Source organism: Streptomyces sp. NPDC058401, from assembly GCF_042722885.1.
Lineage (GTDB): Bacteria > Actinomycetota > Actinomycetes > Streptomycetales > Streptomycetaceae > Streptomyces.
In genome coordinates, this window is sequence record NZ_JBHXKA010000055.1 from 1 (window position 1) to 52,657 (window position 52,657).

Sequence of the window (52,657 nt, forward strand, 5' to 3'; positions counted from 1 at the left end):
GGGGGGCCGCTCTTTTTTTTTATACCCCCCGGGGGGCCCCCGCACCGGGGGGCGCCCCCCGGTCACCCCCCCCGGCGCCCCCGCCCCTCACGCCTGCCGTGCGACCGCTACGCGGAGGCGGCCGGAGCCGCGACCGGAGCCGCCTCGTCCTCGTCGTCCACCGGGATGGTGACCAGCCAGCGGGTCTCCTTGTGCGGGCGCAGGTAGAGCGCCCAGTACACGGTGGCGACGGCGGTGATCCCGCCGGTCCACAGCAGGTACTGGGTCTCCTGCTGGGTGAGGATGTACGCGAACACCAGGATCAGCACGACCGGGACGGCGGGCCACAGCGGCATCCGCCAGGCGGCCGCCTCGCGGTGCACCCCGCGGCGGCTGGCCAGCGAGGCCACGGCGACCAGCAGGTACATGCCGGTCACCGAGACGCCGGTGACCCCGTAGAGGGTGTCCAGGTTGACGAAGCACATCGCCGCGCCGGGGAGGCCGACGAGCAGGGTGGCCACCCACGGGGAGCCGAACCGGCCGAGCCGCGAGAGCGCGGAGTTGACCGGCGCGGGCCAGGCCTTGTCGCGGGCGGAGGCGAACAGCACCCGGGAGTTCTGGATGACCATGACGATGCCCGCGTTGACGATGGCGAGGGCCACGCAGAGGCTGACGAAGGTGCCGACGGCCGAGTTGGACCAGGCGGTCACCATGGCGCCGAGGTCGCCGGAGGTCAGCGCCTCCAGGTCGGGGGCGCCCAGGGTGATGGCGATGACCGGGACGAGGATGACGGCGGCGGAGATGGCGAGGGTGGCCAGCACGGTCCGCGGGACGTTGCGGCGCGGGTTCTCCAGCTCCTCCGAGAGGTAGACGGCCGTCGAGAAGCCCTGGGTGACGAAGAGCGCGATGGCGAGCCCGGAGACGACCATCATCGCGGTGACGGTGGACGTGCCGCCGCCCTCCGCCGCCACGGTGCCGTGCACGAGGGCGCCGGCGCCCCGCTCGCTGTGGGCGAAGCCGAGGACGGCGACGAGCCCGGCGGCCACGACCTCCAGGACGAGGAAGATGCCGGTGATCCAGGCGTTGGCCCGCAGGTCGAGGAGACCGGCGAGGGTGGCGAGCAGCATCACGCCGGCGCCGGCGGCCGGGGCCGGTATGTCGACGACGGGGGCGAGGTAGTCGGCGGTGCCCATGGCGATCACGGGCGGCACGATCATCACGACCAGCAGGGACAGGACGAAGACCAGCCAGCCGGCGAGCCGGCCGGACAGGGTGGACACCATCGCGTACTCGCCGCCGGCGCTGGGGATGAGGGTGCCCAGCTCCGAGTAGCAGAACGCGACCCCGATGCAGAGCAGGGAGCCGATCGCGATGGTGAGCGCGGTCCAGGTGCCGAGGCTGGAGAAGAGGTCCGGGACCACGACGAAGAGCGTCGAGGCGGGCGTCACGCACGAAAGGGTGAGCAGGGTTCCGCCGACGACGCCGATGGAACGCTTGAGCTTCTGGGGCACGGGACCGGTGGCGGGGGAGAGGGCCTGAGGGGCGCTGATCGTGTCAGACATCGGTGCGGTGTTCCGATCGGCAGATGCGGTGAGTGAGCGCGGGAGCGGTATCGCCTCCGGGGCGGTGGTGGGCACGTGTGGTTCGGTGGCTCCCGGGCCGAATGGAATCTCCGCGAGATCCGCAGGTCAATAGCTGTTCACCTGCGGATTTCGTCGTCCGGCGGCGGGCCGGGGGGCCCGCTCGTCATGAACGCCGTGTAAACGCTGCGCGATCACGGTGTGCGATAACCGCAGGTGACCGTGGGTAAATTTCCTTCCGCTTTGCCGACCCGCCGTCCTTCCGTGTCACGGGACGAGGGGGACGACGGGGACGACGGGGACGACGGGCGAGGACTCGCTCCGTGCCCCGGCCCCGGCCCGGTCCCGGTTACTTGCCCTCGTACGCGGCCATCGCGGCCCGTACGTCCGCCGAGAACAGTGCCGGGCCCGCCGCGTCGGAGTGGGCCAGCCCCTCCGGGGTCAGCCGCAGCAGCTCCGCGTCGTCCACGAGCCAGCCGCGCGCCGCGAAGGCCGCCAGCTCCGCCGGGAAGTCCTCCCAGGGACCGGTCCCGAACCGCTCCCGGTACTCGCCGACCGGCATTCCGCGCGCCTGGAGCAGGGACTGCAGCAGGTGGCGGCGCCGGGCCTCCTCCGCGTCGATCCGGCGGCCGTGCCCGGCCCGCGCGAAGTCCTCCTCCGGGCGGGACACGTAGTCGTCGACGATGCCGCGGATCTCGCTCACGCCGACCGCGTAGTCGAAGGAGTAGTGCAGCCCCGCCGTGTAGGAGCGGGCCCCGCAGCCGAGGCCGATCATGCCGTCGGTCTGGCAGGCGTGGTCGTCGGCGCCCTCCTGCGGGGCCCCGGTCCGGCGGAACATCCGCATCGACACCTGCTCGTACCCGGCGGCCAGCAGGTGGTCCCGCCCGGCCCGGTACAGCCGCAGCCGCTGCTCGTCCCACCCGGCGGCCGTCGAGTCGCCCGGCCTGCGCCCCAGGCCCGTCAGGGGGCGCACGTACAGCGGGTAGAGGTACAGCTCCTCCGGGCGCCATGCGAGGGCCGCGTCGAGCGAGTACCGCCAGCTCTCCTCGGTCTGCCCGTCGATGCCGTAGATCAGGTCGATGTTCAGGACCGGTATCGCCGCGTCCCGGATCCGGCCCAGCGCCGACTCCACGTCCGCCCGCTTCTGCGGACGCACGGCGGAACGCGCCTCCTCGGGCACGAAGCTCTGCACCCCCAGGCTGAGCCGGGTCGTCCCCCGGTCGGCCAGCACGGCCAGCCGGTCCGCCGTCGCCGTGGCCGGCGAGGCCTCCACCGACAGCGGCACCGCCCGCAGATCGGCGCCCGCGCCCTTCTCCGCGATGTCGCAGAGCCGTTCCAGCTCGGACGCCGTCAGGAAGGTGGGCGTCCCGCCGCCGAAGGCGGCCGCCGCGAACCGTACGGGCTCCTCGTCGCCCAGCGCGCCGCGGACCGCCGTCGCCTGCCGTTCCAGCGCGTCGAGATAGGCCGTGGTCAGCCCCTCGGGCGCACCGATGCGGGTGAAGAGGTTGCAGAATCCGCAGCGCACCTCGCAGAAGGGAACGTGGAGGTAGAGGGAAAGGGCGTCCTTGGACTGCCGTGCCCACTCCCGGCTCAGCTCGGCGGGCTCGGGCAGCTCGCGGTACGCCGTCTTGTGCGGGTAGGCGTAGACGTAGTTCTCGTAGGGGGTCCGGCCGCTCAGGAGGGCTTCGGGGGTGATGGGGGTCATCGGGGGCCGGGCTCCTCGTGGTTCAGGTGGAACTGTGCGTACGGGACGGTCCGGACCGTCTGCTGGGCGAAGAAGCCGACTCCCCACGCACACGGTCCGGTAGTCCGCCCCGGCCGGCCCCGACACCAGGTCCTGGGTGTCGAACGCCCAAGACCGCCCGCAGGCCCGTCCGTTCGGAAGGGCCGGCGGGCGGGCGGCGGTGTCCCGTCAGCGCTTGCGGTAGCCGCGCGCGTCCTCGGCGGCGGCCAGGACGGCGTCGAGATCCCCGCCGATCGCCGAGGTCAGGGCGATGGCCACGGCGCCCTCCAGGAACGGCGCGTCCACGATCCGGGCGCCTTCGGGCAGCGGCGAAGGCTCCTCGCCGAGCAGGGCGTTCACCGTCAGCACCGCGCTGCCCATGTCGCACAGCACCGCCACGCCCCGGCCCTCGTCCACGGACCGGGCGGCGGCCGTGATCAGCTCCGCGCTGGTGCCGATCCCGCCGTCGGGGGTGCCGCCGGCCACCGCCAGCGGAGGCGGCTCGACCGAACCGATGAGCGCGCCCGCCAGTTCGGCCACGGACTCCGCGACCGCCTTGCTGTGCGACACGAGCACCAGGCCGACGCGGCCGGTACGGGTCTTCGGCGCCTGCTGCTCCACCGGCGCCTGCTGCTGCACCGGCTCCGGGGCGGCGAACTCCGCCTCGGGTGCGTCCACCGCCGTGCGCAGCGCCTCCATGATCAGGGCCACGGAGTTGGCCCCGGCGTCCTGGTGGCCGATGCTGCGCTCGCCGAGGTAACTGGCCCGGCCCTTGCGGGCTTCGAGCGGCTCGGTGGCGTCGGCGCCGGCCCGGGCCGCCCGTACGGCCGCGTCCAGGGCCTCGCGCAGCGGCCGGTCCGCCTCGGCGGCTTCGGCCAGCGCAGCCACCGCGGGAGCCAGGGCGTCCACCAGGGTGGCGTCGCCGAGCTCGGCGCCGCCCAGCTTCTGCACGGACTTGAGCCCGGCTCCGAGCGCGGCCCCCAGCTCCGCCACGGTCGGTGCCCCGGTGTCGCCGAGCACCTTGCCCGTGCGCCGCAGCGCGGTGCCGAACAGCGGGCCGGAGGCGCCGCCCACGGTGTTCGTCAGGGTGGTGCCGGCCAGCGTCAGTAGTGCCCCCGGAGTGGCGGGCCCCTGCTCGGCCACGGCGGCGCCGACGGCGCCGAAGCCCCGTACGAGATTGGCCCCGTGGTCCCCGTCGCCGATGACCGCGTCCAGCTCGGTGAGGCGCGCGCTGTCGCGCCGTACGAGCCGGGCGGTCTCGGCGATCCAGCGGCGGAAGTAGGCGGTGTCCATCACGGTGTCCATCACCGTGGCCGGCACCGTGGCCGGAGCGGTGTCCGGCACGGGGATCTCGACGGGCGATGCCGTGGGGGTCGTCGTCGGGGTGGCGGGCGTGGCGGTCATGGGAGGTGCTCCTGAAGGGTGCTGAAGGGTGCTGGAGGGGGCGGAGGCGAAGGGGGCGGGCGGGGTCAGCAGCCCCAGCGCAGGGACGGGGTGTTCACCGGCGCGTCCCACAGGCGCAGCAGCTCCTCGTCGGCGCGGCACAGGGTGAGGGTGCAGCCGGCCATGTCCAGGCTGGTGACGTAGTTGCCGACCAGGGACCGGGCCACGGTGATCCCGCGTTCGCCGAGCACCCGCTCGACCTCCGCGCGCATGATGTACAGCTCCGCGGGCGGGGTCCCGCCCAGGCCGTTGACGAGGAGGATGACGGGGGCGCCGGCGGCCTCCGGGAGGTCGGCGAGGATGGCGTCGAGCATCGCTTCGGCGGTCTCGGCGGCCGTCATGATCTTCCGGCGTTCGCGGCCGGGCTCGCCGTGGATGCCGATGCCCAGCTCGATCTCGTCCTCGCCGAGGGTGAAGTTGGGGCTGCCCTTGGCGGGGGTGGTGCAGGAGCTCAGGGCGACGCCGTAACTGCGCGCGTTCGCGTTGACCTTGCGGGCGACCGCGGCCACCTCGTCGAGCGGGGCGCCCTCTTCGGCGAGCGCGCCCGCGATCTTCTCCACGAACAGGGTGGCGCCGGTACCGCGGCGGCCCGGTCCGTGCTCCGTGCGGGCGACGGCCACGTCGTCGTCGACGACGACCTGCTCGACCTTGACGCCCTCGTCCTCGCAGTCCTCCGCCGCCATCGCGAAGTTGAGGATGTCGCCCGTGTAGTTCTTCACGATGTGCAGGACGCCGGCGCCCGCGTCGACCGCGCAGGTGGCGGCCGCGATGTTGTCCGGCACCGGGGAGGTGAACACCGGGCCGGCCACGGCCGCCGCCAGCATGCCGTGCCCGACGAAACCGGCGTGCAGCGGTTCGTGCCCGCTGCCGCCGCCCGACAGCAGCGCGACCTTCCCGGCCGGCTCCCCGGCCGGCTCCCCGGCCGTAGGTGCGGCCCGCGTGACGATGCCCTTCTCCGCCTCGACGCGGAGCCCCGGGTGAGCGGCGGCCATTCCGCGCAGTGCGTCGGAGACGACACTTTCGGGGGAATTGATGAGCTTCTTCACGGGGGCCTCTTTCCTGGAAAGGGGAACGCGGAACGGGGAACTCGGCACGCCGGTCCGGAGCGGAAATAGGAATTGCGGAACGGTATTAAGCCGGCGCCGTCGCCGATCTGGCACCGCTCCCGGGGCACTTGGCTGGAACTTTACCCTGGTAAACCCACGGAACAGCTCGGGTCCTTGGTCCCGGATCCGTGCGCGGAAGGGCCCGTCCGCAAGGGGACCGTCCATATCTCGGGTGCGGCCCGGAATCCGTGATAGGGATGAATAAGCAAGCGGAATTGAATTCGCAATGAGGAGGATTCACGTGAAGACCGTCGGTACGCGCATGATGATCAGCCCGCCGAAGTACGTGCAGGGCGCCGGGGCGATGAACGACCTGGGCGAGCACACGGTCCGCCTCGGAACGAATGCCGTGGTCCTCGCCGACAAGGGCGTCTGGGGCTTCGTGGACGCGGCCGTCACCGCTTCCCTCTCCGCGGCCGGCGTCAAGCTGACGAAGGAGGTCTTCGGCGGGCTCTGCACCCAGAAGGAGATCGACCGGGTCTCCGCTGCCGCCCGGGCCGCCGGCGCGGACGTCATCATCGGCATCGGCGGCGGCACCGCCATCGACACGGCCAAGGCCGTGGGCCACGCGCTCGGCGACATCGCCGTCGTGTCCGCGCCCACGGTGGCCTCCACCGACGCGCCGACCAGCGCGCTCGCCGTGATCTACACCGAGTCGGGCGCCTTCGAGCGCTACTCCTTCTTCCAGCGCAACCCCAACCTGGTGCTCGTCGACACCGCGCTCGTCGCGGGTGCGCCGAGCCGTTTCATCGTGTCCGGCATGGGCGACGCGCTCGCCACCTGGTACGAGGCCCGGGTCTGCGTGGCCGCCAACCGGGTCGCCATGGCCGGCGGGCTCGCCACCGAGGCTTCGCTCGCGCTGGCCCGGCTGTGCTGGGAAACCCTCATGGAGTACGGCCCCCAGGCCCGGCTGGCAGCCGAGGCGCACGTGGTCACCCCGGCGCTGGAGAAGGTCACCGAGGCCAACACCCTCCTCTCCGGCCTCGGTTTCGAGTCCTGCGGGCTCGCCGCCGCGCACGGCATCCACAACGGGCTGACCGTCTCGCACAAGGTGCACGGCATGATGCACGGCGAGAAGGTCAACATCGGCACCCTCGCCCAGCTGGTCCTGGAAGGCGCCCCGACCGACGAGCTGGACACCTACCTGCGCTTCAGCCGCGCCGTCGGCCTGCCCACCACCCTCGCCGAGATCGGCCTCGGCGACCCGGACCGCGAGGAGCTGCTCGCCATCGGGCGCGCGGCCACCGCGGAGGGCGAGACCACGCACAACATGCCGTTCCCGGTGACCCCGGAGATGGTCGCCGACGCCCTGATCGCGGGCGACTCCTACGCCCGCGCGTACGCGAAGAGGTAGCGGAGGCGCGGCAGGGTGCGGGCGGGGCAAGGCCCGCCCGCACCCGCAGGGCCGTCCTGGGGGCTGTCCTAAGGGGCTGTCCTACGGGGCTCCGCGCGCGGGCCGTCCCCCGCGCCGCGGGCCTCGTGCGGGGCGGCCTCCTCGCGTGGGGCGGCAGCCTCCGTGCCCGCCTCCGTGCCCGCCTCCGGGACGGCCACTTCCGGGGCGGACGTGCGGGACGCCAGGAGCAGGGCGATGTCGTCCGGCCGGTCCGTGGAGTGGCCCGCCTCGGCGACCAGCCGGTCCGCCGTCTCGGTCAGCGGAGCGGGGCCGGCGTCGGCCAGTGCGGCGCGCAGCCGCTCCACGCCCACGTCGATGTCCGTGCCGGGGGTCTCCACCAGCCCGTCGGTGTACAGGGCGAGCACCGCCCCCGGTTCGATCCGCAGCCGGGTCACCGGATAGTCGGCCCCGGCGTCGACGCCGAGCACCATCCCGCCCGCCAGGTCCAGCACCTCCGTCCGGCCGCCCGGATGCCGCAGCAGCGGCTGGGGGTGCCCGGCCCGGACGGCGAGGGCGAGGCCGGTCGCGGGGTCGAGCAGGACGTAGCAACAGCTCGCGAACTGGCCCGGATCGAGGTCGATGAGCAGCTCGTTCGTGCCGCGCATCACCTGGTCCGGTTCATTGCCGCTGAGCGCGAAGGCCCGTACCGCGCTGCGCAGTTGTCCCATCGTGGCCGCGGCCGCCACCCCGTGGCCCTGGACGTCCCCGATGATGAGCGCGAGCCGCCCGCCGCCCGCCTCGATGACGTCGTACCAGTCGCCGCCGACGTCCATCCCGGCGGTGCCGGGCAGGTAGCGCCCCACCGTGACCACGTTCTCGCGGACCGGCAGCCGGTGCGGGAGCAGCGCCGCCTGGAGACCGCGGGCCAGCGCCGCCTCGCTGTCGTAGCGCCGGGCCCGCTCCAGCGCCTGCGCGATCAGCCCGGCCAGCGCCGTGAGCACCGTACGCTCCTCCGGACTGAACCCGCGCGGGGCATCGAAGCCGAGGATGCACGAGCCGACCGGCCGGCCGGAGGCGATCAGGGGGAGGAAGGCGCGGGCGCCGACATCGGCGTCCAGCGCTATCCCCGGGTAGGCGGCGGCCAGGTGCTGCATCGACTCGAAGAACAGCGGACGGCCCGAGGTGAGCGTCTCCACCCCGGGCAGCCGCACGTCCAGCGCCACCCCGTCGAACCGGTCGAGGAAGCCCTGGGGGAAGCCGGTCTCCCACGCCAGGTGCAGGTGCCCCTCGCCGAGCAGGTAGATCGCCAACTGCCGCCCGCCGAAGGCCGGGAGCAGCTCGTCGGTGACCACCATCGACACCTGGCGGGCCGTCACCGCCTCGGTCAGCGCGATGGCCAGCGCCACCGGCCGGTACAGGGCCGAGGCCCGGTCGGCGGGCGAACCGAGGCCCGGGGAACCGAGCCCCGCACCGGGCCGCATCAGCGACTCGGGCGTGTACGCGGGTGTTTCGGCCTCGGCGATGGTGACGGTGACCCCGTCGATCCCGGGATGCAGTCCCACCGACAGCCACTGCGGGGAGGGTTCGGGTCCGCGCCGTGAGGCTTGGAAGTGCACCGGGGCCGGGGCGAGGAACACGGCCCGGAAGTGGTCCTCGTAGGCGGGGTGTCCGAGCCAGGGCAGCGCCTCCCACAGCAACCGCCCGGAGAGTTCCGCCCCGTCGGAGCCGAGCAGGGTGGTGGCGGCGGAGCGGGCGCGGGAGTTGGCGAAGCCGATCACGCCCTGCCGGTCCAGGGCCAGGACGGCGAGGTCCAGCCGGTCCACGGCGGCCCGGGCCCCGGTGGCGGAGCCGTCCGCCGCATGGGCCGTCACGTCGCCTGCGCCTGCGGGGCTGCCCGCCGCGGCGCCCGCCGGGCTTGGGCCGGGGCCGGGGCCGGGGAAGCACACCGGGTCGCCCTCCCACCTCACCGTGGCCCCGCCCGCGGCGAGCGCGGCCAGTTCCCCGGCCAGCCGGGTGGCCACCGCGCGCAGCCGCTTGCGGTCGCCGGGTCCGACCGGGACCCCGGGGGTGGCGGGACGCAGCACGAAGAGGACGCCGTAGCGCTCGCGGCCGCGGGCCACGGGTTCGTAGAGCGAGCCGAAGGGGAACGGCAGCCCGGCCATCAGCTGGGGGAAGCGCCGCATCGCCGATTCCGCGTCGGGCAGGTGCACGGACTGGCCGGACCGGTGGGCCTCGGCGACGGGGTACGGGCGGTTCACGTGCATCCGCCACCAGGGGCGGAACAGCGGGCCCGGGAGGCCGGTCACGGCCGCCATGAGCATGAGCCCCTCCGTGTCGGAGCGCAGGTAGACCCCGCCCGCGTACCCGCCGGCGGCCCCCACGGCATCGAGAGCGGCCCGCGCGAGCGCCTGGGCCGTGGCGTCGTTGACGGGGCCGCTGGTCTCCGGTCTCGCCGTCACCCCTCCAGAATGCGCCAGGGCCGGTGGTTCCGCACACCCCCGGGACCCTCCCTTCGGGCGGTGCCCCGGCAAGGCGCCGAGGCACGGCACCGGGCGACGCGGGCCTGCCTGACCGGCAAGATCCGAAAGCTACGACCCAGGGCCCGGCTCGCACCGCCGCGACGCCCCGGCCCGCCGCGCCGTGATGCCCCGCCCCCGCCGTGACGCCCCGGCTCGGCCGATCGGCCGAGGGGCGGGCGGGACCGATGGGCTGAAAGTCCCTGTCGATCAGGGACTTTGCCCGGCCTCCCGTGCCACTCGGACTGCTTAGGTTTGCCTAAGTGGATTCGAACAAGGAGGTCCGGTGCCGTCGCTCAACGACAGCCGTCCAGGGACGACCGTACGCATCACGGGGATCGATCCCGGTCAGGCCGGCGGGAGCCGGCGCCGGCTCCTGGAGTTCGGCTTCGTGCCGGGCGCGGACGTCACCGTGATCGCCCGGGGTGCGACCGGGGGCCTGCTCGTCGGGCTCGGGGAGACCCGGGTCGCGCTGGACACCCGTACCGCCGGCCGGCTGAGGTGCGCCGGATGAGCTGTCACGCCCCCGGAGCCGGGTCCGGTGCGACCGCCACGGCGGAGCGGCCGGCCGGTACGCCGTTCGTCGCCCTCGTCGGCAACCCCAACGTCGGCAAGTCGACCCTCTTCAACGCCCTCACCGGCGCCCATCAGCGCGTCGGCAACTGGCCGGGCAAGACCGTCTCCGTCGCCCAGGGCGACTGGCGCACCCCGGGGGGCCGCCCGCTGCGCATCGCCGACCTGCCCGGCTCGTACAGCCTGCTGCCCGACTCCCCGGACGAGGCGCTGGTGCGCGACGTGCTGACCGCGCCGGCGGGGGAGCGGCCCGACACGGTGGTCTTCGCCCTCGATGCGGCCAACCCGGCCCGCAACCTGTACCTGCTCTCGCAGATCCTCGACACCGACATCCCCGTCGTGGTCGCCCTCACCATGACCGACGTCGCCGCCCGGCGCGGCGCGCCCCCCGGCCCGGACGCGCTGGCCCGCGAGCTCGCACTGCCCGTCGTACGGGTGGAAGGGCGCTCCGGGACCGGGCTGGACCTGCTCGCCGACGCCGTGTGGGACGCCCTCGACACGGGATCCCGGCGACCCGGGCGGACCTCCGCCTGGGCAGCCGGCTCGTCCGTGGCGGCCGAACTGGCGGAGCTGGCCGCGGCGGCCTCCGGGCTGACCCCGCACCCCGCCCGGTGGCTGGCGGTGAGCCTGCTCTGCGGGGAGGAGCCGCCCGCGGTCCCGGCGGCGCTCGCCGAGCGGGCCGGCGCGGCGGCGGACCGCCTCGCCGCGGAGGCCCGGGCGACGGGGAAGGCCGCGGCGGAGGGCGACACCGGCACCGGCACCGGCCTGGACCTCGACACCGACACCGACGCCGAACTCCTCGTCGCCGAGGCCCGCTACGCCTGGGCGCACGCCGTCATCGAACGCGCGGCGCCCCGCCCGGCCGGGGCCCGGCCCACCCTCACCGACCGGGTGGACCGGCTGCTGCTGTCCCGCGGCTTCGGCATCCCGTTCTTCCTCGCCGTCATGTGGGGGGTCTTCCAGGCCACCACCGTCCTGGCCAAACCCCTCCAGGACGGCCTCGGCGACTTCGTCGCCGGACCCGTCAGCGGAGGCGCCGACCGGCTCCTGGAAGCCGTGCACGCACCCGGCTGGCTGACCGGACTGCTGGTCGACGGCCTGATCAACGGTGTGGGCCAGCTGCTCACCTTCGTACCGCTGATGATCATCATGTTCCTGCTGCTGGCCCTGCTGGAGGACTCCGGCTACTTCGCCCGCGCCGCGTTCGTCGCCGACCGGCTGATGCGCACGCTGAGGCTGCCCGGCCGCGCCTTCCTGCCGCTCGTCGTCGGCTTCGGCTGCAACGTCCCCGCCCTCGCCGGCACCCGCATCCTCAACCGCCGCTCGCACCGGATGCTCGTCGGCCTGCTCATCCCGTACATGAGCTGCACCGCCCGCCTCGCGGTCTACGTGATGATCGCGGGCGTCTTCTTCGGCTCGAACTCCGGCACCGTCGTCTTCTTCCTCTACGTCGCCTCCGTGCTGCTGGTCGTCGGCATGGGGCTGATCCTGCGGCCCCTGCTGTTCAGGGACATGAAGGAGGAACCGCTCGTCCTGGAGCTGCCCCCGTACCGGCTGCCCACCCTGCGGGTCACCGGAGCGCAGGTCTGGCAGAAGCTGTCCGCGTTCCTGCGCACCGCCGGCGGCATCATCGTCGCGACCGCGGCAGGGGTCTGGCTCCTCATGGCGATCCCCGCCGCGGCCGGCCACGGCGGCTTCGGCAAGGTCGACGTCGAGCAGAGCGTGTTCGGTACGGTCACCCGTGCCACGGCGCCCCTCGTGGCCCCGGCCGGCTTCGGCGACTGGCACGCCACGGCGGCGCTCGGCACCGGCCTGATCGCCAAGGAGGGCGTGATCTCCACCCTCGCCCAGACCTACTCGGCCGAGGAGGACGGCGATCCCAAGCTCACCGCGAGCCTGCACGCCACCTTCGAGGAATCCTCCGGCGGGCACCAGCGGGCCGCCGCCCTCGCCTTCCTGGTCTTCATCCTCGCCTACACCCCCTGCTTCGCCACCCTGGCCGCGCAGCGGGCCGAGATCGGCACCCGGCTGACCGTCATCGGCTTCGGCATCCAACTGGCGGCGGCCTGGCTCCTGTCCGTCGGCGTCTTCCAGATAGCGAGGCTGGTGTGGTGAGCGGCGCCCGTGGGACTGGCGGGACCAGCGGGCCCGGTGGGGGCACCGCACCCGGCATGCTGCGCCGCCTGCTGCGCGCCTTCGAGGAGGCGGCCCCCGGCGAGGGGCTCGCACAGATCGCCGACCGGCTGGGCCTCGACCGGGCCGAGGCGGCCGACATGGCCCGGTACTGGGTCCGCAAGGGGCGGCTGCGCCGCGAGGAGATCGGCGCCGCGGACTGCGCGGGCTGCTTCTTCACCTCGCGGGGGTGCACGACCTGCCCCGACGGCTCCGCGCAGCCCGCTTCGGCCCGCCCGGTCCTGGTCGCGCTGGCCCCCGTACGTCCGTCACGTCCCGGTGCCCCCGCACACTGAGGCACCCGCCCGCCCGGGCGTTGCGCGGCACCTGCGTGATGCCATGGCCCGGATCGACGTCACGCAGCCGCCCCGCACGCCGTGCGGACTGATCCGAACGCCTCCCCCGTCCGGGGGAGAGGTCCGGGGTGGGGGCCGCCGGGCGGGGCCGCGGACGGGCAGGCTTGCGGGCATGCGACAGCAGTACGACACGTCAACGCCCCCGCCGGCCTTCTCGGTCGCCGATGCCTTCACCCTGAGCACGGCCCTGGACGCCCTCGGCGGCGTCCGCGGCCTGGACACCCTCGACATGGCCTGCGGACACGGCAGCACCACCCGGCTGCTGGCCGGCGGCGGGGCCCGCCGGACGGTGGGCGTCGACAGCTGCCCCGAGCGCATCCGCCGGGCCCGGGAGACGGGCGCACATCTCGCGCACGCAGTCGAGTACGTCGTCGCGGACGCGGTGGCCGGCCTGCCGGCCCTCGGGCCCTTCGACCTGGCCACCGCCGTGTACCTGTTCAACCAGGCCCACGACCGCACCGCCCTGCACACCATGTTCCGCGCCGTGCGCGCCAACCTGCGCCCCGGCGGGCGGCTCCTGGCCATCGTGCCGAACCCGGGGGCCTTCCCCTACGCGGACTGGGAGCCGTACGGGATCAGCGTCGTCGAGCGCTCGCCCGGCGGGGACGCCCCCCTCCTGCGGGCCCGGCTGGAGACCGACCCGCCGGTGCCGTTCGAATGCCGGGAGTGGGCCCACGCCGACTTCGCCGAGGCCGCCGCGGACGCCGGCTTCGCCACCGTCACCTGGCAGCCGACCCGGACCCCGCCCGCGTGCGCGACCCGGGACGAGACCTACTGGGCCCGCTACCGGACGGCCCCCGTCGGCTCCCTGATGAACTGCGTGGCCTGAGGGGCATACGTGGCATGCGTGGCTGAGCGGCCTGCGCGCCCGCGACCGGCCCGCGGCGGAGGCTCAGGACTCCGCCGCCGCCGCGCGGACCAGCTCCACGATCCGGTCGCGGGCCGCCCTGCCCTCCGGGAGCGGCAGCAGCGGGTAGACGTGCGGCAGCCCCGGCTCCTCGATGAACTCCACCTCGGCGCCGGCCGCCCGCGCCCGGTTCAGCAGCTCGCGGCTGTCGGTCGACAGGACGTCCCGGGTGCCCGTGAACACCGTCAGCGGGGCCAGCCCCTCGAACGAGCCGTGCAGCGGGCTCACCCGGGGATCGTCGGCCGCCAGATTGCCCGCGTACAGCCGGCCGGCCTCGCGCAGGCCGGGCCGGGCCAGCATCGGGTCGCCCGCCTCGATGGCCGCCTGGCCGGGATGGCTCATGGACACGTCGAGCCAGGGCGAGATCAGCACGATCCGGGACGGCTGCGCCCCGTTGCGGTCGCGCAGCCGCTGGGCCGCGGCCAGCGCCAGCCCGGCGCCGGCCGAATCCCCGAGGAGCACCGTGCCGCCCGCGCCCCCGCTCGCGATCAGGCCGCTGAGCAGGTCGGCGGCGACCGGGACGGTCCGGTCGGCGGTTCCGCGCGGGGCCAGGATGTACGCCGGCACGACCACCCGGGCCTGCGCCTGCGTGACCAGGGTCCGGATCAGCGACCAGTGCGCCCGGACCAGTTCGTTGATGTACCCGCCGCCGTGCACGTACAGCACCCGGGCGGCCGGTTCCACGCCGAGCGGCGAGACCTCGTACACCGGCCAGGCCCCGACGAAGGTCCGCGAGACCTCCGCCACCCGCCCCAGCGAACGCGGCGGAAGGTGCGACGCCGGGCGCCGCATCGATTCCGCCACCCGGGTACGGACCGCCTCGGCGCTCCCGAACCGTCTTCGCCGACCCGCCGCGATCAGCGCGACCGAAAGCGCCCTGCTGCGCAGACTCGGCACGCCCCTCACCTCCCCAAACCCGGCCCGGACCACTCCCCGGACCCTGCCCGTCACCTGAGGAGCATAGGCGTGAAGCTGGGCTGTGGACCCGCTTAAGAAATCCTCGATGGACTGATCACCCGCAGGTCGGCAGATTGGTGCCGTCCGAACGCTGCCCGGCCCGCACGCCCCGTAGCGCTTCCTTCCGCATGCCTGGAGCCACCCCATGAAGGCACTCGTCAAGCACAAGGCCGAGCCCGGGCTGTGGCTGATGGACGTTCCCGAGCCCGAATACGGCCCCGGCGACGTGCTGATCAAGGTGCTGCGGACCGGTATCTGCGGGACCGACCTGCACATCCGTTCCTGGGACGGCTGGGCGCAGGGCGCCGTCAAGACCCCCCTCGTGCTCGGCCACGAGTTCGTCGGTGAGGTGGCCGCGCTCGGCGCGGACGTCCACGAGGACATCGAGGTCGGCGCGCTGGTCAGCGGCGAGGGCCACCTGGTCTGCGGGAAGTGCCGCAACTGCCTGGCCGGCCGCCGCCACCTGTGCCGCAGCACGATCGGGCTCGGGGTCGGCCGCGACGGCGCCTTCGCCGAGTACGTGGTGCTGCCCGCGCAGAACGTGTGGGTGCACCGGGCCAAGGTCGACCTCGACGTCGCGGCGATCTTCGACCCGTTCGGCAACGCCGTGCACACCGCGCTCTCCTTCCCGCTGGTCGGCGAGGACGTGCTGATCACCGGCGCGGGCCCGATCGGCATCATGGCGGCGGCCGTGGCCCGGCACGCGGGTGCCCGCAACGTCGTGATCACCGACGTCAGCCCGGAGCGCCTGGAGATCGCCCGCAAGGCGGGCGCCACGCTCGCGCTCGACGTCTCGAAGGCGACGATCGCCGACGCGCAGGCCCAGCTCGGGCTGCGCGAGGGCTTCGACATCGGCCTGGAGATGTCCGGCCGCGGCGAGGCCATGCGCGACATGATCGACAACATGACGCACGGCGGCCGGATCGCCATGCTGGGCCTGCCGGCGCAGGAGTTCGCCGTCGACTGGTCCAAGGTCGTCACCTCGATGATCACGATCAAGGGCATCTACGGCCGCGAGATGTTCGAGACCTGGTACGCGATGACCGTGCTGCTGGAGGGCGGGCTCGACCTCAGCCCCGTCATCACCGGCCGGTACGCGTACGGGGACTTCGAGGCCGCGTTCGACGAGGCCGCGACCGCCCGCAGCGGCAAGATCATCCTGGACTGGACCCAGGCGTAGCGCTCCGGACGCAGCCGCCCCGGCGCACCGGCCCGGGCGCAGCCGCCCGGGCGTCCAGCCCCACAGACCATTTCCCTCCGGCCGGGCCCCGCACCACCCTCCCCCCTCCGCGGGGCCCGGCCCCCCCTCCCTCCGCCGCACCAGGAGAAAGAGAGCACCGCACATGTTCGAGACCGTCCGCGCGGACCTCCGTACGACCCTCGACGAGATCCGCGCCGCGGGTCTCCACAAGCCCGAGCGCGTCATCGGCACCCCGCAGAACGCCGCCGTCGCCGTGACCTCGGGCGGCGCCGCGGGTGAGGTCCTCAACTTCTGCGCCAACAACTACCTCGGTCTCGCGGACCACCCCGAGGTGGTCACCGCGGCGAAGGAGGCCCTGGACCGCTGGGGCTACGGCATGGCCTCCGTGCGCTTCATCTGCGGTACGCAGGAGGTGCACAAGGAGCTGGAGGCGCGGCTCTCCGCCTTCCTCGGCCAGGAGGACACGATCCTCTACTCCTCCTGCTTCGACGCCAACGGCGGAGTCTTCGAGACCATCCTCGGCGCCGAGGACGCGGTGATCTCCGACGCCCTCAACCACGCCTCGATCATCGACGGCATCCGCCTCTCCAAGGCCCGCCGCTTCCGCTACGCCAACCGCGACATGGCGGAGCTGGAGACCCGGCTCAAGGAGGCCACCGAGGGCGGCGCCCGCCGCAAGCTGATCGTCACCGACGGCGTGTTCTCGATGGACGGCTACGTCGCCCCGCTCGCCGAGATCTGCGACCTCGCGGAGCGCTACGACGCCATGGTCATGGTCGACGACTCGCACGCGGTCGGCTTCGTCGGCCCCGGCGGCCGCGGCACCCCGGAACTGCACGGGGTCATGGACCGCGTGGACATCATCACCGGCACCCTCGGCAAGGCCCTGGGCGGAGCATCCGGCGGCTACGTCGCGGCGCGCACCGAGATCGTCGAGCTGCTGCGCCAGCGCTCGCGCCCGTACCTCTTCTCCAACTCCCTCGCCCCGGTCATCGCGGCGGCCTCCCTCAAGGTCCTCGACCTGCTGGAGTCGGCCGACGACCTGCGCGAGCGGCTCGCCGCCAACACCGCGCTGTTCCGCACGAAGATGACCGAGGCCGGCTTCGAGATCCTGCCCGGCGACCACGCCATCGCCCCGGTGATGATCGGCGACGCGGCGGAGGCGGCCCGGATGGCGGAACTCCTGCTGGAGCGCGGGGTCTACGTGATCGGCTTCTCCTACCCGGTCGTCCCGATGGGGGCGGCCCGCATCCGCGTCCAGCTCTCGGCCGCGCACTCGACGGCCGACGTGGAACGCGCGATCGCGGCCTTCATCGACGCGCGGGGGGCCCTGTCGGGCGCCGAGAACTGAGCTAGGGCCCCGCTCACAGGGCGCGGCGCCGCTGCCGGGGGCTGAGCCCCAGGGGGGTCCGGGGCGCAGCCCCGGGGAACGGGCGAAGGGCGGGTAGGGGACAGCACCCCCGCCCGGAGGGCGTGACCCCCGACCCGGTTCACGCCGGCGCCCGGCACCGGCCCCGCGGGCTGCGAGAATGGCACCGTGATCGACCCCCGGAGGCTGCGCATCCTGCGGGCCGTCGCGGACCACCGTACGGTGACCGCCGCGGCCGCAGCCCTGTACCTCACGCCCTCCGCCGTGTCCCAGCAGCTCGCGGCGCTGGAGCAGGAGACCGGGCACGCCCTGCTGACCCGCAGCGGCCGGGGCGTGCGCCTCACCGCGGCCGGCGAGATCCTGCTCGGGCACGCCCACGAGGTCCTGGCGCAGCTGGAGCGGGCCGAGGCCGAACTCGCCGCCTACGCGGGCGGTTCGGCGGGCGCCGTCACCGTGGCGGCCTTCGCCACCGGCATCGCGGAGGTGCTGGCCCCGGCCATCGCCCGGCTGGCCGTCGACCACCCCGGGATCCGGCTGCGCGTACGCGACGCGGAGGGTGACCAGAGCCTGCTGCTGCTGCTCGACGGCGAGGCGGACGTGGCCCTGGCCGTCGAGTACCGGGGCGCCCCCGGCGCCGGCGACGGGCGGCTGTCCGTGCTCCCGCTGTACGCGGAACCCTTCGACGCGGTCCTGCCCGCCGGGCACCCCCTCGGCGATCTGCCCGAGGTGCCGCTGGACGGCCTCTCGGACGCGGACTGGGTGGGCCAGTACCCCGGCAACCCCTGCCACGACGTGATGCAGCTCGCCTGCGAACTCGCCGGTTTCCAGCCCCGGCTGGTGCACTCCTCCGACGACTTCCGGGCCGTGGTCGCCCTGGTCGGCGCGGGCGCCGGGGTGGCCCTGGTGCCTCGTTCGGCGCTGCGCGGCATGGAGCTCAAGGAGGTCCAGGTCCGCCCGGTGACCGGCCCGGCGGCGACCCGGCGGGTCTTCGCCGCCACCCGGCGCGGCGCCGAGACGCATCCGCTGATCGCCCCGGTCCTGGCGGCCCTGGCCCGCGAGGCGGGCCGGCTCCCGGCGCACTGACGGCCTACCCGGCCAGGAACACCGTGCCCGGTGCGGCGTGGTCGACCGGTCCGGGGTAGCGGGCGGCGGCGCGGGCCACTGCCTCGGCCGGGTCCATGCCGCGGCCGACGTGCGTGACGACCAGCCGCCGGGCGCGGGCCGCGCGGGCGGTGTCGCCGGCCTCCTCGGGGGTGTGGTGGACGGGTTCGGTGCCGGCCGGGTGCGCGGAGCTGTCGGCCTCGCAGAGCAGGAGCGTGCAGTCTTTGGCGAACCGGGTCAGGGCCGGGCAGGGCGCGGTGTCCCCGGAGTACACGAGGGAGCGGCCGCCCCACTCGGCGCGCAGCGCGAAGGCGGGCATGCCGTGGGGCACCGCCCGGCTGGTGAGGGCGAGCGCTCCGGCCCGGGCGTGGTGGCCGTCGTACAGCTCGTGGATCTCGAAGGCGGCCTCGACCGGGCTGCGGTCCGGGCCGTTGGTGAGGAACCCCGCCAGCCGGTCGGCGATGCCGGGCGGCCCGTAGAGGGGGAGCGGGGCGGGCCTTCGTACGTCGGCGTACAGCAGGCCGTAGTACGCGGTCAGCAGGTCGGCGGTGTGGTCGGCGTGCAGGTGCGAGATCCATATCGCATCCAACTCGCCCAGGCCGACGTGCCGTTGCAGCGGCCCGAGGGTTCCGCTGCCCGCGTCGACCCAGACCCGGGCGCCGCCGCCTTCGAGCAGGTAGCCGGAGCAGGGATTGTCGGCGGACGGGTAGGGCGTGGCGCTGCCCAGGACGGTGAGCCGGAGGAGATCGTCTGCCATCCGGGGAGTCTAGGACGCCGCGCCGGGGCGGCTGCCCCTCGGCCCCCGGCCCCGCCCCCGCCGTGCGCTCAGGCGCGGATGATCTCCACGCCCGCCGCCTCGAAGGCCTCGGCCACCGACGGGGACAGGCCGGTGTCCGTCACCAGGACGTCCACGGCGTCGGTGGCGACGATGCGGGCGAAGGCGCGCACGCCCAGCTTGCTGGAGTCGGCGGCGATCACCACGCGGCGGGCGCGTTCGCAGAGCAGCCGGTTCATGGCAGCCTCGTCCTCGTGCCGGGTGGCGGCCCCGTCGGCCGGGTCGAAGGCGTCCACGCCGACGACGGCGGTGTCCACGGAGAGCTGCCCGAGCACCTCCATGGCGAGCGGGCCGGTGAGCTCGTAGGACTGGGGCCGGGCCACGCCGCCGGTGAGTACGATCTTGAACTGCGGTCTGATGACCAGCTCTCCCGCGATGTTCAGTGCGTTGGTGACCACGGTGAGGGCGGGGGAGCCGGTGGCGAGGTCGGGGCGGGCGGCCAGTGCGCGCGCCACCTCGGTGGTCGTGGTGCCGCCGGTCAGGCCGATCACCTCGCCCGGGACGATCAGGGCCGCGACGGTCTCGCTGATGCGGCTCTTCTCGGCGGCCCGGCGCGAGGTGCGGTAGCGCAGCGGGAGTTCGTACGAGACCCCGTGCAGGACCGCTCCGCCGCGCGTGCGGACCAGCAGCTGCTGCTCGGCGAGCTGGTCGAGGTCGCGCCGGATGGTGGCGGCGGACACGCCGAGGGCCTCTGCGGCGGGTTCCACTTCCAGCTCGCCCCGCTCCACCAGCAGGTCCAGCAGTGTCTGCCAGCGTTCCTTGCGGGTCATCGGCCAGCCTTCCGGTCGTGTCTTCGATCCTCGCGTCGCCGTTCGCTTCGGCGCTCCCTGTTGGCCTACACGTCGAGATTAACGCAGGGGATCATCCCTGAGATGCTTGAAGTTGCGTGAAACTCCGCAGTATCTTGCAGGAACACGCATTCAGGGAGCACGCACCGCGCTAGGGAGCCGTCATGAGCCATGTCGCGTACGAGTTGGGCACACAGCCCGCATGCTGGGAGCGGGCCGCCGAACTGGCCCCGGAACACCGGGCGGTACTGCCGCGGCCGGGGGAGCGTACCGCGATCGTCGGCTGCGGGACCTCGTACTACATGGCCCAGGCCGCCGCCGTGTTGCGCGAGGAAGCGGGGCAGGGCGAGACCGACGCCTTCCCCGCCTCGGAGTTCCCCCGCCACCGGCGCTACGACCGGGTCGTCGCGCTGACCCGCTCCGGGACCACCACCGAGGTCCTCGACCTGCTCGCCGGGCTGCGGGACGCCAATGTGCCCACCACCGCCGTCATCGGCGACCCCGCCACCCCGGTCATCACCCTCGCCGACGCGCTCGTCGTCCTCGACTTCGCCGACGAGCAGTCCGTCGTGCAGACCCGCTTCGCCACCACCGCCCTCACCCTGCTGCGCGCCCACGTGGGCCTGCACAGCCCGTCCGTCGTCGCCGACGCGCGCGCCGCGCTCGCCGAACCGCTCCCCGCGGAGCTGGAGACCCGGGGGCAGTTCACCTTCCTCGGGCGGGGCTGGAGCGTGGGGCTGGCCAACGAGGCCGCCCTGAAGATGCGCGAAGCCGCCCTGGCCTGGGCCGAGTCCTACCCGGCCATGGAGTACCGGCACGGCCCCATCAGCGTCTCGGCGCCCGGCACCGCCACCTGGTCGCTCGGCGACGCCCCCGAGGGGCTCGCCGAACAGGTCCGGGGGACCGGAGCCCAGTGGGTGGCCGGGCACCTCGACCCGCTCGCCGAGCTGGTCCGGGTGCACCGGCTGGCCATCGCGGTCGCCGCCCACCAGGGGCTGGACCCGGACGCGCCGCGCAACCTGACCCGGTCCGTCATCCTCACCACGGGCGAAGAGGCGGTCCGATGACCCTCGTCCCCGCCGGCCGGCTCGTCCTGGAGGCCGCCGCCCAGGGCCGCGCCGTCGCCGCCTTCAACATCATCACGCTGGAGCACGCCGAAGCGGTCGTCGCGGGCGCCGAGGCGGCCGGACTGCCCGTGATGCTCCAGCTCAGCGAGAACGCCGTCAAGTTCCGCGGCGGGGCGCTGCTGCCGATCAGCCGCGCGGCCGTGGCCGTCGCCGAGGCCGCCGGGGTCCCGGTCGGGCTGCACCTGGACCACGTCAAGAGTTCCGAACTGCTGCGGCAGGCCGTGGACGCCGGATTCAGCTCGGTCATGTACGACGCCGCGCACCTCTCCTACGCCGAGAACCTGGAGGCCACCCGCTCCGCCGCCGACTGGGCGCACGTCAACGGCCTCTGGATCGAAGCCGAACTGGGCGAGGTCGGCGGGAAGAACGGGGCCGCGCCGCTGGACCCGCACGCACCCGGCGCCCGTACCGATCCCGACGAGGCGCGGCGGTTCGTCGCCGACTCCGGAGTGGACGCGCTGGCCGTCGCCATCGGCAGCAGCCACGCCATGACCAGCCGGACCGCGGCCCTGGACCACGTGCTGCTCGGCCGCCTCGCCAAGACGGTCGACGTGCCCCTGGTGCTCCACGGATCCTCCGGTCTGCCGGACGCGGAACTCGCCGCGGCCGTCGCCGGCGGCATCCGCAAGGTCAACATCGGAACGGCGCTGAACGTGGCGATGACCGAGGCCATCCGCACCCATCTGACCCCCGCGGATCCCCGCCCGTATTTGACCGCTGCAAGGGAGGCGATGACGGCGACGGCCGCCGCTATGATCAGCGCCCTGAACTGACCGGAACGGGTATCGGGGGGACTGAGTGGACGCACAGCGGGGCCTCAGCAGCAGACGGCGGCTTCTTCTGGGACTGGGGGCCCCGCTGCTGCTCGGCGCGGCGGGCCTCGGCTACTCGATGTGGCCCGAGGGAGAAGAGGCGGAGAAGGTCCGCACCGATGTGGCGCCGCTCAACCGGCGTTTCTGGACCGCGCTGGGCGACGTGTCCGACGCGCACTGGCTGGGCTACTCCAACGGCACGCCCTTGTCCGAGACCGGCAACGACCGGTCGGTTCCGAGCCCGGATTCCCGGATGCGCCTCGTCGGGGTCGCCCACCTCAAGCAGGGCACGGCGAACCGCATCATGCGCGATCCCGCCCACCACTTCGAGGTCGGGTCCCTGGCCGGGCTGCCCGCCCCGCTGAAGCCGTACGTTCCCTCCAGCGCGGCCTGGAAGCAGAGCCAGACCTACGACAAGGTCGCCCTGGAGGAGGGTCTGAACGTGATCCCGTCGGGCACCTTCCGCTTCGACGGCATCCGCGACCTCGTCTACTTCGACTACGTGTTCCTCTACAGCTGAGCGGTTGCAGGTGGGCGACTACGGCTGAGCTGTTACGGCTGGGCGGCGGCCCGCGGGAATCCTCCCGCTCAGTGGGAGGACGGCCGCGGCGGCATTGAAGCTGCGGCCCGGGCGGTGTTTCGTCGGATGCCGAGCAGAGCAGGCGCCGCCGAGGGAAGGCCACCGCACATGCCGCAGCAGCATTCGCAGCCGTATCTCCCGCACCGCTTCGGGGTGTTCCTCGCCCCCTACCACCGGCCCGACGGGGACCCTGCGCTCCAGCTGCGCCGGGACCTCGACCTCGCCGCCGACCTGGACCGGCTCGGCTACGAGGAGCTGTGGGCCGGTGAACACCACTCCGCCGGGTACGAGATCATCGCCTCGCCCGAGGTGTTCCTCGCCGCGGCGGCCGAACGCACCGGCCGGATCATGCTCGGAACCGGGGTCAACTCCCTCCCCTACCACCAGCCGCTGATCCTCGCCGACCGGATCTGCCAGCTCGACCAGCAGTCCCGGGGGCGCGCCATGCTCGGCGTCGGACCGGGCCAATTGCCCTCCGACGCCTTCATGATGGGCATCGACCCGCTCGACTCCCGCGCCATGACGGCCGACTCGCTCGACGCGATCGTGCGGCTGCTGCGCGGGGAGACCGTCACGGCCGCCACCGACTGGTTCGCCCTGGAGGAGGCGCGGCTCCAGCTCGGGCCCTACCGGGGCCGGGAACTGGAGGTCGCCGTCGCCTCCGCCGTATCGCCGACCGGGGCGGTGCTCGCGGGACGCCACGGAGTCGGGATGCTCTCGCTCGCCGCGGCCGACCCCGCCGGGTACGCGGTGCTCGACGCCAACTGGGCCGCCCACGAGCGGGCCTGCGGCGAAGCCGGCCGCACTGCCGACCGCTCGACCTGGCGGCTGGTCACCCCGGTGCACCTCGCCGAGACCCGCGAACAGGCCCTGCGCGAAGCCGAGTACGGCACCCCGGACATCGTGGACTACATCGAGAAGCTGAGCGGCAGCCGCCTGGACGGCTGCGCCACTGCGGCCGGGGCCGTCGAGCGGTGGACCACCGAAGGTCTGCCCACTTTCGGCCGGGCCGTCATCGGGACCTCCGAGGACGCCGTACAGCGGATCGGGGAACTCGCCGAGAAAACGGGCGGGTTCGGGACCTTCCTCATCCTCCGGCTGGACCTCGCCGAGCCCGCGGCCGCCCTGCGCAGCCTGGAGCTCTTCGCCGAGCGGGTCGTCCCCCGGCTCACCGGCCACACCGAAGCGCGCCGCGCCAGCCTGGAGTGGGCCGGGCGCAACAGCGAACGGTTCATCGGGGCCATGCGCCGGTCCACCGCGGAGGCCATCGCCCGCAAGGGGGAGGTCCGTTGAGGGCCGCGGTGCTCGAAGACGGCCGGTTCCGCGTACGGGAGCACCCGGATCCGGTGCCCGGCCCCGGGCAGGCGCTCGTGGAGACCGCCGCCTGCGGGATCTGCGGCTCCGACCTGAGCGCGGTCGCGCACACCGCGGAGTTCCTCCGGGCCTCCCGGGACAGCGGCACCACCAGCTTCCTCTTCGACCCGGACCGGCCGCTGGTGATGGGCCACGAGTTCTCCGGCCGGGTCCTCTCCTACGGGCCCGGCGCGACCGGTCCCGAACCGGGCACCGGGGTCGTCGGCCTGCCCTGGGCGGTCGACCCGGGCGGGGTCGTGCGCACCGTGGGCTACAGCAATGCCTTCCCCGGCGGATTCGGCGAACGGATCGTCGTACAGGCGCAGGCACTGCTGCCCGTCCCGCCGTCCCTGGACCTGGCTCTCGCCGCCCTCACCGAGCCGCTGGCCGTGGGTTTCGGCAACATCGCCCGGAGCGCGGCCGGGAAGGACACCCCGGCCGTGGTCATCGGCTGCGGCCCGGTCGGCCTCGGGGCCGTCGCCGCACTGGTCGAGCGCGGCGCCGGACCGGTGGTGGCCTCCGACCCGTCGCCGCTGCGGCGGGCCGCCGCAGCCCGGCTCGGCGCGCACGCGGTGGTGGACCCGGCCGGGCAGGACCCCGTACGCCTCTGCGCGGAACTGGCCGGAGCCCGGCCGCGCCCCACCGTGGTCGTGAACTGCGTGGGCGTACCCGGCATGCTGAACCGGCTCCTGCACACCGTCCCGCGCGGCACCGAGATCCTGCAGATCGGCGGGGTGATGACCGAGGACGTGATCCGGCCGGTGGTCGGCATCTACAAGGACGTCACGATCCGCATGTGCCTGACCTACCCGCCCGAGGAGTTCGGGGCCACCCTCGCCCGCCTCGCCGACGGCCGCATCGACCCCGCGTCCCTGGTCACGGGAGAAGCCGGCTTCGGCGGGCTGGACGAGGCCTTCGCCTCCCTGCGGCGGCCCGAGGAGCACATCAAGGTCCTGATCCGGCCCGGGCAGGACGGAATCGGGGTGATCGCCCGCTGACCCTTCCGGATTGTTGGAACAGGTTCTAGTCTGCCCCCGCAGCGGCGGCGGCGGACGGCCGCGCGACCTGAGCCACGAGAGACCCGGAGGGGCCGTGCACCTCGAATACACGCCTGAGCAGCAGCGGTTGCGCACCGAGCTGCGCGCCTACTTCGCCGAGCTGGTCCCCGCGGACGTCTACGCCCGGTACGAGGACCCGGCCGAGCAGAAGCGCTTCTACCGGGAGACCATCCGCAGGCTCGGGGCCGACGGCTGGCTCGGGGTCGGCTGGCCCAAGGAGTACGGCGGGCGCGGGATGTCGCCCATGGACCAGTTCATCTTCTTCGACGAGGCCGCACAGGCCGTCGTACCGCTGCCGCTGATGGCGCTCAACACCGTCGGGCCGACCATCATGCAGTTCGGCACCGACGAGCAGAAGGCGTACTTCCTGCCCAAGATCCTCGCCGGGGAGATCGACTTCGCCATCGGCTACAGCGAGCCCGACGCCGGCACCGACCTCGCCGCCCTCAAGTGCAAGGCGGTCCGGGAGGGCGACGAGGAGACCGGTACCTACGTGGTGGACGGGCAGAAGATCTGGACCACCAACGGCGACACCGCCGACTGGGTCTGGCTCGCCGTCCGCACCGACCCGGACGCGCCCGCGCACAAGGGCATCACCATGCTCCTCGTGCCGACCTCGGACCCCGGCTACTCCTGCACCCTCATCAACACCCTGGCCTCGCACGACACCACCGCCAGCTACTACGAGAACATCCGCGTGCCGGCGAACCGCCGCGTGGGCCAGGAGAACAAGGGCTGGCGGCTGATCACCAACCAGCTCAACCACGAGCGCGTCACCCTCGCCGCCCACGGCACCATGGCCATCCGCGCCCTGCACGACGTCCAGCGCTGGGCCGCCGAGACCAAGCTCGCCGACGGCCGCCGGGTCATCGACCTCTCCTGGGTCCGCGGCCGCCTCGCCCGCACCCACGCCCGCCTCGACGCGATGAAGCTGCTGAACTGGCAGATGGTCAACGCCGTCCAGGACGGCAACCTCACCCCGCAGGACGCCTCCGCCGTCAAGGTCTACGGCTCCGAGGCGCGCAGGGACGCGTACGCCTGGCTGATGGAGGTGGTCGGCGCGGCCGGCTCGCTCAAGGACGGTTCCGCGGGCGCGGTCCTGCACGGCGAACTGGAGCGCGGCTACCGCAGCGCGGTCATCTTCACCTTCGGCGGCGGCAACAACGAGATCCAGCGCGAGATCATCTCGTGGATCGGCCTGGGCATGCCGAGGGTCCGCCGCTGAGGCAAGAGCCGCTGAAGCGAGGGCCGTTGAGGCGAGGAGGCGCCGCCGGTCAGTCGCGGTACGCGGTGGTGGCGGTCCGGACGAACGAGCGGATCAGAGGGTTCGTGTCGCCCTCCTTCCACGCGACCACGACCCGGCTCGGCGGCATGTCGGTCAGCGGTACCACGGTGAGGCCCTCTCCGGGCCGGTGGGCCAGGATCGTCATGCCGACCGTGCCGTTCCAGAGAACCGCCTGCCGGCACTCCTGGACGGCGCGCACCACCGGACCCCGGCGGGGCTCGCCGCCGTTCCAGTAGCTCTGCCAGAGCGGATCGGTTCCCTCCGGGAACCGGAACCAGTGGCGGTCGGCCAGGTCGGCCAGGGTCAGGCTGCCGCGGCGGGCCAGGGGATCATCGGCGCGCAGCAGCGCCCCCACCGGGTCGGCGCGCACCACGTGCACGGACAGGCCGGTCTCGTCGAACGGCGCGCGGGTCAGCGCCACGTCCACCCGTCCGGCGTGCAGCCCGCAGGTGGGATCGGTCAGGTCGGTCTCCCGGACGCGGACCTCGACGTGCGGGTGCAGCCGCCGGTAGTCGTCGGCCAGCCGCGCCGCGGCCGGGTCCGTGCTGTCGCCCAGTACGCCGACGGTCAGCATCGCGGTACCGGCCGCCGCGGCCACGCGCCCGCGCACCCGGTCGGCCCGGCCGAGCAGGTCACGGGCCTCGTCCAGCAGCACCGCCCCCACAGGGGTGAGCGCGACACCGGCGGAGGACCGGTCGAACAGCACGGCGCCGAACTCGGTTTCCAGGTGCTTGATCGCCCGGCTCAGCGGCGGCTGGCTCATGTGCAGCCGGGCGGCGGCCCGGCCGAAGTGGAGCTCCTCGGCCACCGCCACGAAATAGCGCAGCGTGCGTAGTTCCATGACCTCACGATACCCGTGGGGTATCGAGCTCACGGAACGGGTCTTGGACAGCGGGGCGCCCCCGGCGGTGGACTCGACGCATGAAGAACGCGTACTGGATCCTCGCCGGCCTGCTCGCCCTGTTCTACCTCTACGGGGGCGGAGTGAAGGTGGTGCGCAGCCGTGAGCAGCTCCTGCCGATGATGGCCTGGGTGGACAGCACCCCGATGCCGGCCGTCCGGGCCATCGGCGTGATCGAAGTGCTCGGCGCGATCGGGCTGGTCCTGCCGCCGCTGACCGGCACCGCGCCCTGGCTCGCCCTGGCCGCGGCGATCGGGTTCGCCGTCCTGCAGATCGCCGCGACCGCCGTCCACCTGCGCCGCGGGGACCGGCAGATCGCCCTCAACGCCGGGCTCTTCCTCGCGGCGGTCGTGACCGCCTGGACGGCCACGGCCCTGCTGTGAGGGCGGGTCAGCCCCGGCCGTTGGCGAGGTAGGCGGAGAGCGGGGGGAGGGCGGCCCAGAGCTGGTCGAAGTAGGCCGAGAAGTAGTTCATGAAGACGGGATCCTCCACCCGGAAACCGTTCAGGCGCTGGCGCGGACCGCCGGAGAAGGCAAGGAAGACGACGCTGTCGTCGATCAGCGCCATGTTCAGGCCGTCGGCGGCGGCCGGCCAGCGCAGCACGTTCGCCTCGTAGTTGAGGATGTGCCGACTGTCCTCGTGGTGTCCGCGGGCCCAGGCGAGCATGTCCGGGTCCGCGATCCCGTCGTGCTCCGGCATGCCGATGATCCGCCGCACGCTCCGCTCGTCCTCGCTGCTCGCCTCCGCCCAGTCCAGGACGGCCCGGAAGTACTCCGCCGAGGCCGGGGTCGTGTACTGGCTGGGCGGATAGCGGCGCGTGTACGTCACCCGGATCTCGGACCGGGCCTTGAGCACGCAGGCGCGCGCAGCCTCGTAGAACTCGCGGTTGTCCCGGTACCAGTGCGCGGCCAGCAGGGCGCCCCCCACCGCGTCGGGGGCCAGGGGCGAGACCTCCGGGTCCTGGTCCGGCTCCGCGGCCCGGTCCTTCTTGCGCTCCTCGATCGCGCGCGATGCCCGCAGCCAGCGCTCGTGCCAGCCGGCCGGGTCGCCGCCGCACGCCTTGACCAGACCCGAGGCGCTTTCCCAGGAGGGGAAGCGGTGGCCGTTCAGGAAGGCGGACACCGTGCTCCGGGCGCACCCCACCGCGCGGGCCAGCGCCTCCTCCGTCGGCTTCCTGGGGGCCGAGCGGCGCAGCTCGCGCAGTTCGGCGGCGAAGGCGAGCTGCTCCGGGTGCTTCGGCCGGTCGGTCATGTGTCAACTCCCGAGGGTGACGCGAAACGCTACTGAGGGACCGTCATTGTCCGTTGGTGTCACGGAAGTTCACCAGTCGGCGGGTGGCATTGGCGCGGTTTGTCGGTGAAAGCCCGTGGCCATTGCCGGGGTGCGGAGCCGCTCGCACACTCGGAACAGGCCGTGGAGTCGGCGGACGCGGAGCAGAGGAGACGGACGTGCTGATGGAACTGAAGATCGATCTGAGGCGCCTGAGCGTGGCCTTCCTGGCCGTTCTGGTGCTGGGCGTCGTCCTGGTGACCTCGCCGGTCGCGCAGGAGCAGCTGTGGCTGGTGCTGCCGGCCCTGGCGGGTCTCGCGGGCCTGGGAGCGGGCTCGGGCTCGGGCATGGGCTCGGGCACGGGCGGGAGGCGGTGAGCCGGGAGGCAGTGGTGAGCCGGGCGGCGGACCTGTCCGCGCCCGTGTGCCCCGAGTGCGGGGCGCAGGGCCCGTGGATCAGCGACCGCGTACGCGCGGACGACTGTTCCACGGGCACGGTGGACGTGGTGACCGACGAGTGTCCCGGCTGCGGCGCCCGCTTCGTACGCCGCTTCGTGCGCCGTTTCGAGCGACCGGGCGGGTGAACGCGAGCCGGGGCGGCCAAGACCGCCCCGGCCCGCGGCACTTCAAGGCCTGGCGGCCTCGGACGGTGTGCGGTTTCCTGGAAGGCGTACGCACAGAGCGTTGTGGCAGCACGACCGGTTCCCCGCACCGACGGGGGCCGTGGCACCTCAGGACAGCCGCCAGGCCGAGCCGATGGGGGAACACCATGACCGCCGCGCACGAGATCCCGGACATCCTCTCGCAGGAGTTCGCGGAGAATCCCTATCCGGTCTACCGGGCCCTGCGGGAGGAGGCGCCGCTCTTCTGGCACAAGGGGACGCAGAGTTGGCTGCTCTCGCGCTACGAGGACGTCTCGCGGGCATTCAAGGACAAGGAGGGGCTCTTCACCACGGACAACTACGCGTGGCAGGCCGAGCCCGTGCACGGCAGGACCCTCATCCAGATGAGCGGCCGCGAACACGCGTCGCGCCGCGCCCTGGTCGCCCCGGCCTTCCGCGGCAACGCGCTCCGGGACCAGGTCGTCCCGATCATCGAGCGCAACGCCCGCGAACTGATCGCCGCCTTCCGCGACTCCGGGTCCGTCGACCTGGTGAGCGGGTTCGCCTCCCTCTTCCCCATCTCGGTCATCGCCGACATGTTCGGACTGGACCGCTCCGGTCAGCAGGCCCTCGGCGGCTGGTACCGGGCCTTCGTGGCGTTCACCGGCAATCTGTCCGGGGACCCGGAACAGGCGGCCGAAGGCGCGCGCGCCCAGGCCGAGTTCGCCGCCTACATGCTGCCGGTCATCAGGAACCGGCGGGAGAACCTCGGGGACGACCTGCTGTCCGCGCTCTGCACGGCGGAGGTCGACGGGGTCAGCATGAGCGACGAGGACATCAAGGCCTTCTGCAGCCTCCTCCTCACGGCCGGCGCCGAAACCACCGACAAGGCCGTGGCGGGCCTCTTCGCGAACCTCCTGGCCAACCCCGACCAGCTCGCCGCCGTACGGCGCGACCGCGGACTGATCGACCGTGCCTTCGCGGAGACCCTGCGGCACACCCCGCCGGTCCAGATGATCATGCGGCAGACCGCCGCCGACGTGACCGTGAGCGGCGGCACCATCCCGGCCGGATCCACCGTGACCTGCCTGATCGGCGCGGCCAACCGTGACCCCGGCCGCTACAAGGACCCCGACGCCTTCGACCTCTTCCGCGACGACCTGACGGCGACCAACGCCTTCTCGGCTGCCGCGGACCACCTGGCGTTCGCGCTCGGACGGCACTTCTGCGTCGGTGCGCTGCTGGCCAAGACCGAGGTGGAGATCGCCGTCGACCAGCTCCTCGACGCGATGCCCGGCCTGCGGCCGGCGGCCGGGTACGACCCGGCCGCCGAGGGCGTCTTCACCCGCGGACCGAAGTCCCTGCGCGTGGAATTCACACCGGCACCGGCAGCGGCATCCGCGTCGGCACCGGCCGCCGGCTGAGAAGCCGCCGCACCCGGCTCCGGCACACCGCCGGAGCTCAGACCTGGCCCGCCCCGCCGTCCACGCAGAGTTCGATCCCGGTGATGAAGCTGCTCTCCCGCGAGGCGAGGAACAGGGCCGCCGCGGCCACCTCCTCGGGGCGTCCGGCCCGGCCGAGCGGGACCCCGGCCGTCGCCCGTTCGCGTACCTCGGCGGGGGCGCCGGCCAGGGCCGGGGTGTCGATCGGGCCGGGGCTGAGGGTGTTGACCCGGATCGCGCGCCCCGCGAGCTCCAGGGCAAGGCTGCGCGCGAGGGACCGTACGGCCGCCTTCGTGGCGGCGTACACCCCGTACCGCGTGGACGCCGAGGAACCGGCGACCGAGCCCAGCAGGACGACCGAGGCGCCGTCGCGGAGCAGCGGCAGGGCCCGTTGGACGGTGAAGAAGGCGCCCCGGAAATTGAGGTCCGAGGTGGCGTCGAACTGCTCCTCGGTGAACTCGGCGAAGCCGCCGGGCGGGCCGCCGCCCGCGTTCACCACCAGCACGTCGATCGCCTCGCAGCCCGCGGCGGCGACGGCAGCGTAGAGCCGGTCCAGGTCCGCGACGTCGGCGGCGTCACCGCGGACGGCCACGGCCCCCGGGCCGAGCTCGCGGACCGCCGCGGCCAGTTCCGCCGGCCGCCTGCCGGTGACGAAGACCCGGGCGCCCTCCGCCACGAAGCGCCGGGCCGTCGCCAGACCGATGCCGGCCGAACCGCCGGTGACGACGGCGACCTGCCCTTCGAGCTGTCCCGCACTTTCCGTGGACCCCGTACGTCCCGTGGCCCCCGTACGTGCCGTGGATCCCGCACTCTCCGTGGATCCGGTAGATCCCGTACGTCCCGTGCTTCCCGTACGCATGACCGTGCCTCCGCGTCCCGAGGGGAGGCGGGTGCGGTCCGCCGACGGGAAAGCCTAGTGTGGCGCACGTGCGTGCGGGCGGCTGTTCGGTGGAATGCTGGAAGGGCCCATCAGGTCCAGAACGAGGCCCGCCCGGCCGGCCCGGCGTACCGGGGCGGGCGACGGGGGAGGAGCCGGACATGGACGAGAACGCACGCCCCGATCCGGGGCTCTACGGCCCCGGCTCCGTGACCTGGCAGTGCCACGGCGACCCGGTCATGTGGATCGCCGGGGTCCGCGCGCTCTACCTCCAGGCCCTGCACCCGCGCGCGGTCCGCGGGGTCATGGAGAACAGCTCCGCCTTCAGCGGGGAGAACGGCGGGGGCGACGCCTGGGGGCGCCTGCTGCGCACCGCCGACTTCGTCGGCACCGTCACCTACGGCACCACCGAGGCCGCCGAGCGGGCCGGAGCCCGCGTCCGCAAGATCCACACCATGCTGTCGGCGACGGATCCGGCCACCGGCACCCGGTTCCGCGTGGACGAACCCGAGCTGCTGCTCTGGATCCACTGCGCCCAGATCGACAGCTTCCTGCACGTCCTGCGCCGCTCCGGGGTCCCGCTCACCCCCGCCCAGGCGGACCGCTACGTGGCCGAAAACCGCGTCAACGCGCGCCTCGTCGGCCTCGACCCGTCCGGGGTACCGGGAGACACCGCGTCCCTCGCCGCCTACTTCGAGCGGATCCGCCCCGAACTCGCCGCCGGACCCGACGCCCGCGCCGTCGATGCCTTCCTGTGCGCCCCGCCCATCCACCCCCTCCTCGTCCCTGGCCGAAACCTGGCGTGGCGCCCGCTCGCCGCCCTCGCCTACGGATCCCTCCCGGGCTGGGCGCACCAGCTGTACGGCCGCCCCGCACCGGCCCCGCGCAGCGTTACCCGCCGCCTGCGCCTCACCGGTACCCTGCTGCGCAGCATTCCCGCAGGTCTGCGCTGGCAGCTGCCTCCAGGTCACATCTTGAAAGCGATGCGCCGCATGGGCCCCGGGAGCCGCCCCGCGCCGTACACACTGCGTACATCAGCGGCCATACTGGACCGGCCGGGGAGGGCGTAGCACGACACACGGGGGCGACTTCAAGACATGGCGGAGTCCAGACTGATCCACGGCCGGTACCGGTCGCTCGATCTCATCGGCCGCGGCGGCATGGGCGAGGTGTGGCGGGCCCGCGACGAGTCGCTGGGCCGGCAGGTCGCCGTCAAATGCCTCAAGCCCATCGGGCCCGAGCAGGACACCCACTTCACCCAGGTGCTGCGCGAGCGGTTCCGCCGCGAGGCGCGCGTCGCCGCCTCCCTCCAGCACCGCGGCGTCACCGTCGTCCACGACTTCGGCGACGACAGCGCGGCCGGCGGTCCCCTCTACCTCGTCATGGAGCTCCTCGAAGGCCGCAATCTCAGCCAGCTCCTGGAGGACAACGACGCGCGCCCGCTCCCCGTGGACGTGGTCGTCGACATCGCCGAGCAGATGGCGGCCGCCCTCGGCTACACCCACGACCAGGGCGTGGTCCACCGCGACCTGAAGCCCGCCAACATCATGCGGCTCACCGACGGCACGGTGAAGATCTGCGACTTCGGCATCGCCCGGCTGGCCGCCGACATCGGTTTCACCGCCAAGCTCACCGGCGGCGGCATGGCCATGGGCACCCCGCACTACATGTCGCCCGAGCAGATCGCGGGCGGCGAGGTGGACCACCGCAGCGACCTCTACTCCCTCGGCTGCGTCCTGTACGAGATCGCCACCGGAGCCCCGCCCTTCGACCTCGGCGACTCCTGGTCCGTACTGGTCGGCCACCGCGACACCGCGCCCGTGCCGCTGCGCGAGCACCGCCCCGAACTGCCCGCCTCCTTCGAGCGGCTGGTGCTCGACCTGCTCGCCAAGTGCCCGGAGGACCGGCCGGGCGACGCCCGCCACCTGCACCGGCAGCTCGTCGAGGCCCGGCTCGGCCCCGGGGCGGCGACCGGAGCGCACCCGCCGCTGCCCGCGTGGGCCGGCGGGATGACCGCCGGACGCCGGGCGGGCCTCGAGGCCCGCCCCGCTAGCGGGGAGTGGGCCGTGCTCACCGGGTCCTGGACCGCCGCCCGCACGAGCGGGGAGCAGCGGACGGCCGCCGGGGCCGCCTCCGGCACCGTTCCCCCGCCTGCGCATACTTCCGCCTCCGCGTCCGCCGCCGCACCCGCGCCGACCGTCCTACGCCCCCGTCCGGCCGAGGACCCCCGGCTCACCGCCGCCTACGGGTTCCCGCACGGCCCCCGCCCCGCCCCCACGAGCCCGGCCGCGCTCGACGCCGGCCATACGCGGGCCTTCGCCCTCAGCCGGGCCGGCCGAACCGAAGAGGCCCTCGCCGGGTACGCGGCCGTCGCCGAAGGACGCGCCCGGGTGCTCGGAGCCGACCACCCGGACACCCTGGCCGCGCGGCAGGAGGCGGCGTACGAGACGGGCCTGCTCGGCCGCCACCAGGAGGCGTACGAGGGCTACCGCGCGGTGCTCGCCGCCCGGGAGCGGACCGTGGGCCGGATCCACCCCGACGCACTGCGCTGCCGGCACAACCTGGCCTGCGCGCTGGGCGCCCTCGGCCGCTTCGCCGAGGCCCACGCCGCCGCCGCCGAGGTGGCCGCCGACCGGGCGGCCGTCCTGGGTGCGGAGCACGCGGACACGCTGCTGACCCGGTACGAGGTGGCGTACGCGCTGGGCCGCCTGGAACGCTGGGAGGAAGCCCTGGAGGCCTTCCGGCACATCGCCGCCGTACGGGAGCGGGTGCTCGGCCGCGACCACCCCGACACCCTGGCCGCGCGCTACGAGGCCGGGATCGCGCTCGGCCGGACCGGGCGCTCGGCCGAGGCCCTGGACCTGTTCCGGGACCTGGTCCGCGACCGCACCCGCGCCTACGGGGCCGCCGACCCGGAGACCCTGCGGGCCCGGCACGTCCTCGGGGTGAACCTCGGGCGCCTGGAGCGCTGGGAGGAAGCGGTCGCCGAAGCCCGGGAGGTGGGCGAGGCACGGGCCCGCACCCTCGGCGCCGAACACCCCGACACCCTGGTCAGCCGCCGCGAACTCGCCGTCGGGCTCGGCCGGCTGGGACGCTGGGACCAGGCGCTGCCGGTCTACCGGGACCTCTCCGGCATCCGCGAACGCTCGCTCGGCGACGGCCATCCGGACACGGTCGCCGCCCACGCCGACGAGGCGCACTGTCTGGAGCGGCTGGGCCAGGTGTGTTACCAAGAGCCATGACGACCTCGCGGGGCTTCGGGCACGACGTGTACGACGCGGTGATCGTGGGCGGGGGCCACAACGGCCTCGTCGCCGCCGCCTACCTGGCCCGGGCCGGCCGATCGGTCCTGGTCCTGGAGCGGCTCGCCCGCACCGGCGGGGCCGCCGTGTCCACCCGGCCGTTCCCGGGCGTAGACGCCCGCCTCTCCCGCTACTCCTACCTCGTCTCGCTGCTCCCGGCGAAGATCGTGCGCGAGCTGGGGCTGGACTTCGCGGTGCGCAGGCGCACGGTCTCCTCGTACACCCCCGTCGAGCGCTCCGGACGCCCCGGCGGACTCCTCGTCGGCGGCGGCGAGGCGCGCACCCGGGAGTCCTTCGCGCGGCTGACCGGCTCGGACCGCGAGTACGAGAGCTGGCGCGCCTTCTACGGGACCACCGGGCGGGCCGCCGAACGGCTCTTCCCGACGCTGACCGAACCGCTGCCCACGCGCGCCGAGCTGCGGGCGCGGCTCGACGACGAGGCGGCCTGGCGGATGCTGTTCGAGGAGCCGATCGGCCGGGCCGTCGAGCGGGAGTTCGCCGACGACCTGGTGCGCGGGGTGGTCCTCACCGACGCCCTGATCGGCACCTTCGCCGACGCCCACGACCCGGGCCTGGCCCAGAACCGCTGCTTCCTCTACCACGTCATCGGCGGCGGCACCGGCGACTGGGACGTCCCCGTCGGCGGCATGGGCGCGCTCACCGACGCCCTCGCCGCCTCCGCGCTGGCCGCCGGGGCGGAGATCGCCACCGGGCACGAGGCGCTGCGCATCGACACGGACGGCACGACCGCCCCGGCCGAGGTGACCTTCCGTACGGCGACGGGCGAGGGCCGGGTCGCCGGCCGGGTGGTGCTCGTCAACGCCTCGCCGCGGACGCTGGCCGAACTCCTCGGGGAGGAACCGGCGCAGCCGGCCCCCGAGGGCGCCCAGCTCAAGGTCAACATGCTGCTGAACCGCCTGCCCCGGCTGCGGGACACCTCCGTGGACCCGCGCGAGGCCTTCGGCGGCACCTTCCACATCGCGGAGGGGTACGAGCAGCTCGCCCGGGCCCACGCGGAGGCGGCCGCCGGTGAACTGCCCTCCGTACCGCCCTCGGAGATCTACTGCCACTCGCTGACGGATCCGACGATCCTGGGCCCCGAGCTGGCGGAGCAGGGCTACCAGACCCTGACCCTCTTCGGACTGCACGCCCCGGCGCGGCTGTTCGAAAAGGACAACCAGGGGGCGCGCGAGGTGCTCCTCACGGCCACCCTCGCCCAGCTCGACACCCACCTGGCCGAACCGCTCACCGACTGCCTGGCCTTCGACGCCGACGGCCGCCCGTGCATCGAGGCCAAGACCCCGCTCGACCTGGAGCGCGAACTGCGCCTGCCCGGCGGCCACATCTTCCACCGGGACCTGTCCTGGCCGTACGCGGACTCCGCTGGGGGCGGCGGCCGGTGGGGCGTGGAGACCGCCCACCGCAACGTACTGCTGTGCGGCGCGGGGGCGGTCCGCGGCGGCGGCGTCAGCGGGGTACCCGGCCACAACGCGGCGATGGCGGTGCTGGGGCACTGACGCGCCCCGGCGCCCCGGCGCCCCGTCGGTCAACGGGGCCGGTGTCAGCCGACGGGGTCGATCACGACGATCGGGATCTCCCGGCTGGTCTTGGTCTGGTACTCGTCGTACGAGGGCCAGTGCTTCACCATCAATGGCCAGAACGCGGCGCGCTCCTCGGGCGTGGCCGTCCGCGCGACGCCCTGCGTGACCTTGGGGCCGACCTGCACCCGGACCTCGGGGTGCTCGCTGAGGTTCCGGTACCAGAGCGGGTCCGCGGGGTCGCCGCCCTTGGAGGCGACGATGAGGTAGCGCCCGTCGTCCTCGCCGTAGATGAGCGGGGTCCGCACCGGCTTCCCGGACTTGCGGCCGATGGTGGTGAGCAGCAGGGTCTGGGTGTTGTTCCAGTACTGCCCCTCGGTCCCGCCCGAACCGACGTAGAGCTTGACGTGATCAAGGGTCCAGCCCGGCTTGGGGTCGATCGGGTTGTCCCAGTCGATGTCGGTCATATGGACTCGCCTGCCTTCGTGTTGAACGGTCAACGAACCACAACAACGAGCGTGGGCGCCTCAGGGCACGGCCGGCCCCTTGCGCTCTATACCGTCTGCCCCGATCCGTCGAAGGCGAACAGGTCGTCCAGGGCGCGCCGCGTGACGCGGGCCGGGGTGGCGCGGACGGCGAGGTCGCGGGCGGCCACCGCGAGGGGGTTCCTGAGGGCGGCCACCCGGCCCGCGCGGCGGGAGCGGATGCGCAGGGCGTCGGTGCGGGCGCAACGGGATTCGCTGTAGGCGGCCAGGGCTGCCGGGACGTCGGCCCCCTCCAGGAGGTGGGCGAGGACGGCGGCGTCCTCGACGGCCTGGCATCCGCCCTGGCCGAGGTTGGGGGTCATGGCGTGCGCCGCGTCGCCGAGCCACGCGAGGCGGCCCCGATGGAACCGGGGGAGCGGGGCGGCCAGGTCGTACAGGTCGTGCTGGAGCACGGCTGCCGGGTCGATCCGTTCCAGCAGGGCGGGGACCGGGTCGTGCCAGCTGCCGTAGCGGCGCAGGAGTTCGCCGCGGACGTCGGCGGGCCGGTGGCCCTCGGGGACGACCGCGGTGGCGTAGAGGTACACGCGGCCGTCGGCGAGCGGGACGACGCCGAAGCGCTCGCCGCGGCCCCAGGTTTCGGCGGCGGCGCGCACGGGCGGTCCGCCGGCCGGGAGGACGGTCCGCCAGGCGGTCTCCCCGCTGTGGTGCAGACCGGGATGGGCCGGGAAGTACTGGTGGCGGATCGGGCTGTGGATGCCGTCGGCGGCGATGACGAGATCGGCGGTGAGGGGGCCGGCCGAGGTGCGGACGACCGGCTTGCCGTCCGGATCGTCGACGGCGCTCACCGCCGTGCCGTACCGGAGGGCGCCCTCGGGCAGCGCGGCGGCCAGGGCGGCGGTGAGGGTCGGGCGGTACACGGCGATCGGGGGCCTGCCGTACCGGGTGGTCAGCGCGGCGCCGTCGGCGCGGCTCAGCAGGCGGCCGTCGGGGCGGCGCAGGTCCATCGCGGCCGGGGCGGCGTCCCCTGTCGCGCGGGCCGCGTCGAAACCGATCGCGTCGAAGGCGCGCAGGGCGTTGGGGGCGAGGACGATGCCCGCGCCGACGGCGGACGGTCCCGCCGCGCGTTCGCAGACGGTGACCTCCCAGCCGCGACGGTGCAGGGCCACCGCCGCCGAGAGTCCGCCGATCCCCGCACCCGCGACCACCGCATGACGTCGCGTCATGGCAGGTCCTCCCTCGCTCCCCATGCCCTCTACAGGTGTAGAGTGCGGCTCGATCGCCACTCTACACCTGTAGAGTGGCGCCATGAGTTCCCCCGAGCGCGGAAGCGACCGCAGAACCCTCATCGCGGACAGCGCGATCGACCTCGTGGCCGCCGCCGGGCTGAGGGGCCTGACCCACCGGGCGGTCGACGGGGCGGCAGGGCTTCCGGCGGGCAGTACCTCGTACTACTTCCGTACGAGGACGGCGCTGATCGGCGCCTGCTACGCGCGGCTGGCCGAGCTGGACCTCGGCGACTTCGACGGGGGAGCGGTGCCCGCGCCCGCGGCGGCGGTGGACCGGGACGCCGCCGCGGCGGCGGTCGCCGCGCTGCTGTACCGCTGGCTGACCGCGGGGCGATCCCGGCAACTGGCGCGCTTCGAGCTGAGCCTGGAGGCCGCACGGAACCCGGAGCTGGCCACGGAACTCCACCGGGCCGGCCAGGGCTCGCGGGACCGGGCCGCGGCGATCCTCGCGGCACTCGGTGCGGCCCGGCCGGCCGAGTCCGCCGAACTCCTGGTCGCCTGGGCCGACGGCCTCCTCTACGACCGCCTCGCGGGCGCGCTCGCCCGCACCCGCCCGGCCCCCGACCCGGCCGAACTGACGGCCGTGGCCCGCCGGATGATCGACGCGGCCCTCGCCTAGGCCGTCTCTTTCGGATCTTGCCGGTCGAGCCCGCGGTGCCAGGCGCCGTCCCGGTGGCGCGAGCGGCCCTCAGTCCGCCGAGCGGGTCCAGCCCGTCGCCTCGATGCGGGCGGCGTCCGCGGGGCGGTCCTCGGCGAAGAGGAGGTGGGAGGGCTCCGAGACGCGCAGGACGTCGACGTAGGCCCCGCGGCCCACGTAGCGGCCCTGCGCGGTGTGGCGGAAGCGGAGGCGGACCTCGCGGCCGGCCCAGTCGGCGAGCGGGGCTTCGAGGCGGTGCCAGATGCGGCCCGACCAGCCGGAGACGGAGCCCCGCGGCCACTGTTCGGCGGCTCCGCCGGTGGTGCGGACGGTGGTGAAGGGGAGCGGCTCCCAGGCCTGCCCGTCGGCGGAGGCCTCCAGGTGCAGTACTCCCTCGCCGGGCACGGTGTCCCACCACACCGCGCAGCGCAGCCGGGCGGCGCCCGTGGCGGGGGTGAGGGGCGGGAGGGTCAGGGTGCCCGAGCCGCCGGTCTCCATGCCGGAGTACCAGGCCGGGCCGCCGTGCTTCGTCCGGACGGGGACGGCGCGCGCGAAACGGTTGCCGGTGGCGACGCGGGGCGCACTGCCGGCGCGCCATGTGCGCACGGGGTGGACGGAGTTGCCCAGGAGGATCAGGAAGGAGTCCGTGGAGGGGCCCAGGACCAGGGAGGTGCCGGTGAAGCCGGTGTGGCCGGCGGAGTGCGGGGTGGCCATGGCGCCCATGTACCAGTGCTGGTAGAGCTCGAAGCCCAGTCCGTGGTCGTCGCCGGGGAAGGCGGTGTTGTAGTCGGTGAAGAGGAGCTCGACGGAGGCGGGGCGCAGGATGCGCTTGCCGGCGTAGACCCCGCCGTCGAGGAGGGTGCGGGCGAGGATCGCCAGGTCCCAGGCGGTGCCGAAGACCCCGGCGTGGCCGGCGACGCCGCCGAGCGCGTACGCGTTCTCGTCGTGGACCTCGCCCCAGACGAGCCCGCGGTCCAGCCCGGACCAGGGCGGGCGCTGCACCTCGGTGGCGGCCGTGACCCGGCGCCAGGAGAGCGGTGGGTTGTAACGAGTGCGGTGCATCCCGAGCGGAGCGGTGATCTCGTCCTGGAGCAGGAGGTCCAGTGTGTGACCGGTGATCCGTTCCAGGAGCAGCTGGAGGGCGATGAGGTTCAGGTCGGAGTAGCGGTAGACCGTCCCCGGGGTCTCCTGGGGCCTCACCGACCACAGCAGCCTCAACTGACCGGCTCGGGTGGGCTCCTGGTAGAAGGGGGCCCAGGACCGCAGCCCCGAGGTGTGCGTGAGGAGCTGGCGTACGGTGACCGCCTCCTTGCCCCCGCCCGTGAACTCCGGCAGGTAGCGGTTCACCGGCGCCTCCAGCTCCAGGCGGCCCCGCTCCATCTGCTGCACGGCCAGCAGGGAGGTGAACAGCTTCGAGAGGGAGGCCAGGTCGAAGACCGTGTCCTCGGCCATCGCGATCCGCTGCGCCGCCGGGAACTCGCGGACCCGGTCGGTGCGGCCGTCGTAGTCGGCGTACCGGACCGCGTCGCCCATCGCCCGGTGCAGCGCCACGGTGCGGCCCCGGCCGGCGAGGACCACGGCCCCGGCGTAGTAAGGGTGTTCGGGGGAGGGGCCGAGGAAGCGCCGGGCCTCGTCCGCCACCCCTTCGAGGTGCTTCTCCAGCAGCCCGGCCTGGCGGGCGGACCCGTACCGCAGCCGCAGTCCCTGGAGCGCGCGCCGCTCGGCGGGCCCCCCGGAGGCCCCCGCGGCCCCGGGCAGCGCGGCCTGGAGCACGAGCACGCCGCCCAGCGCCAGCAGCCGCGCCCCGAGCCGCCGCCGGGAGAGCCCGCGCCCGCTGCCGGCGGCGTCGGGCTCCGTCGTGCCGGTCGTGCCGGTCGCGTCGGTCGGGATGCAGTCCGACGTACCGGTCGTGTGGGAGTCCGTCGTGCCGGAGTCCGTTGCCCCGGAGTCCGTCGTGCCGGAGCCCTTCGTGTCGCCGTTCGTGCCACCGTCGATCCCGGCTGCCCGTCGTGTCTTCATGACCGGTCCTCCCGTCCGCCACCGTGCCCTCCCGAGTATCTGCCCGCTCACGACGCGGGCCCCGCGGCGACGGGCCGGCAAAGAATCTGACGCTGCATCAGAAAACCCCTTCCCTCGGCGGCCGGGCTGCGGCATCCTGCCGCCCATGGAGACGGAGCTGAGCAGAAAACTGGGAATAGAGCACGCCATCTTCGGCTTCACGCCCTTCCCGGCCGTGGCCGCTGCCATCACCCGCGCCGGCGGGTTCGGGGTGCTCGGGGCGGTCCGCTACACCGCCCCCGACGACCTGAAGCGCGACCTCGACTGGATGCAGGAGCACACCGACGGCAAGCCCTACGGGCTCGACGTGGTCATGCCCGCGAAGAAGGCCGTCGACGGCGTCAGCGAGGCCGACATCGAGGCGATGATCCCGGCCGCGCACCGGGAGTACGTCCGCGACACCCTCGCCAAGCACCACGTACCCGAACTGCCGGACGGCGAGGCCTCCGGCTGGCGCATCACCGGCTGGATGGAGCAGGTCGCCCGCAACCAGCTCGACGTCGCCTTCGACTACCCCATCAAACTCCTGGCCAACGCCCTGGGTTCCCCGCCCGCCGACGTCATCGCGCGCGCCCACGAACACGGCGTCCTCGTCGCCGCCCTCGCCGGCAGCGCCAAGCACGCCCGCCGGCACGCCGAGGCCGGCATCGACGTCGTCGTCGCCCAGGGCTACGAGGCGGGCGGCCACACCGGAGACATCGCCACCATGGTGCTGGTGCCCGAGGTGGTCGAGGCCGTGGCCCCGCTCCCGGTGCTCGCCGCCGGCGGCATCGGCAGCGGCGAGCAGATCGCCGCCGGACTGGCCCTCGGCGCCCAGGGCGCCTGGCTCGGATCCCTCTGGCTGACCACCACCGAGGCGGACATGCACTCCCGCGCCCTCACCGAGAAGCTCCTCTCCGCCGGATCCGGCGACACCGTCCGCTCCCGCGCGCTGACCGGCAAGCCCGCCCGGCAGCTGCGCACCGAGTGGACCGACGCCTGGGACGACCCGGAGGGCCCCGGCGCACTGCCGATGCCCCTGCAGGGACTCCTCGTCGCGGAGGCCGTGTCCCGCATCCAGAAGTACGAGATCCAGCCGCTGCTCGGCACCCCCGTCGGGCAGATCGTCGGCCGGATGAACAGCGAACGCAGCGTGCAGGCCGTCTTCGACGACCTCACCAGCGGCTTCGAGCGCGCCATCGACCGCATCACCCGCATCGCCGGCCGGGCCTGAGGCTCCGAGGAGTGGACAAGATGACCGACACACCCCCCAACGGCTTCTGGGCCCAGGCCGTCGCCGACCCCGAGCGCACCGTCCTCGTCACCCCCGAGGGCGAGACCTGGTCCGCAGCCCGGCTGCACGCCGACGTCAACCGGCTCGTCCACGGCCTGCGCGCCGCCGGCCTGGAACGGGGGGACGTCTTCGCCGTCGTCCTCCCCAACAGCGTCGAGTTCCTCACGGCCTACCTGGCCGCCTCCCAGGCCGGGTTCTACCTGGTCCCGGTCAACCACCACCTCGTCGGCCCCGAGATCGCCTGGATCGTCTCCGACTCCGGAGCCAAGGTCCTCGTCGCCCACGAACGGTTCGCCGACGCCGCCACCGCCGCGGCCGACGAGGCGGGCCTGCCCGCGAGCCACCGGTACGCGGTCGGAGCGGTCGCGGGCTTCCGCTCGTACGGCGAACTGCTCGACGGGCAGCCGGACAGCGCCCCCGCCGACCGCACGCTCGGCTGGGTCATGAACTACACCTCCGGCACCACCGGCCGGCCGCGCGGCATCCGCCGTCCGCTGCCCGGCAAGCTCCCGGAGGAGACGTACCTCGGCGGCTTCCTCGGCATCTTCGGCATCCGCGCCTTCGACGACAACGTCCACCTCGTGTGCTCCCCGCTCTACCACACGGCCGTTCTGCAGTTCGCGGCCGCGGCCCTGCACATCGGGCACCCGCTCGTCCTGATGGACAAGTGGACCCCCGAGGAGATGCTGCGCCTGATCGACGGCCACGCCTGCACGCACACCCACATGGTCCCGACCCAGTTCCACCGGCTCCTCGCCCTCCCGCAGGAGACGAAGGACGCGTACGACGTCTCCTCCATGCGGCACGCCATCCACGGCGCCGCGCCCTGCCCCGACCACGTCAAGCGGGCGATGATCGACTGGTGGGGCCGGTGCGTGGAGGAGTACTACGCGGCCAGCGAGGGCGGCGGCGCCTTCGCGACGGCCGAGGACTGGCTGAAGAAGCCCGGAACCGTCGGCAAGGCCTGGCCGATCAGCGAGCTCGCCATCTTCGACGACGACGGCGAGCGGCTGCCCGCCGGGGAACTCGGCACCGTCTACATCAAGATGAACACCGGCGGCTTCAGCTACCACAAGGACGAGGGCAAGACGAAGAAGAACCGCATCGGCGACTTCTTCACCGTCGGGGACCTCGGCCTGATGGACGAGGAGGGCTACCTCTTCCTCCGCGACCGGAAGATCGACATGATCATCTCGGGCGGGGTGAACATCTACCCGGCCGAGATCGAATCGGCGCTGCTCACCCATCCGGCGGTCGCGGACGCAGCCGCCTTCGGCATCCCGCACCCCTCCTGGGGCGAGGAGGTCAAGGCGGTCATCGAACCGGCCGAGGGCTTCGCGGCGAGCGACGCCCTGGCCGCGGAGATCCTGAACCACTGCGAGCGGCAACTGGCCGGGTACAAGCGGCCCAAGACCGTGGACTTCATCGAGACGATGCCCCGCGACCCCAACGGCAAGCTGTACAAGCGCCGCCTGCGCGAGCCGTACTGGGAGGGCCACGAGCGCGCGATGTGAGGACCGGGCCGGCCCTGCGGGGCCGGCCCGTCCCTTCCGTCCGCCACGCCCGGAGTTTCGTGAGAAGTGCCACGTCAGGGGCGTGAAGGCGGCTGTTGCTCCGCACAGACGGCATAGTTCTGGCAAGTTGGCTGATATGAGTACGGCAACGCACAGATCCCCCCTGACCGACTGGACCGTCGTGGTCCCCGTGGTGGCCCTCGTCGCGCTGGCCTTCAGCTGGGGACGCGACCTGCCCACGCTCGCCGTGGCCCTGGTCGCCCTCTGCCTGGCGGGCGCCATCCTGGCGGCGGTCCACCACGCCGAGGTCGTGGCGCACCGGGTCGGCGAACCCTTCGGCTCGCTCGTGCTCGCCGTCGCGGTCACCGTCATCGAAGTGGCCCTCATCGTCACCCTGCTGGCCGACGGCGGGAGCAAGACCTCCTCCCTCGCCCGGGACACCGTCTTCGCCGCCGTCATGATCACGTGCAACGGCATCGTCGGGCTGTCCCTGCTGGTCGGGGCCCTGCGCAACCGCGTCGCCGTCTTCAACGCCGAGGGCTCCGGCGCCGCCCTGGCCACCGTCGCCACGCTCGCCGTACTCAGCCTCGTCCTGCCGACCTTCACCACCACCAAGCCCGGCCCCGAGTTCTCCACGGCCCAGCTCGCCTTCGCGGCCACCGCCTCGCTCGCCCTCTACGGCCTGTTCGTCGCCGTCCAGACGGTCCGCCACCGCGACTACTTCCTGCCCGTCGACACGAAGCGGATCCGCAAGGAGGCCGCGCAGGCGGCCGCCGCCGCGGCGGCGGGCGAGGACGACGAGCACGCCGAGCCGCCCACCGCCCGCGCCGCCCTGATCAGCCTGGGGCTGCTGCTCGTCGCGCTCGTCGCGGTCGTGGGAAACGCCAAGGCCGTCTCGCCGACCATCGAGCGCGGAGTCGCGGACCTCGGCCTGCCCTACGCCGTGGTCGGTGTGATCATCGCCCTGCTCGTGCTGGCGCCCGAGACCCTGGCCGCCGTCCGGGCGGCCCGCCGCGACCGGGTGCAGACCAGCCTCAACCTCGCCTACGGCTCGGCCATCGCGAGCATCGGCCTGACCATCCCGGCCATCGCCCTCGCCACGATCTGGCTCTCCGGGCCGCTGGTGCTCGGGCTCGAACCCGTCCACATGGTGCTGCTCGCGCTGACCGTCGTCGTCAGCGCCCTCACCATCGTCCCGGGCCGCGCCACGCTGCTCCAGGGCGGCGTGCACATCGTGCTGCTGGCCGCGTACCTCTTCCTGGCCGTCAGCCCCTGAGCACGCGAAGGCCCCGTACGACAGGCTACGCGCGCCCGTCGTACGGGGCCGCGCCGGTCAGCGCCGCTCGCGCGGCCAGACCACCTTCAGCCGCGGCGAGGTGAGGATGTCCCGCTCGCAGAACCGTGCCTTCACCCAGCGCTCCTGGGAGAAGAGCCGGGTCTGGTCGGCGGAGTACGGGGAATTCGGGTTCGAGGACTGGCCGTACGTCAGCAGCGTGCGCGCCACCGGGCAGCGGCCCCCGTCCCAGCCGACCGCCTGGATGTGGCTGGAGCCGTGCACGACCTCCGGGTACCCGCCGGCGGCCGCGTTCCACGGAGCCTCGATCTTGTTCCAGACGCCCAGGGCCTCCGTGCCGCCGCCCACCGGCAGCCGCTGCCCGCCGCGCACCACGAACTGGTGCTCGCCCAGCGGGGAGTCCGGGGCGATCCCCGCCGCCCCCAGCTCCGTCACCGTGTCGGCGAGGGCCCGCCCGATCCCGGGCGCCGCCCGGTTGAGCGTGCGGGGCGTCCGCACCGGATCGGCCGCGTCGAAGGGCACCAGCCACAGGTCCTTGGCCGCCGTGTTCGCGGTCAGCTTCCGCCAGAACCGGTCGAAGAACAGCGCACCGCTGCTCGTGACATCGGCCTTCCGGTCCCAGGCCGCCAGCACCCCGCAGGCCGCCGACACGTCCACGGCGGCCCCGTCGGACCCGGTGGCCGTCCCGCCCGGCAGGGCAGCGCAGGCCTTCGCCGCGTCGGCCGCCGCCAGATCACCGGCCGGCACCCGGTTCGCGAACTGCTGCTCCTGTAGGTCTGCCACCGTGAGCCCGCCCCGGCCGGCCATCGCCGAGACGTCCTCCAGGGCGCCCCGGGTCCGCAGGGAGCGCGGAGTCCCGACATTGCCCCAGATCCGCTCGTAGCCGGTGAGCGGCCGCTCCGCGTTGGCCAGCCAGGCGCTGTCGTTGGAGTTCTCGGCGTACGCGGCGTCGCGCAGCGTCGGCGCCCTGCCCGGGCCGAAGATCCCCGACTGGACCGCGTCCGGATCGGAACCGGGCGCGCAGTCGCCGCGCGAACCGTCCAGCACCGCCAGCCCCGAGGAGGGGTACGTGGCCCTGCCCAGCGGGGTCGAGCAGCGCGCGGCGAGCTCGTCCGTGATCCGGGGGAGCACCTGGGACTGGGTGAAGAGCGTGCCGCCCGCCGAGTCGGCGGCCACCGTGTTGACCCAGGGCAGGCCCTGGGTGCGCCGCAGGGCGTCCTGAATGCCGCCGACCGAGCGGGCCCGGCCCATCGCCAGGGCCGTGTCGGAGCCGCGCAGGTTGGCGGCGTTGGGGTCGGCCAGTGCGTAGGCGGTGGTCGTGGTCCAGGGCAGCGGCAGGCCGGCGCCGAGCCCGGAGAGGACCGGGCCGTACCGGGTCCACCACTGGGTCCGGACGACCGGGGCGCCGCCCGCGACCCGGACGCTGACGGTGCGGGTGGTCATCTTCTCCGGCTTGCCGTCGACCAGATAGGCGGTCGGATCGGCCGGATCGAGGGCCAGCTGGTGCAGGTTGACGGGGGTGCCGGTGGCCACCGTGTGGCTCCAGGCGACCTTCTCGTTGAAGCCGATGTTCACCACGGCGGTGCCGAGCAGCGAGCCGCCCGAGACGTTCAGCTCCCCCGGGATGGTCTGCTGGGACTGCCAGAACCGGCGGCCGCCCTGCCACGGATAGTGCGGGTTGCCGAGGAGCAGGCCCGAGCCGTTCGCGGTGGTGGAGCCGGCGAAGGCCACCGCGTTGGAGCCCATGTCGTAGCGCGTGGTGTCGAAGAACTCCCGGGCCGCCTCCGCGGCGGCCGCCGGATCGGGGCCCGCCGGGTCCGGGGAGCCCGGGGCGGCCGTGGCACCCGGGGGCCGCGCCGAGGTGATGCCGTCGACGGCGCGGCCCTGGCCGCCGAGGACCGAGACGGCGAGGCCGCGGGCGGCCACGTCGGTGGCGGTGACCGGGTGCACCCATCCGGCGCCCTTGCAGGCCGGGTCGGTGATCTCGTTCTGGGCCAGCCAGGCGTTGTATCCGGCGGCCCAGCCCCGCATCAGCTCCTTGACCTCCTTGCCGGGTCCGGCCGGCGCGGGCACGGCCAGCAGCTTCTCCACGGTGCCGGAATCGCGCACCCCCTTGAAGAACAGGTCGCTGGAGAGGTTCCCGGCGGCGGAGGAGAGCGAACCGTCGGGCACCGCGTCCGGGCCGAACCACCGCGACCGCTCCCCGGAGACGGTCAGGAACCCGTCGGCGAGCACGCACACCTGGTCGGCGGCCTGCGCCCAGCCGGTGCCGAACCCGAGGTGGGCGTAGTCCCGGGCCAGGATGTGCGGGATCCCGTTCTCGGTGTAGCGGATGACGGCGGACAGCCCGCCGCCGGACGGGCCGGAGCCCTGGTCCCGGGCGGCGGCCTCGGGGACCGCCGCGACGGCGGCGAGCAGTGCGGTGCCGGCGATGGCGACGGCGGTGCGGCGGAGGAGCGGGCGGGCGCGACGGCGTCCGTGGAAATGGCGCAACGTACCTCCCAAGTAGCCTGCGGACGGGCGCGATCGCCCGTGCGGATGGGTGGCGCTGGTGTGCCCCCACACTCATGCAGGCCACCTGACGTCATGTCAACGTGCCGTTTGGTATCCCGATGTGTTCCGGCCGGGCCACCGCACCGCCGGGGTCATTGACCCCGGCGGTGCCCGCAGACGAAGATCCCGCCATGACCCCGGTGCGGAAGAACACGGTCGACGGACTGCTCCACGACAGCGCGCGGCGCGTCCCGGACCGGATCGCGGTCCGCTACCGCGAACGGACCTGGACCTACGCGGAACTGGACGCGGCCGTCTCCACCGGCGCGGCCGTGCTGCGCGGGCGCTACGGGCTGGCCGAGGGGGACCGGGTCGCGACCTTCGGGCACAACTCCGACGCCTACCTCCTGGCCTTCCTCGCCTGCGCGCGGGCCGGGCTCACGCACGTCCCCGTCAACCAGAACCTCACCGGGGAGGACCTCGCGCACATCCTGGAGAACTCCGGGAGCGCGCTCGTCCTGGCGGACCCGGGCCTGGCCGGGCGGGTCCCGGACGGGTTCGCCGTACGTCCGCTGCGCGACGTGCCCGGCTCCTTCCTGGCCGACCTGGCCGATCCCGCGGTGGCGGCGGTGGCGGACGGGTCCAGGGGCTTCGCTCGCTCCGGGGACCCGTCCCGGCTGGCGCAGCTGCTCTACACCTCCGGGACCACCGCCCTGCCGAAGGGGGCGATGATGACGCACGAGGCGCTCTGCCACGAGTACGAGAGCGCGATCGCGGCCCTGGACCTGGCGGAGGGCGACCTGCCGGTGCACTCCCTGCCGCTGTACCACTCGGCGCAGATGCACGTGTTCCTGCTGCCCTACCTGGCGGTGGGAGCGCGGAACACGATCGTGGACGCCCCGGTCGCGGAGGAGATCTTCGACCTGGTGGAGGCGGGGGAGGCGGACAGCCTGTTCGCGCCGCCGACGGTGTGGATCGGGCTGTCCAACCATCCGGACTTCGCGGACTTCGCGGACTTCGCGGACTTCGCCGTCCGTGACCTGTCCGCCCTGCGGAAGGCCTACTACGGGGCCTCGATCATGCCGGTGCCGGTCCTGGAGCGGCTGCGGGCGCGGCTGCCCGGACTCGGTTTCTACAACTGCTTCGGCCAGAGCGAGATCGGCCCGCTGGCCACCGTGCTGCGGCCGGAGGAGCACGAGGGGCGGATGGACTCGTGCGGCCGGCCGGTCCACCACGTGGAGGCGCGGATCGTCGACGAGGACGGGGCCGAGGTCCCGGACGGCACGGCGGGCGAGGTGGTCTACCGCTCCCCGCAGCTCTGCCTGGGCTACTGGAACGACGCGGAGGCGACGAAGAAGGCCTTCCGGGACGGCTGGTTCCGCTCCGGCGACCTGGCGGTCCGCGATCCGGAGGGGTACTTCACGGTCGTGGACCGGGTGAAGGACGTCATCAACTCGGGCGGGGTGCTGGTCGCCTCCCGGCAGGTCGAGGACGTGCTGTACACCCATCCGGGCGTGGCCGAGGCGGCGGTGGTCGGCCTGCCGGACGAGCGCTGGATCGAGGCCGTCACGGCGGTGGTGGTCCCGCGCGACGGGGTGACGGAGGCGGAACTCCTGGCCTACGCCCGCGAGAAGCTGGCCCACTTCAAGGCCCCGAAGCGGATCCTCTTCGTGGACGCGCTCCCGCGCAACGCGAGCGGCAAGATCCTCAAGCGCACCCTGCGCGACCGCTTCTCGAATCCGTCCTGAACCACCGGCCGACTACGCTCGGCCCGCATGAACCGACGACGGCAGAAGAAGCTCGCGCGGCAGCTCGTCGGCGCCGCGACGTGCGGACGCACCGCCCGGGTCCGGGCCCTCCTGGACGCCGGCGCCCAGCCGGAGACGCCCGACTCCGAGGGCACCACCCCCCTGTACGCGGCCACCGTTCAGGGAGCCCTCGGCGCGGTCCGGCACCTCCTGGCGGCCGGCGCCCGCCCGGACACCGAGAGCGGACACGGCACGGAGGGCACGCCGTTGTGCGCGGCAGCCTGCTGGGGCCACACCGACACCGTGCACGAGCTGCTCGCCCGGGGCGCGGACCCGAACCTCCGGGAGGACCGGGGCGCGGGCCGTACCCCCCTGGACCGGGCGCTGTCGGGAGGACACGCGGGAACGGCCGAGGCCCTGCGCGCGGCGGGAGCCCAGACCGCCCGCTGAGCCGCCTGCCCGCCAGACCGACCGCAGCTACGCCTCCCCGCCCTGCGCGAGCTCCGTCTCCTGGAGGCGGCGCAGTACGAGGTGCTCGTGGAAGAGGCGGCCGACGAGAGCACCGCCGTAGACCACGAAGCCCACGCCGACCAGCCAGGACTGGACGACCAGGAGCGTGCCGAAGGGGCCGTACGTCACTGCGTTGGAGGCGATCAGCGGGGAGAACACCAGCTGCGAGAAGACCCGCAGGCCGAGGAGGCCCAGGCTGGTGCACGCGGCCCCCGGGAGCAGGGCGCGCCAGCGCACCCGGCCGCCGAGGAGGATCCACTGGGAGGTCCAGAAGAACAGGCAGGTCCCGATGACATCGCCCGTGGTGCCCAGGATCGTGCCGGGCGCGTCGTCCGACGGGGCGGGAATGAGGACCAGCAACCCGAGGTAGCAGACCAGCAGGGCGAGCCAGACGACGTGCCGCCACATCGTGTGCCAGCGGGCCGTCGGCAGGTCCCAGACCTTCTCGTACCCGGTCTGCACGGCGGAGCCGAAGGTCAGGCCGAACACCGCGAGGGCGGCGAGCCCGAAGGCGGTGGTCCGCTCCAGCGCGAGGTCCGCGGCGCCGAACAGCATCTCCACCCGCTCCCGGGAGAACTCCGTCACCCCGAGGGCCTGACCGAGCCAGCGGCCGAAGCCCGAGCCACTGCCCGGCGCGGCGGCCGCGACGACGACGAGCAGCGGCACCAGGGTGAGGAAACCGAGCGCGGCGAAGCCCATGGCCCGGTGCATCAGCTCCATCTCCCGGCCACGGCTCCACGCCAGCCCGGCCGGGGAGGCCTGGAGCCGGTCATGGATCCGCCGGTAGGTCGAGGTCACGCCTCTGTCCCTACCCGGATGGGTCCGCACCTTCCCGGGAGGCCCCCCGAGTGGGCCCGAAGGGGTGGATCGGGCTCCGCGGGTCAGCCCTCCCGGAGGTCCACCAGCCGCTTGATCTTGCCGACCGACCGCTCCAGGGTCTCCGGATCCACCACCTCCACCGCGACCGAGACACCGATGCCCTCCTTGACGGCCCGCACCACCGAGGCCGCCGCGGCCTCCCGCCGATCCGGGTCGCTCCCGCGGCGCGCCTCCACCCGCACCGTCAGGGCGTCCAGCCGTCCCTGCCGGGTCAGGCGGAGCTGGAAGTGCGGAGCCAGGTCCGGGGTCCGCAGGAGCACCTCCTCGATCTGGGTGGGGTAGAGGTTCACCCCGCGCAGGATGATCATGTCGTCGCTGCGGCCGGTGATCTTCTCCATCCGGCGGAAGGCCGGCCGGACGGTGCCGGGAAGCAGCCGCGTCAGGTCCCGGGTGCGGTAGCGGATGACGGGCATCGCCTCCTTGGTGAGCGAGGTGAAGACCAGCTCCCCGGGCTCGCCCTCCGGCACCACGGCGCCCGTCAGGGGGTCGACCACCTCCGGGTAGAAGTGGTCCTCCCATATGTGCAGCCCGTCCTTGGTCTCGGCGAACTCCTGTGCGACACCCGGGCCCATCACTTCCGAGAGCCCGTATATGTCCACCGCGTCGATGTTCAGCCGTTCCTCGATCTCGCGGCGCATCTCCTCCGTCCACGGCTCGGCGCCGAAGATCCCCGTACGGAGCGAGGTGCCGCGGGGGTCGATGCCCTGGCGCTCCATCTCGTCCAGCAAGGTCAGCATGTAGGAGGGGGTCACCATGATGACCTCCGGCCGGAAGTCCTGGATCAGCCGGACCTGGCGGTCCGTCATCCCGCCCGAGGCCGGCACGACCGTACAGCCCAGGCGCTCCGCGCCGTAGTGGGCGCCCAGGCCACCGGTGAACAGTCCGTACCCGTAGGCGATGTGGACGATCTGGCCGGCTCTGCCGCCCGCCGCGCGGATCGAGCGGGCGACGACGTCCGCCCAGGTGGACAGGTCCCCGTCGGTGTAGCCCACGACGGTCGGCCGGCCCGTGGTCCCGCTGGACGCGTGGATGCGGCGGACCTCGGTGCGCGGTACGGCGAACATCCCGAAGGGGTACTGGTCGCGCAGATCCGACTTGGTGGTGAAGGGGAACAGGGCGAGATCGGAGAGGGAGCGGCAGTCGTCGGGATGCAGGCCGGCCTTGTCGAAGGCCTGCCGGTAGAAGGGCACCCGGTCGTACGCCCGGCGCAAGGTCGCCCGCAGCCGGGTCAGCTGGAGCGCCGCCAGCTCGTCCCGGTCCAGCCGCTCGCCCTCGTCCCTCGTGTCCACACCGCCGTCGTGGCCCCGCGTGTACGTACCCATGCCGCCCACCCCTTGTCCGAGTCAACCTGCCCGAATCAAACCGACCGATCATTCGGTAGATTGCCGGACCTCGGCGGCCAAATCAATTACTCGAACGGGTGATCGTCTGTTGAGATTGTGCCCATGTCGATCTCCGCGCCCTCCACCAGCACTTTTACCTTCACGACCTACGACGGAACCGAACTCGCGTACCACGTCCAGGGCGAAGGAGAGCCCCTCCTCTGCCTCCCCGGCGGTGCCATGCGGGCCTCCGCCTACCTGGGAGACCTCGGCGGACTGTCCGCCGGGCGCCGGCTGATCCTGCTCGACCTGCGGGGCACCGGGGACTCCGCGATCCCGGCCGACACCTCGACGTACCGGGTCGACCACCAGGTGGCCGACGTCGAGGCACTGCGCACCCACCTCGGCCTGGACTCCGTCGACCTGCTCGCCCACTCCGCCTCCGGCAACCTGGCCCTGCTCCACGCGGCGGCGCACCCGCAGCGCGTGCGCCGACTGGCCCTGATCACGCCGACCTGCTGGGCCGTGGACCTCGCGGAGTCCCCCGAAACCGGCCTCGCCGACGTCCGTCGCAGGGGTGGCGCCGAGCCCTACGACACGGCCATCGCGGCCTACGAGCGGGCGATCGCCGCCTTCGCCGCGGGCGGGACCCCGGAAGAGGCCGACCGGGCGGCGGCCATGCCCCTCGCCTATGGCCGCTGGGACGAGACGGCACGCGCCCACGCGGCACTGAGCCCGGTCCAGAAGAACGCCGAGGCCTCCGCCGCCTTCGCCGGCCCGGGCGCCTTCGACCCGCCCGCCACCCGGGCCGCACTCGGCCGCTGCGAGGCACAGGTGCTGGTCCTGGCCGGGGAGCTGGACTCCTACCCCTCCCCGGCCCTCGCCGCCCGGCTCGCGGAACTCTTCGCGCGCGGCGTCGTCGACGTACAGCAGGGCGGCGGGCACTTCCCGTGGCTGGACGACGCGCAGTGGTTCGCGGCCCGGGTCGAGCGGTTCCTGGCCACCGGGGCCTGAGCAGCGGAACGCGCGTACGTACGCAAACACCCGCGGGCCGGGACCCAGAGGGGTCCCGGC

At 73.8% G+C, this 52,657-nt stretch carries 45 protein-coding genes and 1 pseudogene; 28 read left to right on the forward strand and 18 right to left on the reverse strand.

Going from position 1 to position 52,657, the window contains the following annotated elements; translation table 11 throughout:
• Nucleotides 1-107: 107 nt before the first annotated feature.
• From ACFWNV_RS20995 to dhaK, 5 genes and pseudogenes are all read right to left on the reverse strand, one after another.
• The gene (locus ACFWNV_RS20995; RefSeq protein ID WP_383949047.1) at nt 108-1,541 is read right to left on the reverse strand and encodes an APC family permease; all 1,434 of its coding nucleotides are present in this window, start codon (nt 1,539-1,541) and stop codon (nt 108-110) included.
• Between the two features lie 367 nt (nt 1,542-1,908).
• On the reverse strand, nt 1,909-3,264 hold the full coding sequence (locus tag ACFWNV_RS21000) for an STM4012 family radical SAM protein (RefSeq protein ID WP_383949050.1): 1,356 nt from the start codon (nt 3,262-3,264) through the stop codon (nt 1,909-1,911).
• 207 nt (nt 3,265-3,471) lie between these two features.
• Entirely contained in the window at nt 3,472-3,981 is a 510-nt protein-coding gene (locus tag ACFWNV_RS21005) for a PTS-dependent dihydroxyacetone kinase phosphotransferase subunit DhaM (protein WP_383949170.1), read from the reverse strand.
• Nucleotides 3,970-4,578, reverse strand: a pseudogene (gene dhaL, locus ACFWNV_RS21010) (dihydroxyacetone kinase subunit DhaL); the annotation flags it as partial. The pseudogene dhaL and the gene ACFWNV_RS21005, both read right to left, overlap by 12 nt.
• A gap of 173 nt (nt 4,579-4,751) precedes the next feature.
• Entirely contained in the window at nt 4,752-5,771 is a 1,020-nt protein-coding gene (dhaK, locus tag ACFWNV_RS21015) for a dihydroxyacetone kinase subunit DhaK (protein ID WP_383949052.1), read from the reverse strand.
• A gap of 301 nt (nt 5,772-6,072) precedes the next feature.
• Between dhaK and ACFWNV_RS21020 the strand changes: the two genes are divergently transcribed.
• The gene (locus tag ACFWNV_RS21020) at nt 6,073-7,185 is read left to right on the forward strand and encodes a glycerol dehydrogenase (RefSeq protein ID WP_383949055.1); all 1,113 of its coding nucleotides are present in this window, start codon (nt 6,073-6,075) and stop codon (nt 7,183-7,185) included.
• A 68-nt stretch (nt 7,186-7,253) separates the two neighbouring features.
• On the opposite strand, the gene ACFWNV_RS21025 is transcribed toward ACFWNV_RS21020, so the two are convergent.
• On the reverse strand, nt 7,254-9,623 hold the full coding sequence (locus tag ACFWNV_RS21025; protein ID WP_383949058.1) for a SpoIIE family protein phosphatase: 2,370 nt from the start codon (nt 9,621-9,623) through the stop codon (nt 7,254-7,256).
• Between the two features lie 343 nt (nt 9,624-9,966).
• Between ACFWNV_RS21025 and ACFWNV_RS21030 the strand changes: the two genes are divergently transcribed.
• The 4 genes from ACFWNV_RS21030 (at nt 9,967) to ACFWNV_RS21045 (ending at nt 13,610) form a co-directional block, all read left to right on the forward strand.
• Complete coding sequence (locus ACFWNV_RS21030; RefSeq protein WP_383949060.1) at nt 9,967-10,194, forward strand: ferrous iron transport protein A; 228 nt, start codon at nt 9,967-9,969, stop codon at nt 10,192-10,194.
• Nucleotides 10,191-12,368, forward strand: a complete 2,178-nt coding sequence (feoB, locus tag ACFWNV_RS21035) for a ferrous iron transport protein B (RefSeq protein WP_383949063.1) — start codon at nt 10,191-10,193, stop codon at nt 12,366-12,368. Before ACFWNV_RS21030 ends, feoB begins: the two co-directional genes overlap by 4 nt.
• On the forward strand, nt 12,365-12,721 hold the full coding sequence (locus ACFWNV_RS21040; RefSeq protein ID WP_383949066.1) for a helix-turn-helix domain-containing protein: 357 nt from the start codon (nt 12,365-12,367) through the stop codon (nt 12,719-12,721). The genes feoB and ACFWNV_RS21040 overlap by 4 nt, the downstream gene beginning before the upstream one ends.
• A 172-nt stretch (nt 12,722-12,893) precedes the next feature.
• Entirely contained in the window at nt 12,894-13,610 is a 717-nt protein-coding gene (locus tag ACFWNV_RS21045; protein WP_383949069.1) for a class I SAM-dependent methyltransferase, read from the forward strand.
• Between the two features lie 63 nt (nt 13,611-13,673).
• On the opposite strand, the gene ACFWNV_RS21050 is transcribed toward ACFWNV_RS21045, so the two are convergent.
• Entirely contained in the window at nt 13,674-14,585 is a 912-nt protein-coding gene (locus tag ACFWNV_RS21050) for an alpha/beta hydrolase fold domain-containing protein (protein WP_383949072.1), read from the reverse strand.
• A 205-nt stretch (nt 14,586-14,790) separates the two neighbouring features.
• On the opposite strand from ACFWNV_RS21050, the gene tdh reads away from it, so the two are divergent.
• The 3 genes from tdh to ACFWNV_RS21065 all read left to right on the forward strand — a co-directional run bounded on the left by tdh (nt 14,791) and on the right by ACFWNV_RS21065 (nt 18,298).
• Nucleotides 14,791-15,825 carry an L-threonine 3-dehydrogenase gene (gene tdh, locus ACFWNV_RS21055; protein WP_383949075.1) on the forward strand — a complete coding sequence of 345 codons (1,035 nt, stop codon included), beginning with the start codon at nt 14,791-14,793 and terminating at the stop codon, nt 15,823-15,825.
• Nucleotides 15,826-15,988: 163 nt separating this feature from the next.
• Nucleotides 15,989-17,197 (forward strand): glycine C-acetyltransferase, encoded by a 1,209-nt coding sequence (locus ACFWNV_RS21060; RefSeq protein WP_383949078.1) that lies wholly within the window; start codon nt 15,989-15,991, stop codon nt 17,195-17,197.
• Nucleotides 17,198-17,383: 186 nt separating this feature from the next.
• Nucleotides 17,384-18,298: a LysR substrate-binding domain-containing protein gene (locus ACFWNV_RS21065; RefSeq protein ID WP_383949081.1), complete on the forward strand. Its 915-nt coding sequence runs from the start codon at nt 17,384-17,386 to the stop codon at nt 18,296-18,298.
• A gap of 4 nt (nt 18,299-18,302) precedes the next feature.
• Here the strand turns inward: ACFWNV_RS21065 and ACFWNV_RS21070 are convergent, their stop codons facing one another.
• Together ACFWNV_RS21070 and ACFWNV_RS21075 are read right to left on the reverse strand one after the other, a co-directional pair.
• A complete protein-coding gene (locus tag ACFWNV_RS21070; RefSeq protein ID WP_383949083.1) occupies nt 18,303-19,073 on the reverse strand; it encodes an MBL fold metallo-hydrolase in 771 nt (256 codons plus the stop codon).
• 68 nt (nt 19,074-19,141) lie between these two features.
• Nucleotides 19,142-19,921: a DeoR/GlpR family DNA-binding transcription regulator gene (locus ACFWNV_RS21075; RefSeq protein ID WP_383949085.1), complete on the reverse strand. Its 780-nt coding sequence runs from the start codon at nt 19,919-19,921 to the stop codon at nt 19,142-19,144.
• A 182-nt stretch (nt 19,922-20,103) separates the two neighbouring features.
• Between ACFWNV_RS21075 and ACFWNV_RS21080 the strand changes: the two genes are divergently transcribed.
• From ACFWNV_RS21080 to ACFWNV_RS21105, 6 genes are all read left to right on the forward strand, one after another.
• On the forward strand, nt 20,104-21,006 hold the full coding sequence (locus ACFWNV_RS21080) for an SIS domain-containing protein (protein WP_383949088.1): 903 nt from the start codon (nt 20,104-20,106) through the stop codon (nt 21,004-21,006).
• Nucleotides 21,003-21,839 carry a ketose-bisphosphate aldolase gene (locus ACFWNV_RS21085; RefSeq protein WP_383949091.1) on the forward strand — a complete coding sequence of 279 codons (837 nt, stop codon included), beginning with the start codon at nt 21,003-21,005 and terminating at the stop codon, nt 21,837-21,839. Before ACFWNV_RS21080 ends, ACFWNV_RS21085 begins: the two co-directional genes overlap by 4 nt.
• Before the next feature lie 25 nt (nt 21,840-21,864).
• Entirely contained in the window at nt 21,865-22,398 is a 534-nt protein-coding gene (locus tag ACFWNV_RS21090) for a hypothetical protein (RefSeq protein ID WP_383949094.1), read from the forward strand.
• A 168-nt stretch (nt 22,399-22,566) separates the two neighbouring features.
• Nucleotides 22,567-23,751: an LLM class flavin-dependent oxidoreductase gene (locus tag ACFWNV_RS21095; RefSeq protein WP_383949097.1), complete on the forward strand. Its 1,185-nt coding sequence runs from the start codon at nt 22,567-22,569 to the stop codon at nt 23,749-23,751.
• Nucleotides 23,748-24,809, forward strand: coding sequence for a zinc-binding dehydrogenase (locus ACFWNV_RS21100; RefSeq protein ID WP_383949100.1), 1,062 nt, complete (start codon nt 23,748-23,750; stop codon nt 24,807-24,809). Before ACFWNV_RS21095 ends, ACFWNV_RS21100 begins: the two co-directional genes overlap by 4 nt.
• Before the next feature lie 94 nt (nt 24,810-24,903).
• Nucleotides 24,904-26,094 (forward strand): acyl-CoA dehydrogenase family protein, encoded by a 1,191-nt coding sequence (locus tag ACFWNV_RS21105; protein ID WP_383949103.1) that lies wholly within the window; start codon nt 24,904-24,906, stop codon nt 26,092-26,094.
• A 49-nt stretch (nt 26,095-26,143) separates the two neighbouring features.
• On the opposite strand, the gene ACFWNV_RS21110 is transcribed toward ACFWNV_RS21105, so the two are convergent.
• Complete coding sequence (locus ACFWNV_RS21110; protein ID WP_383949106.1) at nt 26,144-26,995, reverse strand: LysR substrate-binding domain-containing protein; 852 nt, start codon at nt 26,993-26,995, stop codon at nt 26,144-26,146.
• 80 nt (nt 26,996-27,075) lie between these two features.
• Between ACFWNV_RS21110 and ACFWNV_RS21115 the strand changes: the two genes are divergently transcribed.
• Nucleotides 27,076-27,438 carry a DoxX family protein gene (locus ACFWNV_RS21115; protein ID WP_383949109.1) on the forward strand — a complete coding sequence of 121 codons (363 nt, stop codon included), beginning with the start codon at nt 27,076-27,078 and terminating at the stop codon, nt 27,436-27,438.
• A gap of 7 nt (nt 27,439-27,445) precedes the next feature.
• Here the strand turns inward: ACFWNV_RS21115 and ACFWNV_RS21120 are convergent, their stop codons facing one another.
• Nucleotides 27,446-28,306 carry a helix-turn-helix domain-containing protein gene (locus tag ACFWNV_RS21120; protein WP_383949111.1) on the reverse strand — a complete coding sequence of 287 codons (861 nt, stop codon included), beginning with the start codon at nt 28,304-28,306 and terminating at the stop codon, nt 27,446-27,448.
• A gap of 197 nt (nt 28,307-28,503) precedes the next feature.
• Here ACFWNV_RS21120 and ACFWNV_RS21125 point away from each other — a divergent pair, with 197 nt between their 5' ends.
• The 3 genes from ACFWNV_RS21125 (at nt 28,504) to ACFWNV_RS21135 (ending at nt 30,349) form a co-directional block, all read left to right on the forward strand.
• Entirely contained in the window at nt 28,504-28,701 is a 198-nt protein-coding gene (locus ACFWNV_RS21125; protein WP_383949114.1) for a hypothetical protein, read from the forward strand.
• Nucleotides 28,698-28,907, forward strand: coding sequence for a hypothetical protein (locus ACFWNV_RS21130; RefSeq protein ID WP_383949117.1), 210 nt, complete (start codon nt 28,698-28,700; stop codon nt 28,905-28,907). Before ACFWNV_RS21125 ends, ACFWNV_RS21130 begins: the two co-directional genes overlap by 4 nt.
• A 185-nt stretch (nt 28,908-29,092) precedes the next feature.
• A complete protein-coding gene (locus ACFWNV_RS21135) occupies nt 29,093-30,349 on the forward strand; it encodes a cytochrome P450 (RefSeq protein ID WP_383949120.1) in 1,257 nt (418 codons plus the stop codon).
• A gap of 37 nt (nt 30,350-30,386) precedes the next feature.
• Here ACFWNV_RS21135 and ACFWNV_RS21140 read toward each other — a convergent pair whose 3' ends face one another.
• Nucleotides 30,387-31,226, reverse strand: coding sequence for an SDR family oxidoreductase (locus tag ACFWNV_RS21140; RefSeq protein ID WP_383949122.1), 840 nt, complete (start codon nt 31,224-31,226; stop codon nt 30,387-30,389).
• 179 nt (nt 31,227-31,405) lie between these two features.
• Between ACFWNV_RS21140 and ACFWNV_RS21145 the strand changes: the two genes are divergently transcribed.
• Genes ACFWNV_RS21145 through ACFWNV_RS21155 form a run of 3 tightly spaced genes read left to right on the forward strand, consistent with a single transcriptional unit; the run spans nt 31,406 to nt 36,063 of the window.
• A complete protein-coding gene (locus tag ACFWNV_RS21145) occupies nt 31,406-32,314 on the forward strand; it encodes an oxygenase MpaB family protein (RefSeq protein ID WP_383949125.1) in 909 nt (302 codons plus the stop codon).
• Between the two features lie 27 nt (nt 32,315-32,341).
• Nucleotides 32,342-34,486: a tetratricopeptide repeat protein gene (locus ACFWNV_RS21150; protein WP_383949127.1), complete on the forward strand. Its 2,145-nt coding sequence runs from the start codon at nt 32,342-32,344 to the stop codon at nt 34,484-34,486.
• A complete protein-coding gene (locus tag ACFWNV_RS21155; RefSeq protein WP_383949130.1) occupies nt 34,483-36,063 on the forward strand; it encodes a phytoene desaturase family protein in 1,581 nt (526 codons plus the stop codon). The genes ACFWNV_RS21150 and ACFWNV_RS21155 overlap by 4 nt, the downstream gene beginning before the upstream one ends.
• A gap of 44 nt (nt 36,064-36,107) precedes the next feature.
• Here ACFWNV_RS21155 and ACFWNV_RS21160 read toward each other — a convergent pair whose 3' ends face one another.
• Both ACFWNV_RS21160 and ACFWNV_RS21165 read right to left on the reverse strand, forming a co-directional pair.
• Entirely contained in the window at nt 36,108-36,551 is a 444-nt protein-coding gene (locus tag ACFWNV_RS21160; protein WP_383949133.1) for a nitroreductase family deazaflavin-dependent oxidoreductase, read from the reverse strand.
• 86 nt (nt 36,552-36,637) lie between these two features.
• The gene (locus ACFWNV_RS21165) at nt 36,638-37,792 is read right to left on the reverse strand and encodes an FAD-dependent monooxygenase (protein ID WP_383949135.1); all 1,155 of its coding nucleotides are present in this window, start codon (nt 37,790-37,792) and stop codon (nt 36,638-36,640) included.
• Nucleotides 37,793-37,874: 82 nt separating this feature from the next.
• On the opposite strand from ACFWNV_RS21165, the gene ACFWNV_RS21170 reads away from it, so the two are divergent.
• Nucleotides 37,875-38,474, forward strand: coding sequence for a TetR/AcrR family transcriptional regulator (locus tag ACFWNV_RS21170; protein ID WP_383949138.1), 600 nt, complete (start codon nt 37,875-37,877; stop codon nt 38,472-38,474).
• A gap of 69 nt (nt 38,475-38,543) precedes the next feature.
• Here the strand turns inward: ACFWNV_RS21170 and ACFWNV_RS21175 are convergent, their stop codons facing one another.
• Complete coding sequence (locus tag ACFWNV_RS21175; protein ID WP_383949141.1) at nt 38,544-40,511, reverse strand: serine hydrolase; 1,968 nt, start codon at nt 40,509-40,511, stop codon at nt 38,544-38,546.
• A 145-nt stretch (nt 40,512-40,656) separates the two neighbouring features.
• Here ACFWNV_RS21175 and ACFWNV_RS21180 point away from each other — a divergent pair, with 145 nt between their 5' ends.
• From ACFWNV_RS21180 to ACFWNV_RS21190, 3 genes are all read left to right on the forward strand, one after another.
• Nucleotides 40,657-41,763: a nitronate monooxygenase gene (locus ACFWNV_RS21180; RefSeq protein WP_383949144.1), complete on the forward strand. Its 1,107-nt coding sequence runs from the start codon at nt 40,657-40,659 to the stop codon at nt 41,761-41,763.
• A 20-nt stretch (nt 41,764-41,783) separates the two neighbouring features.
• Nucleotides 41,784-43,337, forward strand: coding sequence for an acyl-CoA synthetase (locus ACFWNV_RS21185; protein WP_383949147.1), 1,554 nt, complete (start codon nt 41,784-41,786; stop codon nt 43,335-43,337).
• Nucleotides 43,338-43,473: 136 nt separating this feature from the next.
• Nucleotides 43,474-44,613: a calcium:proton antiporter gene (locus tag ACFWNV_RS21190; RefSeq protein WP_383949150.1), complete on the forward strand. Its 1,140-nt coding sequence runs from the start codon at nt 43,474-43,476 to the stop codon at nt 44,611-44,613.
• A gap of 57 nt (nt 44,614-44,670) precedes the next feature.
• Here the strand turns inward: ACFWNV_RS21190 and ACFWNV_RS21195 are convergent, their stop codons facing one another.
• Entirely contained in the window at nt 44,671-47,124 is a 2,454-nt protein-coding gene (locus ACFWNV_RS21195) for a penicillin acylase family protein (protein ID WP_383949153.1), read from the reverse strand.
• Between the two features lie 191 nt (nt 47,125-47,315).
• Between ACFWNV_RS21195 and ACFWNV_RS21200 the strand changes: the two genes are divergently transcribed.
• Both ACFWNV_RS21200 and ACFWNV_RS21205 read left to right on the forward strand, forming a co-directional pair.
• Nucleotides 47,316-48,872 carry a fatty acyl-CoA synthetase gene (locus tag ACFWNV_RS21200; protein WP_383949156.1) on the forward strand — a complete coding sequence of 519 codons (1,557 nt, stop codon included), beginning with the start codon at nt 47,316-47,318 and terminating at the stop codon, nt 48,870-48,872.
• A gap of 27 nt (nt 48,873-48,899) precedes the next feature.
• Nucleotides 48,900-49,322 (forward strand): ankyrin repeat domain-containing protein, encoded by a 423-nt coding sequence (locus ACFWNV_RS21205; RefSeq protein ID WP_383949159.1) that lies wholly within the window; start codon nt 48,900-48,902, stop codon nt 49,320-49,322.
• 27 nt (nt 49,323-49,349) lie between these two features.
• Here ACFWNV_RS21205 and ACFWNV_RS21210 read toward each other — a convergent pair whose 3' ends face one another.
• Together ACFWNV_RS21210 and paaK are read right to left on the reverse strand one after the other, a co-directional pair.
• The gene (locus ACFWNV_RS21210) at nt 49,350-50,180 is read right to left on the reverse strand and encodes a YhjD/YihY/BrkB family envelope integrity protein (protein WP_383949161.1); all 831 of its coding nucleotides are present in this window, start codon (nt 50,178-50,180) and stop codon (nt 49,350-49,352) included.
• An 83-nt stretch (nt 50,181-50,263) separates the two neighbouring features.
• Entirely contained in the window at nt 50,264-51,583 is a 1,320-nt protein-coding gene (paaK, locus tag ACFWNV_RS21215; RefSeq protein ID WP_383949164.1) for a phenylacetate--CoA ligase PaaK, read from the reverse strand.
• Between the two features lie 123 nt (nt 51,584-51,706).
• On the opposite strand from paaK, the gene ACFWNV_RS21220 reads away from it, so the two are divergent.
• Nucleotides 51,707-52,597 (forward strand): alpha/beta fold hydrolase, encoded by an 891-nt coding sequence (locus ACFWNV_RS21220; protein ID WP_383949167.1) that lies wholly within the window; start codon nt 51,707-51,709, stop codon nt 52,595-52,597.
• Nucleotides 52,598-52,657 lie beyond the last annotated feature (60 nt).

Bases quoted from the DNA above. Each gene is read 5' to 3' on its own strand.
- ACFWNV_RS20995 (WP_383949047.1), bottom strand. From the start codon at position 1,541: ATGTCTGACACGATCAGCGCCCCTCAGGCCCTCTCCCCCGCCACCGGT.
- ACFWNV_RS21000 (WP_383949050.1), bottom strand. From the start codon at position 3,264: ATGACCCCCATCACCCCCGAAGCCCTCCTGAGCGGCCGGACCCCCTAC.
- ACFWNV_RS21005 (WP_383949170.1), bottom strand. From the start codon at position 3,981: ATGGAGGCGCTGCGCACGGCGGTGGACGCACCCGAGGCGGAGTTCGCC.
- feoB (WP_383949063.1), top strand. From the start codon at position 10,191: ATGAGCTGTCACGCCCCCGGAGCCGGGTCCGGTGCGACCGCCACGGCG.
- ACFWNV_RS21045 (WP_383949069.1), top strand. From the start codon at position 12,894: ATGCGACAGCAGTACGACACGTCAACGCCCCCGCCGGCCTTCTCGGTC.
- tdh (WP_383949075.1), top strand. From the start codon at position 14,791: ATGAAGGCACTCGTCAAGCACAAGGCCGAGCCCGGGCTGTGGCTGATG.
- ACFWNV_RS21060 (WP_383949078.1), top strand. From the start codon at position 15,989: ATGTTCGAGACCGTCCGCGCGGACCTCCGTACGACCCTCGACGAGATC.
- ACFWNV_RS21070 (WP_383949083.1), bottom strand. From the start codon at position 19,073: ATGGCAGACGATCTCCTCCGGCTCACCGTCCTGGGCAGCGCCACGCCC.
- ACFWNV_RS21075 (WP_383949085.1), bottom strand. From the start codon at position 19,921: ATGACCCGCAAGGAACGCTGGCAGACACTGCTGGACCTGCTGGTGGAG.
- ACFWNV_RS21080 (WP_383949088.1), top strand. From the start codon at position 20,104: ATGAGCCATGTCGCGTACGAGTTGGGCACACAGCCCGCATGCTGGGAG.
- ACFWNV_RS21085 (WP_383949091.1), top strand. From the start codon at position 21,003: ATGACCCTCGTCCCCGCCGGCCGGCTCGTCCTGGAGGCCGCCGCCCAG.
- ACFWNV_RS21095 (WP_383949097.1), top strand. From the start codon at position 22,567: ATGCCGCAGCAGCATTCGCAGCCGTATCTCCCGCACCGCTTCGGGGTG.
- ACFWNV_RS21110 (WP_383949106.1), bottom strand. From the start codon at position 26,995: ATGGAACTACGCACGCTGCGCTATTTCGTGGCGGTGGCCGAGGAGCTC.
- ACFWNV_RS21115 (WP_383949109.1), top strand. From the start codon at position 27,076: ATGAAGAACGCGTACTGGATCCTCGCCGGCCTGCTCGCCCTGTTCTAC.
- ACFWNV_RS21120 (WP_383949111.1), bottom strand. From the start codon at position 28,306: ATGACCGACCGGCCGAAGCACCCGGAGCAGCTCGCCTTCGCCGCCGAA.
- ACFWNV_RS21135 (WP_383949120.1), top strand. From the start codon at position 29,093: ATGACCGCCGCGCACGAGATCCCGGACATCCTCTCGCAGGAGTTCGCG.
- ACFWNV_RS21140 (WP_383949122.1), bottom strand. From the start codon at position 31,226: ATGCGTACGGGAAGCACGGGACGTACGGGATCTACCGGATCCACGGAG.
- ACFWNV_RS21145 (WP_383949125.1), top strand. From the start codon at position 31,406: ATGGACGAGAACGCACGCCCCGATCCGGGGCTCTACGGCCCCGGCTCC.
- ACFWNV_RS21150 (WP_383949127.1), top strand. From the start codon at position 32,342: ATGGCGGAGTCCAGACTGATCCACGGCCGGTACCGGTCGCTCGATCTC.
- ACFWNV_RS21155 (WP_383949130.1), top strand. From the start codon at position 34,483: ATGACGACCTCGCGGGGCTTCGGGCACGACGTGTACGACGCGGTGATC.
- ACFWNV_RS21160 (WP_383949133.1), bottom strand. From the start codon at position 36,551: ATGACCGACATCGACTGGGACAACCCGATCGACCCCAAGCCGGGCTGG.
- ACFWNV_RS21165 (WP_383949135.1), bottom strand. From the start codon at position 37,792: ATGACGCGACGTCATGCGGTGGTCGCGGGTGCGGGGATCGGCGGACTC.
- ACFWNV_RS21170 (WP_383949138.1), top strand. From the start codon at position 37,875: ATGAGTTCCCCCGAGCGCGGAAGCGACCGCAGAACCCTCATCGCGGAC.
- ACFWNV_RS21175 (WP_383949141.1), bottom strand. From the start codon at position 40,511: ATGAAGACACGACGGGCAGCCGGGATCGACGGTGGCACGAACGGCGAC.
- ACFWNV_RS21180 (WP_383949144.1), top strand. From the start codon at position 40,657: ATGGAGACGGAGCTGAGCAGAAAACTGGGAATAGAGCACGCCATCTTC.
- ACFWNV_RS21185 (WP_383949147.1), top strand. From the start codon at position 41,784: ATGACCGACACACCCCCCAACGGCTTCTGGGCCCAGGCCGTCGCCGAC.
- ACFWNV_RS21190 (WP_383949150.1), top strand. From the start codon at position 43,474: ATGAGTACGGCAACGCACAGATCCCCCCTGACCGACTGGACCGTCGTG.
- ACFWNV_RS21200 (WP_383949156.1), top strand. From the start codon at position 47,316: ATGACCCCGGTGCGGAAGAACACGGTCGACGGACTGCTCCACGACAGC.
- ACFWNV_RS21205 (WP_383949159.1), top strand. From the start codon at position 48,900: ATGAACCGACGACGGCAGAAGAAGCTCGCGCGGCAGCTCGTCGGCGCC.
- paaK (WP_383949164.1), bottom strand. From the start codon at position 51,583: ATGGGTACGTACACGCGGGGCCACGACGGCGGTGTGGACACGAGGGAC.
- ACFWNV_RS21220 (WP_383949167.1), top strand. From the start codon at position 51,707: ATGTCGATCTCCGCGCCCTCCACCAGCACTTTTACCTTCACGACCTAC.